The organism is Sphaerothrix gracilis Ecp01, assembly GCF_030405905.1.
Lineage (GTDB): Bacteria > Cyanobacteriota > Cyanobacteriia > Phormidesmidales > Phormidesmidaceae > Sphaerothrix > Sphaerothrix gracilis.
In genome coordinates, this window is sequence record NZ_JASATW010000001.1 from 54,130 (window position 1) to 111,800 (window position 57,671).

At 51.8% G+C, this 57,671-nt stretch carries 44 protein-coding genes and 1 pseudogene (1 of these 45 running past the window's edge); 18 read left to right on the forward strand and 27 right to left on the reverse strand.

Features of this window, described 5'->3' with window-relative positions; all coding sequences use genetic code 11:
* The first annotated feature begins 159 nt into the window (after window positions 1–159).
* The 4 genes and pseudogenes from rpsT to QJQ48_RS00325 all read left to right on the forward strand — a co-directional run bounded on the left by rpsT (window position 160) and on the right by QJQ48_RS00325 (window position 10,917).
* Window positions 160–459: a 30S ribosomal protein S20 gene (gene rpsT, locus QJQ48_RS00310; RefSeq protein ID WP_346289177.1), complete on the forward strand. Its 300-nt coding sequence runs from the start codon at window positions 160–162 to the stop codon at window positions 457–459.
* A 50-nt stretch (window positions 460–509) separates the two neighbouring features.
* On the forward strand, window positions 510–1,298 hold the full coding sequence (locus QJQ48_RS00315; protein ID WP_346289178.1) for a TatD family hydrolase: 789 nt from the start codon (window positions 510–512) through the stop codon (window positions 1,296–1,298).
* 328 nt (window positions 1,299–1,626) lie between these two features.
* Window positions 1,627–4,926 carry a DNA-directed RNA polymerase subunit beta gene (rpoB, locus tag QJQ48_RS00320; RefSeq protein WP_346289179.1) on the forward strand — a complete coding sequence of 1,100 codons (3,300 nt, stop codon included), beginning with the start codon at window positions 1,627–1,629 and terminating at the stop codon, window positions 4,924–4,926.
* Between the two features lie 150 nt (window positions 4,927–5,076).
* A pseudogene (locus QJQ48_RS00325) lies at window positions 5,077–10,917 on the forward strand (DNA-directed RNA polymerase subunit beta').
* A gap of 51 nt (window positions 10,918–10,968) precedes the next feature.
* Here the strand turns inward: QJQ48_RS00325 and QJQ48_RS00330 are convergent.
* Window positions 10,969–12,174 (reverse strand): glycosyltransferase, encoded by a 1,206-nt coding sequence (locus QJQ48_RS00330; RefSeq protein WP_346289180.1) that lies wholly within the window; start codon window positions 12,172–12,174, stop codon window positions 10,969–10,971.
* Between the two features lie 256 nt (window positions 12,175–12,430).
* Between QJQ48_RS00330 and QJQ48_RS00335 the strand changes: the two genes are divergently transcribed.
* Entirely contained in the window at window positions 12,431–13,861 is a 1,431-nt protein-coding gene (locus QJQ48_RS00335; RefSeq protein WP_346289181.1) for a multicopper oxidase family protein, read from the forward strand.
* On the opposite strand, the gene accB is transcribed toward QJQ48_RS00335, so the two are convergent.
* Both accB and efp read right to left on the reverse strand, forming a co-directional pair.
* Window positions 13,854–14,345 (reverse strand): acetyl-CoA carboxylase biotin carboxyl carrier protein, encoded by a 492-nt coding sequence (gene accB, locus QJQ48_RS00340; protein WP_346289182.1) that lies wholly within the window; start codon window positions 14,343–14,345, stop codon window positions 13,854–13,856. The genes QJQ48_RS00335 and accB overlap by 8 nt on opposite strands.
* A gap of 111 nt (window positions 14,346–14,456) precedes the next feature.
* On the reverse strand, window positions 14,457–15,014 hold the full coding sequence (gene efp, locus QJQ48_RS00345; protein WP_346289183.1) for an elongation factor P: 558 nt from the start codon (window positions 15,012–15,014) through the stop codon (window positions 14,457–14,459).
* Window positions 15,015–15,244: 230 nt separating this feature from the next.
* Between efp and QJQ48_RS00350 the strand changes: the two genes are divergently transcribed.
* The 3 genes from QJQ48_RS00350 (at window position 15,245) to QJQ48_RS00360 (ending at window position 17,654) form a co-directional block, all read left to right on the forward strand.
* The gene (locus QJQ48_RS00350) at window positions 15,245–16,330 is read left to right on the forward strand and encodes a peptidylprolyl isomerase (RefSeq protein WP_346289184.1); all 1,086 of its coding nucleotides are present in this window, start codon (window positions 15,245–15,247) and stop codon (window positions 16,328–16,330) included.
* Between the two features lie 400 nt (window positions 16,331–16,730).
* Window positions 16,731–16,991 (forward strand): ParB N-terminal domain-containing protein, encoded by a 261-nt coding sequence (locus QJQ48_RS00355; protein ID WP_346289185.1) that lies wholly within the window; start codon window positions 16,731–16,733, stop codon window positions 16,989–16,991.
* Window positions 16,992–17,012: 21 nt separating this feature from the next.
* Complete coding sequence (locus QJQ48_RS00360; protein WP_346289459.1) at window positions 17,013–17,654, forward strand: helix-turn-helix domain-containing protein; 642 nt, start codon at window positions 17,013–17,015, stop codon at window positions 17,652–17,654.
* A 3-nt stretch (window positions 17,655–17,657) separates the two neighbouring features.
* Here the strand turns inward: QJQ48_RS00360 and QJQ48_RS00365 are convergent, their stop codons facing one another.
* The 5 genes from QJQ48_RS00365 to phoU all read right to left on the reverse strand — a co-directional run bounded on the left by QJQ48_RS00365 (window position 17,658) and on the right by phoU (window position 23,300).
* Complete coding sequence (locus tag QJQ48_RS00365; RefSeq protein WP_346289186.1) at window positions 17,658–18,329, reverse strand: hypothetical protein; 672 nt, start codon at window positions 18,327–18,329, stop codon at window positions 17,658–17,660.
* 37 nt (window positions 18,330–18,366) lie between these two features.
* On the reverse strand, window positions 18,367–19,269 hold the full coding sequence (locus QJQ48_RS00370; RefSeq protein WP_346289187.1) for a LapA family protein: 903 nt from the start codon (window positions 19,267–19,269) through the stop codon (window positions 18,367–18,369).
* Window positions 19,266–19,898 carry a flavin prenyltransferase UbiX gene (locus tag QJQ48_RS00375; RefSeq protein ID WP_346289460.1) on the reverse strand — a complete coding sequence of 211 codons (633 nt, stop codon included), beginning with the start codon at window positions 19,896–19,898 and terminating at the stop codon, window positions 19,266–19,268. Before QJQ48_RS00375 ends, QJQ48_RS00370 begins: the two co-directional genes overlap by 4 nt.
* Window positions 19,885–22,278, reverse strand: coding sequence for a ribonuclease R family protein (locus QJQ48_RS00380; protein ID WP_346289188.1), 2,394 nt, complete (start codon window positions 22,276–22,278; stop codon window positions 19,885–19,887). The genes QJQ48_RS00375 and QJQ48_RS00380 overlap by 14 nt, the downstream gene beginning before the upstream one ends.
* 365 nt (window positions 22,279–22,643) lie before the next feature.
* Window positions 22,644–23,300 carry a phosphate signaling complex protein PhoU gene (gene phoU, locus QJQ48_RS00385; protein ID WP_346289189.1) on the reverse strand — a complete coding sequence of 219 codons (657 nt, stop codon included), beginning with the start codon at window positions 23,298–23,300 and terminating at the stop codon, window positions 22,644–22,646.
* A 278-nt stretch (window positions 23,301–23,578) separates the two neighbouring features.
* Here phoU and psaM point away from each other — a divergent pair, with 278 nt between their 5' ends.
* Window positions 23,579–23,674: a photosystem I reaction center subunit XII gene (psaM, locus tag QJQ48_RS00390; RefSeq protein WP_346289190.1), complete on the forward strand. Its 96-nt coding sequence runs from the start codon at window positions 23,579–23,581 to the stop codon at window positions 23,672–23,674.
* Window positions 23,675–23,948: 274 nt separating this feature from the next.
* A complete protein-coding gene (locus QJQ48_RS00395; RefSeq protein WP_346289191.1) occupies window positions 23,949–24,341 on the forward strand; it encodes a slr1601 family putative cell division protein in 393 nt (130 codons plus the stop codon).
* 119 nt (window positions 24,342–24,460) lie between these two features.
* On the opposite strand, the gene argC is transcribed toward QJQ48_RS00395, so the two are convergent.
* Window positions 24,461–25,519: an N-acetyl-gamma-glutamyl-phosphate reductase gene (gene argC, locus QJQ48_RS00400; RefSeq protein ID WP_346289192.1), complete on the reverse strand. Its 1,059-nt coding sequence runs from the start codon at window positions 25,517–25,519 to the stop codon at window positions 24,461–24,463.
* A 257-nt stretch (window positions 25,520–25,776) separates the two neighbouring features.
* Between argC and ribBA the strand changes: the two genes are divergently transcribed.
* Window positions 25,777–27,531, forward strand: coding sequence for a bifunctional 3,4-dihydroxy-2-butanone-4-phosphate synthase/GTP cyclohydrolase II (gene ribBA / locus QJQ48_RS00405; protein ID WP_428843004.1), 1,755 nt, complete (start codon window positions 25,777–25,779; stop codon window positions 27,529–27,531).
* On the opposite strand, the gene QJQ48_RS00410 is transcribed toward ribBA, so the two are convergent.
* Both QJQ48_RS00410 and QJQ48_RS00415 read right to left on the reverse strand, forming a co-directional pair.
* Window positions 27,528–28,379 carry a lipopolysaccharide assembly protein LapA domain-containing protein gene (locus tag QJQ48_RS00410; RefSeq protein ID WP_346289194.1) on the reverse strand — a complete coding sequence of 284 codons (852 nt, stop codon included), beginning with the start codon at window positions 28,377–28,379 and terminating at the stop codon, window positions 27,528–27,530. The genes ribBA and QJQ48_RS00410 overlap by 4 nt on opposite strands.
* Window positions 28,380–28,470: 91 nt before the next feature.
* Window positions 28,471–29,874 carry an acyltransferase family protein gene (locus tag QJQ48_RS00415; RefSeq protein ID WP_346289195.1) on the reverse strand — a complete coding sequence of 468 codons (1,404 nt, stop codon included), beginning with the start codon at window positions 29,872–29,874 and terminating at the stop codon, window positions 28,471–28,473.
* A gap of 393 nt (window positions 29,875–30,267) precedes the next feature.
* On the opposite strand from QJQ48_RS00415, the gene QJQ48_RS00420 reads away from it, so the two are divergent.
* Window positions 30,268–30,645, forward strand: coding sequence for a hypothetical protein (locus tag QJQ48_RS00420; protein ID WP_346289196.1), 378 nt, complete (start codon window positions 30,268–30,270; stop codon window positions 30,643–30,645).
* 51 nt (window positions 30,646–30,696) lie between these two features.
* Here QJQ48_RS00420 and QJQ48_RS00425 read toward each other — a convergent pair whose 3' ends face one another.
* The 12 genes from QJQ48_RS00425 to QJQ48_RS00480 all read right to left on the reverse strand — a co-directional run bounded on the left by QJQ48_RS00425 (window position 30,697) and on the right by QJQ48_RS00480 (window position 45,126).
* A complete protein-coding gene (locus tag QJQ48_RS00425) occupies window positions 30,697–32,325 on the reverse strand; it encodes a serine hydrolase (protein ID WP_346289197.1) in 1,629 nt (542 codons plus the stop codon).
* Between the two features lie 39 nt (window positions 32,326–32,364).
* Window positions 32,365–33,189: an RNA methyltransferase gene (locus QJQ48_RS00430; RefSeq protein WP_346289198.1), complete on the reverse strand. Its 825-nt coding sequence runs from the start codon at window positions 33,187–33,189 to the stop codon at window positions 32,365–32,367.
* 76 nt (window positions 33,190–33,265) lie between these two features.
* Complete coding sequence (locus QJQ48_RS00435) at window positions 33,266–34,693, reverse strand: hypothetical protein (protein WP_346289199.1); 1,428 nt, start codon at window positions 34,691–34,693, stop codon at window positions 33,266–33,268.
* A gap of 2 nt (window positions 34,694–34,695) precedes the next feature.
* Window positions 34,696–36,519: a glycosyl hydrolase family 28-related protein gene (locus QJQ48_RS00440; RefSeq protein WP_346289200.1), complete on the reverse strand. Its 1,824-nt coding sequence runs from the start codon at window positions 36,517–36,519 to the stop codon at window positions 34,696–34,698.
* A gap of 119 nt (window positions 36,520–36,638) precedes the next feature.
* Window positions 36,639–37,838 (reverse strand): glycosyltransferase family 61 protein, encoded by a 1,200-nt coding sequence (locus QJQ48_RS00445; RefSeq protein WP_346289201.1) that lies wholly within the window; start codon window positions 37,836–37,838, stop codon window positions 36,639–36,641.
* Between the two features lie 46 nt (window positions 37,839–37,884).
* The gene (locus QJQ48_RS00450) at window positions 37,885–38,799 is read right to left on the reverse strand and encodes an NAD-dependent epimerase/dehydratase family protein (protein ID WP_346289202.1); all 915 of its coding nucleotides are present in this window, start codon (window positions 38,797–38,799) and stop codon (window positions 37,885–37,887) included.
* Window positions 38,800–38,811: 12 nt separating this feature from the next.
* Complete coding sequence (gene rfbC / locus QJQ48_RS00455; protein WP_428843009.1) at window positions 38,812–39,387, reverse strand: dTDP-4-dehydrorhamnose 3,5-epimerase; 576 nt, start codon at window positions 39,385–39,387, stop codon at window positions 38,812–38,814.
* 121 nt (window positions 39,388–39,508) lie between these two features.
* A complete protein-coding gene (gene rfbH, locus QJQ48_RS00460; RefSeq protein ID WP_346289204.1) occupies window positions 39,509–40,861 on the reverse strand; it encodes a lipopolysaccharide biosynthesis protein RfbH in 1,353 nt (450 codons plus the stop codon).
* Window positions 40,862–40,884: 23 nt separating this feature from the next.
* A complete protein-coding gene (rfbG, locus tag QJQ48_RS00465) occupies window positions 40,885–42,009 on the reverse strand; it encodes a CDP-glucose 4,6-dehydratase (RefSeq protein ID WP_428843005.1) in 1,125 nt (374 codons plus the stop codon).
* Window positions 42,006–42,815, reverse strand: a complete 810-nt coding sequence (rfbF, locus tag QJQ48_RS00470; protein ID WP_346289206.1) for a glucose-1-phosphate cytidylyltransferase — start codon at window positions 42,813–42,815, stop codon at window positions 42,006–42,008. The genes rfbG and rfbF overlap by 4 nt, the downstream gene beginning before the upstream one ends.
* A 465-nt stretch (window positions 42,816–43,280) precedes the next feature.
* Window positions 43,281–44,441 carry a glycosyltransferase family 4 protein gene (locus QJQ48_RS00475; RefSeq protein WP_346289207.1) on the reverse strand — a complete coding sequence of 387 codons (1,161 nt, stop codon included), beginning with the start codon at window positions 44,439–44,441 and terminating at the stop codon, window positions 43,281–43,283.
* 388 nt (window positions 44,442–44,829) lie between these two features.
* On the reverse strand, window positions 44,830–45,126 hold the full coding sequence (locus tag QJQ48_RS00480) for a DUF3288 family protein (protein ID WP_346289208.1): 297 nt from the start codon (window positions 45,124–45,126) through the stop codon (window positions 44,830–44,832).
* 102 nt (window positions 45,127–45,228) lie between these two features.
* Here QJQ48_RS00480 and QJQ48_RS00485 point away from each other — a divergent pair, with 102 nt between their 5' ends.
* From QJQ48_RS00485 to fusA, 3 genes are all read left to right on the forward strand, one after another.
* A complete protein-coding gene (locus QJQ48_RS00485) occupies window positions 45,229–46,332 on the forward strand; it encodes a mechanosensitive ion channel family protein (RefSeq protein WP_346289209.1) in 1,104 nt (367 codons plus the stop codon).
* Between the two features lie 40 nt (window positions 46,333–46,372).
* Window positions 46,373–47,491: a mechanosensitive ion channel family protein gene (locus QJQ48_RS00490; protein ID WP_346289210.1), complete on the forward strand. Its 1,119-nt coding sequence runs from the start codon at window positions 46,373–46,375 to the stop codon at window positions 47,489–47,491.
* A 326-nt stretch (window positions 47,492–47,817) separates the two neighbouring features.
* Entirely contained in the window at window positions 47,818–49,908 is a 2,091-nt protein-coding gene (fusA, locus tag QJQ48_RS00495; RefSeq protein ID WP_346289211.1) for an elongation factor G, read from the forward strand.
* Between the two features lie 163 nt (window positions 49,909–50,071).
* Here fusA and QJQ48_RS00500 read toward each other — a convergent pair whose 3' ends face one another.
* The 3 genes from QJQ48_RS00500 to QJQ48_RS00510 form a co-directional block, all read right to left on the reverse strand.
* Entirely contained in the window at window positions 50,072–50,503 is a 432-nt protein-coding gene (locus QJQ48_RS00500; protein WP_346289212.1) for a hypothetical protein, read from the reverse strand.
* Window positions 50,504–50,715: 212 nt separating this feature from the next.
* Window positions 50,716–52,095 (reverse strand): sensor histidine kinase, encoded by a 1,380-nt coding sequence (locus tag QJQ48_RS00505; protein ID WP_346289213.1) that lies wholly within the window; start codon window positions 52,093–52,095, stop codon window positions 50,716–50,718.
* A 348-nt stretch (window positions 52,096–52,443) separates the two neighbouring features.
* A complete protein-coding gene (locus QJQ48_RS00510; RefSeq protein WP_346289214.1) occupies window positions 52,444–53,103 on the reverse strand; it encodes a cofactor assembly of complex C subunit B in 660 nt (219 codons plus the stop codon).
* Between the two features lie 76 nt (window positions 53,104–53,179).
* Here QJQ48_RS00510 and QJQ48_RS00515 point away from each other — a divergent pair, with 76 nt between their 5' ends.
* Window positions 53,180–54,511: a D-alanyl-D-alanine carboxypeptidase gene (locus QJQ48_RS00515; RefSeq protein WP_346289215.1), complete on the forward strand. Its 1,332-nt coding sequence runs from the start codon at window positions 53,180–53,182 to the stop codon at window positions 54,509–54,511.
* On the opposite strand, the gene QJQ48_RS00520 is transcribed toward QJQ48_RS00515, so the two are convergent.
* Window positions 54,512–55,597, reverse strand: coding sequence for an ATP-dependent 6-phosphofructokinase (locus tag QJQ48_RS00520; protein ID WP_346289216.1), 1,086 nt, complete (start codon window positions 55,595–55,597; stop codon window positions 54,512–54,514).
* A 496-nt stretch (window positions 55,598–56,093) separates the two neighbouring features.
* Between QJQ48_RS00520 and fbp the strand changes: the two genes are divergently transcribed.
* Both fbp and tal read left to right on the forward strand, forming a co-directional pair.
* Window positions 56,094–57,155, forward strand: a complete 1,062-nt coding sequence (gene fbp, locus QJQ48_RS00525; protein WP_346289217.1) for a class 1 fructose-bisphosphatase — start codon at window positions 56,094–56,096, stop codon at window positions 57,153–57,155.
* A gap of 70 nt (window positions 57,156–57,225) precedes the next feature.
* Window positions 57,226–57,671 carry the 5' portion of a transaldolase gene (gene tal / locus QJQ48_RS00530; RefSeq protein WP_346289218.1) on the forward strand. It continues 700 nt past the right edge of the window, so only the first 446 of its 1,146 coding nucleotides appear in the window; the start codon lies at window positions 57,226–57,228; the stop codon falls past the right edge of the window.

Here is a 57,671-nt window from a genome sequence, read left to right on the forward strand (position 1 = left end):
AATCAGCTCAGCTACCTTCTAGGGCAGAAGAAGCAGCTAGAGGATGCCATCCTTAACGATCTATAGCTTAGCGCGAATTTTCGTTGCGGCATAACATAAGCCCAATAGAAGTGCTATGATTATTTATCCAGTGATAATCTCATTAGACTAGGGCTGACTGTGGCAAATATTAAATCTGCGATTAAGCGTATTCAAATTGCAGAGCGTAATCGTCTGCACAACAAATCTTATAAATCTGCGGTGAAGACTTTGACCAAGCGATATCTCGCTGCGGTTGATGACTATGCGGCTAATCCGTCTGCTGAAAACATGCAGGCTGCTCAGGAACGACTGGCAGCGGTGTACAGCAAGATTGATAAAACTGTTAAGCGGGGAATTTTGCATCCCAACGCTGGTGCCCGCCGTAAGTCGCGGTTGGCTCACGCACTCAAGCGGCATGAGCAGCCCGTTGCTTCTTAGAGGATGCCGCTAATTTCGCGGTCTTCTCCTGAAGCAGTGAGCTGGTCAATATGCCACTAATTGATACACACGTCCATATTAATTTCGACTCTTTTCAAGCAGATCTAGATGAGGTTGCTGCAGCTTGGCGACAGGCGGGCGTAGTCCATCTAGTTCATTCATGTGTTGAGCCAGATGAGTTTCCGGGCATCCAGGCGATCGCCAATCGCTTCCCGGAGATTTCTTTTGCGGTCGGGCTGCATCCACTAGATATGGACAAGTGGGATGCAGCTATGCCTGAGCGGATCAAAACCCTGGCTGAGTCGGATGAACGAGTCGTGGCCATTGGCGAGATTGGACTTGACTTTTACAAAGCTGAGGATCGGGAGGTGCAAGAAACCGCGCTGTGGGCACAACTCCAAGTTGCTAAGGCGCTCAGCTTACCCGTTATTATTCACTGCCGAGAAGCGGCTGAGCCTATGGTTCGGCTGCTGCAGCGATTTTGGCAGGAAATTGGCCCCGTTAAGGGTGTAATGCACTGTTGGTCAGGAACGCCAGTAGAAACCCAGTGGTTTCTAGATTTGGGCTTTTATATTAGCTTTAGCGGCATTGTTACCTTTAAGAATGCCCATCAGGTCAAAGCTTCAGCTCAGATAGTGCCCTGCGATCGCCTGCTGGTTGAAACTGACTGTCCTTTTCTAAGTCCGGTACCTAAACGCAAAGAGCGACGTAATCAGCCCGCCTACGTGCGTCATGTTGCCGATTCTGTGGCCCAGCTAAGAGGAACTTCACCAGAAATGATCGCCCAACAAACGACTGAAAATGCCTGTCGTTTATTTGGCCTATCAGTCTCTGCTTAGCCACCGCGATCGCCGTTAGACACCGACATCACAGTGCTACATGTTCAGCGACCCGATCAACCCTTATGAAGCTGGCTTTACAGAATGTTTTTAATCTCATCAAGGCCAATGCGTTTACCAGATCTTCCAGTTCTCTCAAAGGCCGCGGTTGAATTTAGCCTACCTAATTCGAGCTGGTTGAAAACGTTCGTTTTTTCGCAAGCTGCCGTTTAAGCGGCTGCATACTTTTTTATCCGCCACCTGACGTGGCCACTAGCGGTTATCGCATTACTAGCTCAGCCGCTGCACGCTTACCAAAAGTCCAGGGCACGACCTGTAGAGGAGAGGCATGACTGATCAAACCTATCAAACTCCCGTTTTTGTTCTACCAGACCTGGTAGAAATTCAGCGTTCTAGCTTTCGCTGGTTCTTAGAAGAGGGCCTGATTGAGGAGCTTGACAGCTTTTCTCCCATTACAGACTATACCGGCAAGCTAGAGCTACATTTTCTCGGTAAAGAATACAGGCTTAAAAGCCCCAAATATGACGTTGACGAGGCCAAGCGGCGTGATAGCACCTATGCGGTGCAAATGTACGTACCCACTCGCCTGATCAACAAAGAGACAGGAGAGATTAAAGAGCAGGAAGTTTTTATCGGCGATCTGCCACTAATGACCGATCGCGGCACTTTCATCATTAACGGGGCCGAGCGCGTCATCGTTAATCAGATTGTGCGTAGCCCTGGTGTCTATTACAAGTCTGAAACTGACAAAAACGGTCGGCGTACCTACAACGCTAACCTGATCCCCAACCGGGGAGCCTGGCTCAAGTTTGAAACCGACAAAAACGGTTTGGTTTGGGTGCGGATTGATAAAACCCGCAAACTATCGGCTCAGATTTTGCTGAAAGCGCTAGGACTCAGCGACAGCGAAATTTTTGATGCCCTGCGCCATCCTGAGTATTTTCAGAAAACGATCGAGAAGGAAGGCCAGTTCAGTGAAGAGGAAGCGCTGCTGGAGCTGTACCGGAAGCTCCGTCCCGGTGAACCCCCGACCGTTTCCGGCGGGCAGCAGCTGCTAGACTCTCGCTTCTTTGAGCCTAAGCGCTATGACCTGGGCCGCGTTGGCCGCTACAAGCTCAATCGCAAGCTGCGGCTCAATATCCCCGATACTGTACGGGTTCTGACGCCGCAAGACATCCTATCAGCGGTCGATTATCTGATCAACCTTGAATTTGATATCGGCAACATCGACGACATTGACCACTTAGGCAACCGCCGCGTGCGCTCGGTGGGTGAGCTGCTGCAGAACCAGGTCAGAGTCGGGCTGAACCGTCTAGAGCGGATCATCCGGGAGCGAATGACCGTTTCAGATGCTGATTCTCTCACGCCAGCGTCTCTGGTCAACCCGAAACCGCTGGTTGCTGCAATCAAGGAGTTCTTTGGCTCCAGCCAGCTTTCCCAGTTTATGGATCAAACCAATCCACTGGCTGAGCTGACCCACAAGCGCCGCTTGAGTGCGTTAGGCCCGGGCGGATTAACCCGCGAGCGGGCTGGTTTTGCGGTGCGAGATATCCATCCTTCCCACCACGGACGTATTTGTCCCATTGAAACCCCAGAAGGCCCCAATGCTGGTCTGATTGGCTCTCTCGCCACCCACGGCAAGGTCAACGATTTTGGCTTTATTGAGACGCCCTTCTTCAAAGTTGAGAACGGACGTATCCTCAAGGATCAGGCCCCCATTTACATGACGGCGGATGAGGAAGACGATCTGCGGGTGGCACCGGGGGATGTGCCCATTGACGAAGAAAACCGCATTTTAGGGGATCAGGTACCTGTTCGCTATCGTCAGGACTTTACCACCACAGCTCCATCCGAGGTGGATTATGTGGCGGTTTCTCCGGTACAGATTATTTCCGTTGCCACCTCGCTGATTCCTTTCTTGGAGCACGATGACGCCAACCGGGCGCTGATGGGATCTAACATGCAGCGTCAAGCGGTACCGCTGCTGCGGCCAGAGCGGCCTCTTGTGGGCACCGGCCTAGAAGCTCAGGCAGCGCGGGACTCTGGCATGGTAATTGTCAGCCGCACTGAAGGTGAAGTTACCTTTGTTGACGCCAATCGGATTTCGATTCGGAGTCCTCAAGGCGAGGAGAATACCTACTACTTACAGAAGTATCAGCGCTCCAACCAAGACACCTGCTTAAACCAGCGGCCAATTGTCTTCGCGGGCGATCGCGTTGTGGCAGGTCAGGTAATCGCTGACGGTTCTGCGGCTGAAGGCGGTGAAATTGCTTTAGGTCAGAACGTTTTAATCTCCTACATGCCGTGGGAGGGCTATAACTACGAGGACGCCATCCTCATCAGTGAGCGTCTCGTTTATGACGACGTTTACACCTCAATCCACATTGAGAAATATGAGATTGAGGCTCGCCAGACCAAGCTTGGCCCCGAAGAAATTACGCGGGAAATTCCCAACGTGGGTGAGGACGCCCTGCGTCAGCTCGATGAAACCGGCATCATTCGCATTGGTGCCTGGGTCGAATCGGGCGACATCTTAGTCGGTAAGGTGACGCCTAAAGGGGAATCTGATCAGCCACCAGAAGAGAAACTGCTGCGAGCCATCTTTGGTGAAAAAGCGCGGGACGTGCGGGACAACTCCCTGCGCGTTCCCAACGGGGAGAAGGGCCGCGTGGTTGACGTACGTGTCTTCACCCGCGAGCAGGGCGACGAGTTGCCCCCCGGCGCCAATATGGTGGTGCGGGTCTACGTGGCTCAGAAGCGCAAAATTCAGGTAGGCGACAAGATGGCGGGTCGTCACGGCAACAAGGGAATTATCTCCCGCATTCTGCCGATTGAAGACATGCCCTACCTGCCAGATGGCAGACCCATCGACATTGTGCTCAATCCCCTGGGCGTACCTTCCCGGATGAATGTGGGTCAGGTGTTTGAGTGCCTGCTGGGCTGGGCGGCTGAAAATTTAGACGTCCGTTTCAAGGTGACGCCCTTTGACGAGATGTATGGCGAAGAGGCCTCGCGTAACACCACCCACGGCAAGCTGCAGGAAGCGCGGAAAGCAACAGGTCAGGACTGGGTTTTCAATGCGGACAATCCGGGTAAGATTCAGCTTTATGATGGCCGCACAGGTGATCCGTTCGACCGCCCTGTGACAGTTGGTAAAGCCTACATGCTGAAGCTGGTACACCTGGTAGACGATAAGATTCACGCTCGCTCTACGGGTCCTTACTCTCTCGTCACCCAGCAGCCTCTAGGAGGTAAAGCCCAGCAGGGCGGGCAGCGCTTCGGTGAGATGGAGGTATGGGCGCTGGAAGCCTTCGGAGCCGCTTATACGCTGCAGGAGCTGCTGACGGTCAAGTCAGACGATATGCAGGGACGCAATGAGGCGCTCAATGCAATTGTTAAGGGCAAAGCGATTCCCCGACCTGGAACGCCAGAGTCCTTCAAGGTACTGATGCGAGAGCTGCAGTCTCTGTGTCTAGACATTGCTGTGCACAAGCTGGAGACTCGCGAGGACGGTACCAGCCGCGATATTGAAGTTGATCTGATGGCCGATGTCAGCAATCGTCGAACGCCGTCACGGCCAACTTATGAATCCATCACCCGCGAAGAACTAGAAGAAGTCTCGGAATAGGTTTCTTCAGCCAGGAGGAGGGACTCACTGCCTCCTCCCGATCCCTCTATTCACCGCATTAAGCATTTAGTCGAAAGGAAGTTGCCCAGAATGCCCAAGCTAGAACAGCGATTTGACTACGTCAAAATCGGTTTAGCTTCTCCAGAGCGAATTCGCCAGTGGGGAGAGCGTACGCTACCCAACGGCATGGTTGTGGGAGAAGTCACTAAGCCAGAAACGATTAACTACCGTACGCTAAAGCCTGAAATGGATGGCCTCTTTTGTGAGCGCATTTTTGGGCCGGCTAAAGACTGGGAGTGCCACTGCGGTAAATACAAGCGGGTGCGCCACCGGGGCATTGTCTGTGAGCGCTGCGGGGTTGAGGTGACTGAGTCGCGAGTGCGGCGTCACCGTATGGGCTATATCAAGCTGGCTGCACCCGTAACTCACGTTTGGTATCTCAAGGGCATTCCCAGCTATATGGCTATTTTGCTGGATATGCCGCTGCGAGATGTCGAGCAGATCGTTTACTTCAATGCCTATGTTGTTTTAGATGCGGGCAATGCGGAAAATCTCTCCTATAAGCAACTGCTGACCGAAGAGCAGTGGATGGAGATCGAAGATCAGCTTTATGACGAAGAGTCTCAGCTGGTGGGCATTGAGGTCGGCATTGGTGCTGAAGCGCTGAAGCGCCTGCTAGAAGATCTCGATCTAGAAGGTGTGGCTGAGCAGCTCCGGGAAGATATCACCACCGCTAAGGGACAAAAGCGAGCCAAGCTGATCAAGCGGCTGCGGGTGATTGACAACTTTGTGGCAACCGGCTCGCGGCCTGACTGGATGGTACTGGACGTCATTCCGGTGATTCCGCCGGATCTGCGGCCTATGGTGCAGCTTGATGGCGGTCGCTTTGCCACTTCTGACCTCAACGATCTCTATCGCCGGGTCATTAACCGCAATAATCGCCTAGCCCGCCTGCAGGAGATTTTGGCTCCTGAGATTATCGTTCGGAATGAAAAACGGATGCTGCAGGAAGCGGTAGACGCCCTGATTGATAACGGTCGTCGCGGTCGCACTGTCGTAGGCGCGAACAACCGCCCGCTCAAGTCTCTTTCAGACATTATTGAGGGTAAGCAAGGGCGATTCCGCCAAAACCTACTGGGTAAGCGCGTAGACTATTCCGGTCGTTCGGTCATTGTTGTTGGTCCTAAACTGAAGATTCATCAGTGTGGCTTACCGCGCGAGATGGCGATCGAGCTGTTTCAACCTTTTGTTATTCACCGTCTGATTCGTCAGGGTTTGGTGAATAACATCAAGGCGGCGAAGAAGCTGATTCAGCGCAATGATCCCCAGGTTTGGGACGTACTAGAAGAGGTGATTGAGAGCCACCCCGTGATGCTCAACCGAGCACCGACGCTGCACCGTCTGGGAATTCAGGCTTTTGAACCCATTCTGGTAGAGGGGCGAGCGATTCAGCTTCACCCGCTGGTCTGCCCGGCTTTCAACGCTGACTTTGACGGCGACCAGATGGCGGTGCACGTACCGCTCTCGCTAGAGTCTCAGTCTGAAGCCCGGCTGCTTATGCTGGCCTCTAACAACGTCCTATCTCCTGCGACGGGACGACCGATCATTACGCCTAGCCAAGACATGGTTTTAGGCTGCTACTATCTCACGGCTGAAAATCCCTATCAGCAGAAGGGAGCGGGACGCTATTTTTCCAGCATGGAAGACGCCATTATTGCCTATGAGCAGGGACTAGTAGATCTACACGCTAAGGTTTGGCTGCGATTTGACGGGCCCGTCGAGACAGACAGCTCTGAAACCTTAGTCAAAGAAGAAAAAGGCGGTGACGGTATTGTCATGCGGGAGTACAGCGATCGCCGGGTGCGCGAAGACGCTGAGGGCCAGATCATTTCTCAGTACGTGCGAACGACCCCTGGCCGCATCATCTACAACAAAACTATTCACGACGCATTAGCTAGCTAACGCAAACCGCTGAAGTGGCTTGTCTAGAACAATACCTTTGAACAGAACAGAGCGAAGGGCAAGGAAATAAAGATGTCAGAGCAGCAAGGTTCCAAGCAGTCTACTCCCATACTGTTTCGCAATCGAATAATTGACAAAAAGCAGTTGAAAAAGCTTGTCACCTGGTCGTTTGCCAACTACGGCACGGCCCGGACAGCGCAGATGGCTGACCTGGTAAAAGATTTAGGCTTCAAGTACGCTACGCGGGCCGGGGTGTCTATCAGCGTAGCTGACCTGCAGGTACCTCCCAAGAAAAAGGAAATGCTGGAGGCTGCCGAAGAAGACATTCGTGCCACGGAAGAGCGCTATACGCGAGGGGAAATCACCGAGGTTGAGCGTTTCCAAAAGGTAATTGATACCTGGAATGGCACCAGTGAGGAGCTGAAGGACGAGGTTGTTCGCAACTTTAAATCCAACGACCCGCTGAACTCGGTCTATATGATGGCTTTTTCTGGGGCGAGAGGTAACATTTCCCAGGTGCGCCAGCTAGTAGGAATGCGCGGTCTGATGGCCAATCCGCAGGGAGAAATCATTGACCTACCCATTAAGACCAATTTCCGTGAGGGTTTGACAGTCACTGAGTACGTCATCTCCTCTTACGGTGCCCGCAAAGGTCTGGTTGATACGGCGCTGCGAACAGCAGACTCTGGCTATCTCACCCGCCGTTTGGTGGATGTGTCCCAGGATGTGATTATTCGCGAGCTGGACTGTAATACTGAGCGAGGCATTCCCCTCACCAGCATGACTGACGGCGATCGCGTGCAGATTCCGCTCCAGGATCGCCTGCTGGGCCGCGTACTGGCTAAAGATGTGCTTCATCCCAAAACGGGTGAGGTGATTGCTGAGCGCAATCAGGACATCTCAGATGATCTAGCCGAAGTGATTGCCCAGGCTGGTGTAGAGGAACTAGAAGTTCGTTCAGCTCTGACTTGTGAAGCGGCCCGTTCAGTCTGTCAGCACTGCTATGGCTGGAGCCTAGCCCACTCGCATATGGTGGATCTAGGTGAAGCGGTAGGCATCATCGCGGCTCAGTCCATTGGAGAGCCGGGTACCCAGCTCACCATGCGGACGTTCCACACCGGGGGCGTCTTTACCGGCGAGAAAGCACCTGAAATTTTTGCTAAAGCTGACGGTAAAGTTAAGTTTCCGGAAAAACGGCTGAGAACGCGGGCGTTTAGAACCCGGCATGGGGATGACGCCTTTGTAATTGAGTCTAAGAGCGCCGATATCAAGGTGGAGACAGACTCCGGCAAGAACCAGAGCTTCGGTCTGCCGCAGGGAGCCACCCTGTTTGTGCGAGACGGTGAAGCGGTGAAGAAAGGGCAGCTCCTAGCCGAAATGCCTTCTATGAGCCGGGTGCGTAAGGTTACCGAGAAAGCCAGTAAGGACGTAACCTCTGATCTGTCGGGCGAAGTCCTGTTTGACGGTTTGCAGCAGGAAGAGAAGAAAGACCGGCAGGGCAACACCACCCGCCTAGCCCAGCGAGGCGGTCTACTTTGGGTGCTTTCTGGCGAAGTTTATAACCTGCCGCCTGGTGCTGAACCCGTGGTGAAAAACGGCGATCGCATTGATGCAGACGGCATCATTGCCGAAACCAAGCTGATTACCGAGCGCGGCGGCGTTGTGCGACTGCCCCAAACCTCGGATGGCAAAGGAGGCCGTGAAGTTGAGATTATAACTGCTTCAGTTCTGCTTGATAAAGCTGAAGTCAAAGTTGAAAGCGGTCAGGGCCGCGAGCACTACGTAATCGAAACTTTTGGTGGTCAGCGATTTTCGCTCATTGCCACACCGGGCACCAAGGTCGGTAACGGTCAGGTGGTAGCGGAGCTAGAAGACGATCGCTATCGCACTCACACCGGCGGTATTCTCAAATACTCCGGGGTTGAGGTGGCTAAGCGCGGTAAAGCCAAGCAGGGTTATGAGGTCGTTCAGGGCGGTACCTTGCTTTGGATTCCCGAAGAAGCCCACGAGATCAACAAGGATATTTCTCTACTGCTAGTAGAAGATGGCCAGTATGTTGAAGCGGGCACCGAAGTTGTCAAAGACATTTTCTGCCAGAGCAACGGCGTCGTAGAAGTCACTCAGAAAAATGACATTTTGCGAGAAATCGTGATCAAGCCAGGGGATCTGCACATGGTAGATTCCCCCGAAGATGTCATGGACAAGGACGGTACGCTATCAATGGCTGGCGAAGAAGTCATGCCGGGACTCACTATTGATGATCTGCGCTATGTCGAGTACGTAGAATCGCCTGAAGGGCCAGCGCTGCTACTGCGCCCAGTCACGGAGTTTACCGTACCCGACAAGCCGTCTGTCCCCAGCCAAGACTCCGTTAGCGATAGCAGCGATAGCGCTATTCGCCTGCGGGCCATCCAGCGAATTCCGTTTAAAGATGGCGAGCGGGTTAAGTCGGTTGAAGGACTTGACTTAGTCCGGACGCAGCTACTGCTAGAAATTGATGAAGACGCGCCTCAGCTGGCGGCAGATATTGAGCTGGTAGCTGACGAATCAGATTCAGAGGTAATGCGCCTGCAGCTGGTGATTTTAGAGTCTCTAGTGATTCGCCGCGACATCATTGCCGATCAGACTCAGGGCAGTACTCAAACCCGTCTGCTAGTTGAGGATGGCGAGCAAATCGAGCCGGGCGCCGTCATTGCCAGAACTGAAATTCAGTGCAAAATTACTGGAGAAGTTCGCGGTATCCGCGAGGGCGTTGAGGCTATTCGCCGGATTCTGGTGGTTCGTGATGAGGATCTAGTTGAAGTGTCTACCGGGGATCACTCACCCTCTGTCACCAAGGGCGATCTAGTTGTAGCAGGATCTGAGATCGCCGCCGGTGTAACTGCTGAAGAATCAGGGCAGGTTGTCAATACAACGGGTTCAACCATTACCCTGCGCATTGCTCGCCCCTACCGCGTTTCTACAGGTGCCGTTTTACATATTGAAAATGGCGACCTAGTACAGCGAGGTGACAACCTGGTGCTGCTCGTATTTGAGCGAGCTAAAACCGGAGATATTATTCAGGGTCTACCGCGGATTGAAGAGCTGCTAGAAGCCCGTAAGCCCAAGGAAGCCTGCCTCCTGGCTGAGCGACCCGGGGAAGCCCAGGTGGTCTACAGCGACGATGAAACGGTTGAAGTGAAAGTGATTGAAGGGGACGGTGTCGTCACTGAGTACCCGATCAGCCCTGGACAAAACCTCTTGGTTTCAGACGGTCAAATGGTCAGTACGGCTGAACCTCTAACGGACGGCCCTGCCAATCCTCACCAGATCCTAGAGGTCTTCTTCAAGTTCTACTCTAGCGAAGGAATGGGCACCCACGAAGCGGCGCTGCTGAGCCTACAGCGGGTCCAAAACTTCCTGGTGAATGAGGTTCAATCTGTTTATCAATCCCAGGGGATTGATATTGCCGACAAGCACATTGAAGTCATTGTGCGACAGATGACCTCTAAGGGTCGGATTGATGATGGGGGTGATACCACCATGCTGCCTGGGGAACTGGTAGAGATTCATCAGGTTGAGCAGGTGAATGAGGCCATGTCTATCACCGGCGGCGCTCCGGCTGAATACACGCCGATGCTGCTGGGAATTACCAAAGCCTCACTCAATACCGACAGCTTCATCTCGGCAGCTAGTTTCCAAGAAACGACTCGGGTACTGACAGAAGCGGCGATCGAAGGCAAATCTGACTGGCTGCGAGGTCTAAAAGAGAACGTCATCATCGGTCGCCTCATTCCAGCAGGTACGGGTTTCAATGCCTATGAAGAGGCTACTTCAACCGATCTCGATGCCTCGCTGGAGAATGCGCTGCTGGACGATGGCCTAGATCTGCAAGATGTTGTGCTAGACGATCAGACGGCTCGCTCCTATAAGCTAGATCCTGGCATGGACGGGCTTTCTGAGGACGGACAGCGTCGCTCTCCTAACGGCTATTCGGCGCTGCTAGATGACGGTGACGGTCTGATTGATGATCAAACTGAGTTAGGCTAGGTCACTGATTTAGTCAGCCGTTGATCTGCTGTCAGCACTAGGACGGTTTATTTAGAGGGAATGGCGGAAGCCATTCCCTCTTTCTATAAGCTTTTCGTAGAGCGTTTCTAGTCCCTGGGTATTTTTGCGAATGTCGAATCGATGCTCAACTTGCCTGCGGCCCTGCTGCGCCATTGTTTGCCTCAGACTGTCGTTATTAAGCAGGGTAAGCAGGAAAGTCGCGATCGCCGATACATCTTTTTCAGGCGTTAAGAATCCGGTTTGCTGGTGAGTTACCGCCTCTGGAATGCCTGCATGTAGTGAGCTAACCACAGGCAGTCCCATCGCCTGCGCTTCTAGAATGACGATCGGCAGTCCCTCAGAATCGCCTTGCTGGCCAGTGATGCTGGGAGCCGCTAGCACAGCAGACTGATTCATCCAGCTCCGCACTTTTTCAGGCGGCTGCACGCCTAAAAAGCGATAGTTTTTGAGACTTCGAGCTGCGAGAGTTTCTAGAGCCGAGCGCTGATAGCCATCGCCAATCACCACCAGCTGACAGTCTGGACGCTCAGCCTGCACCTGAGCCATTGCTCGAATCAAATACTGGCACCCTTTCTTCTCAACTAGGCGACCCACAAATAAGACAACGGGCTGGCGCCGAATATCAGGATTGGGCGTTAGCTGCTCCAAATCGATGCCAATGTAGTGAACCTGAATTTTCTCTGGCGGACAGCCGCGTTCAATGAGGCGATCGCGAATAAACTGGGAAACGGCAACAATTTGATCGGCTTGGCGAAATAGGCAGGATTGCCGCCGACAAAACAGGGTGGGATAGAAGCGTTCGCGGTGGATTAGCGACGTGAAGCCTGCTAGCTGAGCTGGGGCCGGGTAGGGCAGACTCACCTCTGCGGTGGCATAGTAGCCGTGGAAGGTGACAACAAGCGGAACGTGGAGCTGTCGGGCCAGAGGCAGTGCTAAAGCGCCGTCGAGGCCAAGATGAGCATGAATGAGCTGAGGTGAGTAGGCTTTGATGCGCTGCAGCCAGTAAGGATTGATAATCCCCCAGCGCATGTAGAGATTTTTCCAAAGCTTGAAGCGCTTAACCGACTGATCTAGAACAATCTGGTGCTCCTTGGGCAGCGGAAAGCAGGATTTGGTAACTGTTGTGGTACCGACATAAAAGCCTCTGTACCGCTGGCAGTGATTCACCTGAGCTGGAATAAAAGTCTCTGAGTAGGGCAGAATCTGATCGCGAAAAATAACAATCGATGACTGCATGAAGCTCGAATGGCTAGCTTTCCTCTATTTACCCATTTAGAGCAGCCAAATCGACAAAGCCTTAATAATTGGCACTAGCTGCTCTCTCAAAAAGCAACGCCTCTCCTTCCCAAACAAGCATTCCCAATATTTTGTCAGGCTAGAGGCGGTACAGGTGATCTCATAGCGTCGTCTCCCCCCCACGGCCCGGCAAAATGTTTATCCTGGATCAGAGCTGTTAATCATTTTCGCTGAGCAATCGCCTGCAATTTTGCCTATGCATCGTCGCCAGTTTCTGAGTTTGACCACAGCAGCGGCGGCAACCGTTTTACTGTCTCAGTGTTCTCGGCGATCGCCCCGCATCACAGCGCCGCAGCGTTTCGTTAGCCAATCAGGGCTATTGGAAGCTGAGCTAACGGCTCAGACAGCGGTAGTTACTGTGGGGGGGCGGCGGGCAACTCTGCTGAGCTACAACGGGCAGGTACCCGGACCTCTGCTGGCAGCGCAACCTGGAGATACCCTGCGGTTGCACCTTCACAATCAGCTTCCCCAACCCACCAATTTGCACTATCACGGGCTGCATATTTCGCCGTCGGGCAATGCCGACAACGTGTTTCTGCATGTGCCGCCGGGGGAAAGTCTGACCTATGAGTTCACGCTGCCACCCGATCATCCAGCAGGGCTAGCCTGGTACCACCCCCACCAGCATGGACTGGTAGCTGAACAGATTTTTAGTGGCTTAGCTGCGCCCATTTTGATTCGAGGCGGCTTAGATGAGCTACCAGAACTGCAGGCGGCGACGGAAGCGCTGCTCGTGCTGCAGGATTTTGCTCTGAATCGGCGGGGAAAAATTGTGCCCCCCAACCCTATGTTTCAGCGCTGGGGCCGTCAGGGTGACCTAATTACCGTTAACGGGCAGCACCGACCACGGCTAACGCTGCCCGCTGAGGGCCTCTTGCGGTTGCGACTGCTCAACGCTTCAGCCTCTCGCATTTATCGGCTAGCGCTCAATCAGCATTTAATGCATCTAATCGCAACAGACGGCAGTCCTTTGGCAATGCCGATCTCCCTTGATGAGCTAATCCTAGCCCCCGGCGAGCGGGCAGAAGTGCTGATTCAAGGCGACCAAGAACCGGGGGAATACGCCCTGATGAATCTTCCTTACGATCGCGGCATCATGGACATGATGGGCGGCATGGGGATGAGGGCAGAGAACGTCACAGACGAGCCGCAGCCGATCGCTCAGATCAGCTACGGCGATCGCGTTAAGCAGCCACAGGCAGTCCCTCAGCAGCTTTTAAACGTTGAACCGCTGCCAGAACCGCAAGTTCAAAGAGAATTTGTGCTTGATCACGGCATCGATCACCGCACCGGGGCCCCCTTTTTAATCAACGGTAAGGCGTTTGAACCAGGCCGAATTGACACCCAAGTTCAGGTAGGTAGCGTCGAAGACTGGCGCATCATCAACCGGGCAGGCATGGATCATCCCTTTCACCTTCATACCAATCGGTTCCAGGTGGTGAGCCGCAACGGTCAGCCCGTCACAGACTTAGCCTGGAAGGACGTGGTTTCAGTGCCTGCCTACGAGGAAGTGGTGATTCGCATCCGCTTTGAGGACTATGCGGGCAAAACTGTCTATCACTGCCACATCTTAGACCATGAAGATCAGGGCATGATGGGCATTATTGAGATGCAAAGTTCTAGTTAGGTCGCACCCGCATCAGCGCCTGACCGAACTCGACCGGCTCTGAGTTTTCCACCAAAATCTCAATGATTTCCCCAGAAATCTCCGCCTCTAGCTCGTTCATCAGCTTCATCGCCTCAATAATGCAGACAGTCTGCCCGCTCTGAATGCGATCGCCGACATCGACAAAAGGCGGCTCTTCGGGGGCCGGAGCGCGGTAAAAAGTGCCCACCATGGGCGAGGTGATTTCCAGCAGGTTGGGATCGGGGGCAGGCGATCGCTCTGGGGCAGGCTGGGCTGCCGGGGCCGGAGAACTATCAGGCAGGGGGGTCGGCGGCGTGGCACCGTTACCCGTCAAGCCGCTTTCTGAAAGCACCACTGCTGAACCAACCGCCGCCTGTTTCCGCAGCGTCAGCTCAAAATCGCTGCTTTTTAGAATCAGCTCAGCAATGTCTGTTTGATTTAGTGCAGCCACCAGTTCACGCAGTTCGCCAAAATTTAAATCCACTTAGTTAAACCCCATGCCTACAGCCGTTTTATTGCTGGAAAAATTAGTTTGATGTCTATCTGCCGCTATCAGGCTATTTTCAGCGTCAGCTATCAGCAGCCCATGCCGCAGCTATTCCCGTCCTAAATAGGAGTCATTGCGGGTATCAATTTTTATTTTCTCACCCACTGAGATAAACAAGGGCACCATTACCTGCGCTCCTGTCTCAACCGTAGCAGGCTTAGTCCCGCCTGTAGCCGTATCGCCTTTGACCCCCGGATCGGTTTCAGTAATTTCTAGCACCACCGAATTGGGTAGCTCAACTTCTAACACCTGATCGCCCCAGCGCACAACGCTGACTTCCATCTCTTCTTTCAGATACTTGACGCGATCGCCAATTTGCTCCTCTGAAAGCCGCGCTTCCTCATAGGTTTCCATATCCATAAAAACGTAGTCCTCAGCGTCCCGATAGGTATGCTGCATCGTCCGCTTTTCTAGCAGCGCTTGCGGCACCGTTTCACCGGCCCGAAACGTTTTTTCGACCACGCTACCGGACTGGACATTTTTCAGCTTCGTCCGCACAAAAGCCGACCCCTTACCGGGTTTGACGTGCAAAAATTCGACCACGCGCCACACCGACCCTTCTAGCTCGATTGTGGTGCCGGTGCGGAAGTCATTACTAGAAATCATGAGGGGGACTACCTTGGTTGCAACGAGAACAAACGCAGAACAATCGGCCCTTATTTTACCGCTCAGCGGGATTTTCCCCATACTTCTAGAGGGGAACACACTATGACAGAATCAGTAAAGCGCCCAACCGCCGGGTAACGTTGAATATTAGAGCAGTGAGTATGGTTTTCATCAAGCGTTGGCTTCAAGCAGCCTCTCTAGGTATCCTGCTGTTTGCAGGGCTTACCTGGATGAGTTCTTTTTCGGAAAAGGCTGAGAGCCTGGCAGCTCCGGCTGTTTCTATCAGCAATAGTTCTCAAGCGACGCCCACTTTGGTCAGCTATCTGCCGCCGGGCAATGCCATCACCGATGGCAAAGCGCTTCTCAGATATGCCCTACCCATTGAAAACGAAGAAATCCGCAAAGTTCAAGCAGATTTAGAAGAACTCTCGGAATGGCTGCGCAGTAAACGCTGGAGTCCTATCAAACGCAATATTGTCAAAGTTGAACGCATTCTTAACCGCCGTAGCGACAAAATCCTAGCGGCAGTGCCCGCCGCCAATCAGTCTCAGGCAAAGACTTTACTCAATCAGCTCCAGAACGGGCTGCAACCGCTGCGAGAAGCCGTTGAGGCTCAAGCTAAAGAGCGGGTCTGGCTGCGGCGCTCAGAGCTGCTAGATACCGTAGGCAAAATTGAGGAGCTAATGGTAGAGGGTTTCCCCTATGAGGTGCCCGCCGAATATAGCAGCTTGCCCCAGCTTAAGGGCCGCGCCGCCATTGAGTTCACGACCAATAAAGGCAGCATGATCGCTGTCGTCGATGGCTACAGCGCGCCCGTCACGGCAGGCAATTTTGTCGATTTGGTACAGCGCGGCTTCTACGATGGCTTAGAGTTTATCCGGGCCGAAGACTACTATTTTCTGCAGACCGGCGACCCGGAAGGGCCAGCGGAAGGGTTCATTGATCCGAAAACCAACGAGTATCGAGCTATTCCCCTGGAAGTTTTAGTGAAGGAAGATGAGGAGCCTATTTATGGCGCTACGCTTGAGTCTCTAGGCCGCTATATGGACGATCCGGTATTGCCCTTTTCGGCTTTTGGTACCTTGGGTATGGCTCGTCCTAGTAACGATGTCAATGGTGGGTCTTCTCAGTTCTTTTTCTTCCTGTTCGAGCCAGAGCTAACGCCAGCGGGCCTTAATCTGCTAGATGGCCGTTACACGGTGTTTGGCTACGTAGTTGAAAATAAAGAACTATTAGATGACCTGGGCGAAGGCGATCGCATTGTTTCTGCCAAAGTAATCGAGGGTTTAGACAACTTGGTCACGCCAGCTACCTAGGCTGTATCAGCGTAACGCCTCCTCTGCATTTTTTACGCTTTTGCCCTCTACTTAGCGCGATCGCCTCTAGCTGCAGTGTTTGTAGGCAGTTGGGGGCGATCGCGTTTAGATGAGCGCATATAGATGCCGATTGGTAAAAAGCGGCCTTTAACCGACTCAGGCAGTAAACAGCAATGGCAATGGCGTCTCTAAAATCACCCTGCAGCGCGCAGGTGAGGTGGAACCGTTCTGAGGCTTCGCTTTGGCTCAGGCAAAAACGTGCATCCCTTTCAGACCAAAGCAATAGGCTAGATGAGGGATGAGGCTTCAATCCTGGTTGGCCTAAATACTGTCTAGCTAAGAAAGCATAAAATAGTAAGTAAGGAATGCTCAGACAAGACAAGCAACGCAATTTTCGCTGATGCGAACTGAAGATATCCCCATTCAATTGATTCACCGCCCCCTTTTGTCGCAAAACGACCCGGATAAAGTGAGAGCGCTGATGGCTTCCATTCAGGAAATTGGGCTGCAGGAGCCGATTGACGTGCTGGAGGTGGAGGGACAATACTACGGCTTTTCTGGCTGTCATCGCTACGAAGCCTGTAGCCGCTTGGGTCACGAGACGATTCGCTGTCGCGTGCGCAAAGCCCCTAAGTCGGTTCTCAAACTGCATTTGGCTTAACAGTTTTCAACGGATTTGACGATGATTCAGGGCGATCGCACTGCCGTGCTGCGCCAACTCATGCAGCAGGCCGATATTTCTAGCTTCAAAGCCCTGAGTCAGCAGGCTCAGGTTTCCCAATGGCAAGTGCGCCAACTGCGGCAGGGAAAAATTGCTCAGATGCGCTTGCAGGTTTTGTTGCAGCTTGCTACGGCGCTGAGGTTGACCCTGCCTGAACTGCTAGCGGATTTCTCGCTCGTGACTACCGCGACAGAGAGCGACCAGGTAGAGCAAGGAGATCAACCAGTCTTAGCGCAAGAATATCAGCGACTGCAAAAGCAGTTGGCCCAGCAGCAGCAGCAGCTAGAGCAAAAATTTCAGCAGGATAGCCTCAATACTTTAGAATCCTGGCTTTTAAGCTGGCCGACAGCCGCTTATGCCGCCCAAAACAACCCGCAAATTCCGGCGACGCGCCTCATTCCCCTAATGCGCCCCCTGGAAAATTTACTAGCAGACTGGGGAATTGAGGCGATCGCCCCCGTAGGCGCAGAAATACCTTACGATCCCCAACAGCATCAGCTGATTGAAGGGAGCGCCCAGCCGGGAGATTTGGTTAAGGTGCGCTACACCGGATATCGCCAGGGGGGCAAGCTGCTGCATCGAGTGAAGGTTAGCCCGGCGTAGTTTTCAGGTGTAAACCACATAGCCACAGATACCCACAAGGCTTCCCGCTGCTGTCAGCGCCAGCACCAATCGGGGAAAGACGCAGCCACCGTTGTATTGGCTTAAAGGATCAGAGCCGATGCTGATAAAAGCGGCGCTTTGGAGATCTGCTTGATTTTGAAACCAGGCGATCAGATTTTGCCAAGCCCGCTGCGTTTCAGCCTTGTTTTCCACCTGCTGCCACCACTGTCCCTCAGCCTGCAGCGGCTCGACTGTCACCTCAGCCGTCGGATAAATGGTGCCGCCAAAAGCCGAGCGAATCAGGTCTGCCGTTATGGCCTGGGGCGCTTGATCTTCCTGAGAAGCGGTGATCAAGAATGGGCGAAAGTAGTCCTCAGATTCCGAGCCAAAGCCAACCGCAATTCCATCCATAATGCTGGCGGCCTGGCGGGCTAAACGGCGACATTTTTCTAACTCAGCGACTGCGTGATTGTGATGAGTTTCATCTCCATCCCGGCAGAGGAGACCGCAGGAATAGGCAACAGTTTGGGTCGAGATGCAGTTATGGGGCCATTCTCCTTGAGGATCATGAGGATCGCGGGTGTTAGACCTAACCCCGTAGGTTTCCATGCACTCTGCCAACGGCAACAGGCGCTCAGCATCTGGCTGACAGTCGCGGACAACCTGATTGCTCACGATCTAAATCTCAGCTGAGAGGTTTGAGCCTGTGAAATCATGGGCGATCGCGCTCTGACCAGTCTTCATCACTGGGTTCATCCAGGTTGCGATAGGGAGGAATAATCACCCGGTAGTCCGCTTCATAGACCCCATCCTCACCCACACGGCCACTAAAAGTTTCGGCGGCAGTATCAGATTCACCATCCTCAGCCTGATTCCTTGACCCAGTCTCCTCTTCGCCGCGATAGCCGTAGGAATAGATAGACCCTGACTGATAAACCCGTTTAGGAGAAGCGGGAGCCTCGTAGTCGCGTGGCTCGGCGTACTCGTCTATGTTCTCTTCAGTCACGTCTGCTGATTCTGGCCAGTCATCCCAGCCTTCTTCCAGCTCATCTAAGGAGTCTTCTACCACGCTTGCGCCTTTGGACGATTCATCATCGCGCCAGTCCTGCCAGCCTTCCTCTAGCTCATTGAGAGAATCTTCTACCTGGTACTGCTCGCGCTCACGGCGAGAACGGGGCGGTCGGCGCGGCGGCGGCTCGTTGGGGTCTGGGCGTTCGCCCCAGTTTTCCCAGTTTTCCGGCGAGCGAAAGGTCTCCCAGTCGGTTTCTGAAGCAGAGCGATCGCGCTGGGGCGCAGCTTTTTCAGCAGGCTGAGTGGTTGTGGCTTTTTTCGGCGGCTGCCAGCGGTTTGGCCGCGGCGGTTTATCTCCCTGGGGCTGGGTCCAGCCAGAGCGCGGGTTAGCGGGCGATCGCCCCTTGGCTAAATCCATGAGTCCGGCCAGTAGCAAAGCCGTAATGACTCCTGCCGCGATCGCCCCTACTAGCCAAACGGCAATAGGGAGCGCCTGAGTTTGAACGCCCAAAAACACCAGCGGTAGTGCGGGTGAAGTATTCTGCAGGGCAAACAAGACTAGAGCGCCTACCGCCAGCAGCAGCGCCACCAGACGAGTTGTCATGCGCCCTCCTCCAGGTGTCCCTGCCATCGCTTTAGAGGAACGCAGTCAATCTCTAGCTGATCGAGGACGCGAGCGACCACAAAATCCACCAGATCTTCAACAGTTTGCGGGTTGTGATACCAGGCCGGAATGGCCGGGACAATGCGGGCACCCGCTTCTGCTAGCGCGGTTAGGTTGCGCAGGTGAACTAGGCTAAAAGGCGTTTCGCGCGGCACCACAATCAAAGGACGGCCTTCCTTGAGCTGCACATCGGCAGCTCGCTCCAGCAAATCTGAGCTGAGTCCTGCTGCCATTTTAGCAACGGTACTCATGCTGCAAGGCATCACCACCATGCCCAAAGTCCGAAAAGAGCCGCTGGCAATGTTGGCCCCCACGTCTCCCCAAGGATGGCAGCGCAGCTTGCCCCCGCTCACTTCCCCGGCCTGCGATCGCCAAAAGGCGGCCTGCTGCTCTGGCTCTACCGGCATCCGTATAGATTGCTCAGCCTGCCAGACCATATGGGCCGACCTAGAGGCCACCACTTCAACTTCATAGTCAGCCGTAAGCAGGTGCTTCAGAGCCTGCACGGCGTAGATCAGGCCCGAAGCTCCGGTGATTCCCAGAATTAAAGGCCGTTTAGTTGTCGTCATCGTCGCCGTCTGCGTCAGCCGCGCTGGCCTCAGCCGCACCGTCAAAATCGTCCTCATCAGCGTCGTCGTCGTCCCCGGCCTCACTGCCGCCCCCGACGGCGAGCAGATCAATTTGCTGCCGGTAGTAGTCAACGCTCTTGACCTGTACCTCTACGCGATCGCCTAGACGATACTGGCGGCGATTTTTGCGGCCTACCAGCTTTTGCTGGCGGGAACGGTACTCGTACCAGTCATCCTTAAGTGAACTGACGTGGACTAATCCTTCTACCAGCAGTTCTTCAATCTCGACGAAAAAGCCATAGGACTGTACGCCCGTAATCAGGCCGTGAAACACTTCCCCCGTATGGGCCTGCATAAACTCAGCTTTCTTCAGGCCCTCTAGATCGGCTTCGGCATCCTGGGCAAGGCGCTCTCGCTCGGTAAGATGCACCGTAATGCGGGAAAAGTGATCTTCGAGTTCGTGATGAATATCGGGCGGCAGGACGCTCCAGTTAATCTTGCCGTGACAGCTACTGTGGTTGAGATTTACCCGCTCTTTAGATCGGGTCGAGCGGCGATCGCGACCCTGCTCGAACACAGCATGCAATACCCGGTGGACGAGCAAATCGGGATAGCGGCGCATGGGTGAGGCAAAGTGGGTGTAGCCTGCCTCTAAGGCCAAACCAAAGTGGGTATCAGGGTGAACGCTGTAGAAGGCGGGCTTAAAGGAATCTAGCAGCAAATAGGTCAGCACCTTCTCAGTCTTGGAGCTGGCAAACTGCTCTACAAAGTTCTGATAGTCGCGGGAGTGAACCGTTTCTTCGTCCTCTAGCTGCAAATCTAAGCCCATGTTGTTTGCCAGCTTGATTAGCTCCTGCACGTCGCTTGGATCGGGGGTGCGATGGACGCGGTAAATGGCAGGAACGCTGAGAGCCTTGAGATGATCGGCGACTAGCTGATTGGCCAGCAGCATAAACTCCGTCACCACGATGCGGGCTGGCAAATGAGAGGAAACGACCATCGCCCCTAAAGCGCCCTCGTCATCGTACTGAAACTTGGGAGAAACATAGGGCTTTTGCTTGCTATCTGCCTCCGTGGGGAAAGATTCCTCTGGCAGATTTAGCTCAAAGGCACCGCGAGCGTGGCGCTGCTGCTTAACGGCCTGACTCAGCTCATAAAGCTGATCGATCAGCTCATAAACCGACTCAAACTTTTTGATGTCCTTTTCCTTGATACCCAACCGCTTCAGCGCCTCTGCGTCCGATCGCTCCAGAATTGCTTGCGCTTGCTGATAGTTGAGGTGGTAGTCAACCTTCACGGCTGTCGGCTGCAGCTCAAATTCTAAAACCTGACCCGATTCATCTAGAGTGACCATTAAAGAAATGGCTAAGCGTTCTTTGCCGTCAACCAAAGAGCCGAGAGAGCCAAAGAGCGGCGGCGGCAGCAGCGGCACCTCCTCTTCGCCCAGATAGACTGAAGTCCCCCGCTTTTGCGCTTCGCGATCGATGGCTGATCCCATCGGCACGTAGCTAGAGACATCCGAGATATGAACGCCTAAACGCCAGTGACCCTCCGAAGTTTTTTCCAGGGTCAGGGCATCGTCGATGGCCTTGGCATCAGGCCCATCAATGGTGATGGTCAACTGCTCACGCAGATCTAAACGATTTTTCAAGTCGGCTTTGCGTAGCCGGGTCGGCAGCGATCGCGCGGCTTCTAGCACCTCTTCTGGAAACGTGCGGGGCAGATCGTGCTTACAGTAGACAATGTCTAGGTCGGAGGCAGCCTCAGCATCACTGCCCAAAATTTGAGCTACCCGCCCTTTAGGAGGCTCTTGACCCAGGGGATAGCGCAAAATTTCGATATGAACGAGCTGATCGACAGCCTGCTGCAGCACTTCCGGATTGCCGTTGGCCTGTAGCTCTAGCTCAAACAGCAGCCGATCGTCTAAGGGCACCGCCTGATACTGCTCATTTTCCTGCTTGACTCGCGCTAGGACGGAGGTATTGGCCCGCTCTAAAATGAGCTTGACCTCTCCTTCAGGGCTGCGCCGCCGACTGCCTTCCTTAGTGACTTTGATCAGGACGCGATCGCCATTCCAGGCCGTATTGAGATGGCTCTCCCTGACATAGATATCTTCGGCCCCCTCTTCATCCTGAATTGCAAAGCAAAACCCCTTACTAGAGCAGCGCAGCTTGCCCTCCACCACGTCCTCTTCTTCAATGCGGCGGTACTTGCCTCGATCTTTCTCCAGAATGCCAATTCGCTCTAGGGCGTCGATGGCAATCTGCAGCATTCTAGTGTTTTCGGCAACTTTGCAGTTGAGCTTTTTTTCTAGAGTTTTGAGCGTAACAGATTTGTCATTCTTAAAATTGGCTAGCAGAGCAGCAATTGAGAAGTCCATTGAGTGAAGCGTCCTTGATAATGTCCGAAAATATTCACCTGTTTTGGCAGCGCCCCTTTCACAAGTTCTGTAGGCGGGCACTCGCCCCCCTGACCCAAAGTAATTTTCTGCAGTTTGAAACTACTTGAGATAACCTGCTCAGCTATGCTGAATAAGTGACACAGTTACTCCAGTGGCAGGGAATCATTGCTGACGGGTAATCACTGGGTTGTCTCAGCGCAACAGACCAGGCATTACGTCTTAACGAGTCCACTATCAGCAGAGCAATCAGAAATAGTGGGTATTTTCCGTATCCTGTAAGGGTTTTACTCGGAATATACTTACACCTACTCTATACTTCCGTACCAAGTGGAATCCTGTCAAATTTAAGTCCGCTGCCCGGTCACAATAAAAGCGACTCGCTTACCAATGTTGGTGGCATGATCGGCAATGCGCTCTAAATAGCGAATTACCAGCACCATCAAAACAATAGGTTCAATAATGCCTTCCACATCGCGCTGATGGGCTAACAAGAGGTAGAGATCTTCGTAGTCTTGATCAACGGCATCGTCCTTATCTTTAATTTGATTACCTGTTTCAGCATCTAGATTAGACAGAGCCACCAAGCTGAGAGCTACCATAGAGCGGCAGCGATCGAGCATGGTTCGCACCCGACCAATACAGGGATCGACCGGATAGGGAAACAGCTTGATCGCAACTTCGCCAATATCTTTGGAATAGTCACCAATACGCTCTAGATCGCGCACCATTTGCATAAAGGCACTCAGCAACCGCAAATCCTGAGTGACGGGAGACTGCAGCGTTAGCAGATTGATGCAGTCTAGTTCGATTTGGCGGTAAAACTGATCGATTTGGCGATCTTGAATCTTCAGCTTCTTAGCCGCTTCCAAATTGCGCTCGCAGAGGGCTTCACGCGCCAGCAAACAGGAACTCTCAACTAAAGCGCCCATGCGCAAAATATCGCGCTGCAGGCGTCTGACCTGGCGATCAAAGTTAGTTCGAATGGGACGTGATGTACTCAAATTTCTAGCTGTTCTTATATAAAAAAGTAACGCGATCGCTCTTTGAGACCCAAAAAACGGGGCTAGATTCTAGTGTAAATTTGCCTGCTAATTTATGCCTGCTTAGGAGTCGCTCAATGAGTAGCCAACGATACTTTTATTGAGGATATGGGGCTAAAAAGACGCTGCCTATTAGATTACAGTGTGTAACAGATGATGTAGATAATGCCGTAGGGTCAGCAATTTTAGTCAAAAATGACTGATGACTCCCTATTGTGACGTCAAGGAACAGTCTGACAATGTCTTTATCAGATACTCAAGTATATGTCGCGCTCGTTGTGGCTTTGATTCCGGGCATTCTTGCTCTGCGTCTCTCCACTGAGCTATACAAGTAGGCTCATGAAGCTGCTCAGTCCTCAACTCAGCAGCAACTATCTAAACCTAATATCACAAGACTCTGGGCTGTTAAGTTCGGAGTCTTTTTAGCATAAACCGCCAGAAAAAGCACCCGCCCTTGGTCAAAAGCCTAGCCTCAGCCGACTACGGGCCGCCCCGCCGACTCATTTGCTTTTCAGCGAAAAATTGCTGACTTTCGAGGTTTGTTTCCGCAAGATTGGCGCTATTCTGTAGCCAAAGCCATATATAAGCTCTTACGGTTTCCTTATTCCTATGTCAGCACCGCAGCCTGTTCATCACGTTACTCTGCCAGCGCCGCCGCTCCGGCGTTCTCGTCGTGTCAGCAGGCGATCGCTGCTGTTATCCCAGTCTCCCAAATCTCTGGGCTGGGAAGTGGGGGCAAAACTGCTCGTCAACTTGCTGCTGCTGAGCGCTATTGTTTCAGCGCTATGTAAGCTAGTGCCCTATTTTCAGCGCCAGCAGGTCCGGCTGCAGGAAATTGAGATGGCGGTGGAGCAAGCAGAAACCGAGACAGCACAGCTACGGACTGACTTCAGCCGCTCGTTTGACCCTGGGCAGGCCAACAGCATCATGCAGGAGCAAAGTGGCCGTAAATCGCCTCTCCAGCGTACGGTGGTATGGACCGAGCCGAATTACAACCGCTAGGGTGAGATTTTAAGGAGAAAGACGGCAAGATTGTTTTGCGGCCAGCCCAGAGCTGGCGAGGCGCTTCTATGTTTTTAGCAAGGGCTTAGCACTGCCAAACCCTTGCCAAGGTTTTGGCCTTATGGGTAGAAGCTCAAATCGGGAAGTCCTAGCGTTTCCTCAAAGCCCATCATTAGGTTGAGGCACTGTACCGCCTGTCCCGCCTGTCCCTTCATCAAATTGTCAATGGCAGAGAGGACAATCACTCGCCCCGTGCGCGGATCTACCTCAATGCCGATATAGCAGAGGTTAGTCCCCCAGGCCCATTTAGTCTGAGGATAGAGACCGTTAGGCAGGATTTTGACCCACTTGGAGTTGCGATAGAAGGCCGAGTAGATGGTGAGCAAATCATCTCGTACCAGCCCCGGATCCCGCATGGTAGCGTAGACGGTTGAGAGAATACCGCGCACCATCGGAATTAAATGGGGCGTGAACTGTACCGTGACTTCGTGCCCGGTCAGGTCGCTGCAGATTTGCTCAATTTCGGGGGTATGGCGATGGCGCGCTACGCCATAGGCTGCTAAAGAGTTGTCGGCTTCAGCCAGCAGCAGATGAGTTTTGGCCTGTCTGCCGCCGCCAGAGGTGCCTGACTTAGCGTCAATAATCAGGCTCTCCGGCTGGGCCAGTCCTTGCTTTAGCAGAGGGGAAATGGCTAACAGGCTAGCCGTAGGATAGCAGCCAGGACAGCCAACAAGCTGGGCCTCACGGATGCGATCGCGGTATAGCTCCGGCAGTCCGTAGACAGCGGTAGCAGCTACATCCTGGTCGTCTCGCTCAACGCCGTACCAGCTTTGATAGGTGTCTAAATTTTTAAAGCGATAGTCAGCCGAAAGATCTAAAACCCGACAGCCTTTTTGCAGCAGCGTGGGGGCCATTTTGCAGGCTAGACCATTGGGCAGAGATAGAAAGACGACCTGACAGCGCTGAGCGATCGCCTCTAAATCAATAGCTTCAATGTTTAAATCAACTGCATGACCTAAATGGGGATACAGATCGGCAAACTCCTTACCCGCGCTGCTATCGCCTCCCAAATAGACAAGCTCTGCCTGAGGATGGTGCTGCAGCAGACGTACAAGCTGCACACCACCATATCCCGACGCTCCTATAATTCCGATTGCTACTCGTTCCGAGGCTCCCATAGGTCTAACCGAGTCCACACTATTGACAACAGGCTAGTAACGAGATCGATGCTTCGCTACTGCTGCTGAATTGTATTACCAAAACCTGAGTTTTGCTGGAACTTATCGCAACATTTAGCCCCTGATTCTATTGGCGCAAAAGTTGCTGGTTGAGTTGACTGACTTTAGGATAGCGGCGATCGCCCCTAGTCACTGCTGCTGTCAAACCCCCGGATTACAATCAAATTAGAGTGTTCAATTCAAAAGTATTATCAGGTATGGCTGTGTCAGATTCCTCTGGAACCCCCTTCTTAGACGACAGTTCAACGTCACCAGCCGAAACAGACTTCAAATTTGATTCGATTGAGTCGGCCCTGGCAGATTTAGCCGCTGGCCGCTCGATCGTGGTGGTGGATGATGAAAATCGCGAAAACGAAGGTGATGTCATCTGTGCTGCCCAGTTTGCCACACCTGACATGATTAATTTTATGGCGGTTGAAGCCCGGGGTTTGATTTGTTTAGCCATGACCGGAAAGCGTCTAGATGAACTAGACCTGCCCCTGATGGTGAGCAATAGTGCCTTTGAAGATGAAAATGAGCAGACAGCTTTTACGGTCAGCATCGATGCGGCCCTGCATTTGGGGGTAACTACCGGAATTTCGGCTGAAGATCGCGCTCGCACTATCCAAATTGCCATTAACCCCAACGCTAAACCTAACGATCTACGCCGCCCAGGCCATATCTTTCCGCTACGGGCCAAAGTAGGGGGCGTTCTCAAACGGGCCGGACATACCGAAGCCGCCGTTGATCTAGCTAAGCTAGCCGGACTGTATCCGGCTGGGGTCATCTGTGAGATTCAAAATCCCGACGGTTCGATGGCGCGGTTAACCCATCTGGTAGACTATGCCCGTCAGCACGGGCTGAAGCTGATCAGCATTGCCGACTTGATCAGCTATCGGCTGCGCCACGAACGCTTTATTCACCGCGAAGCTGTAGCTGACCTGCCCAGCCAGTTCGGCCAGTTCAAAATTTACGCTTACCGCAATCTGCTAGATGACTCAGAGCATGTCGCGCTGGTGAAGGGAGATCCAGCCACTTTTGATCAAGCTTCGGTCATGGTGCGGGTGCATTCAGAGTGCTTGACGGGAGATGCGTTGGGGTCACTGCGCTGCGACTGTCGGATGCAGCTCCAAGCAGCCCTGAAGATGATTGAAAATGCTGGCAAGGGAGTGGTGGTCTATCTGCGCCAAGAAGGGCGCGGCATCGGCTTAATCAATAAGCTCAAAGCCTATTCTCTGCAGGATATGGGGTTAGATACGGTTGAAGCTAACGAAAAGCTAGGCCTGCCGGTCGATCAGCGCAACTACGGCGTGGGGGCGCAGATTCTTAACGACATCGGAGTGAAGCAGTTTTGCCTGATTACGAATAATCCCCGTAAGATTGCTGGCCTCAAGGGCTATGGCTTGGAGATGGTCGATCGCGTACCGCTGCTGATTGAAGCCACCTCCTACAATTCTGAATATCTGGCTACCAAGGCCAAAAAAATGGGGCATCTGCTCTTGCAGTCCTATCTGCTCACAGTGGCTATTCACTGGCAAGAAGATAGGATTCCAGTGACAGCCCGCTATGAGCGCTTGGAAAAGCTGCGCCATCTGGTCGAGCAGCACGATTTACACCTGCAGGAAGAAGCTCGTTCAGTAGCGATCGCCCTGTTTGGCCGCGCCTCGCTGATTGTCAACCTGGGCCTCGATCAGCCCGATCTGGTGTCTGCCGACTGGTATCAGCACTGCGATCATCCCTATTTAGAGGCGATCGCTAAGATTCTTGACCAGCTAGCCACCTGGGAATCCATTGCTCAGCTAGAGTTCATGGTTTCACCGGGGAGCGATCCGTTTACTAATTTACAGATCAAGCTGGATCGGCAAATTTTCCGTTTAGACAATCAGTCAGGGGGAGTTCAGCCTTCCGAACTGTGCCAGCAGCTAGAAACCCAGCGAATTTACGTCTTCTCGCGGCATACACCCAGCGACTAGGCCGTTACCTGCAGCAGCCGAAACCGATTGCGTCCGCGCTGCTGCGCCTGGGTCAGGGCTTCTTCGGCCTGCTGCAATAGGGTAGCGCCATCGGTGGGATGACTGCGATCAGCGATCGCGCCGCCAACGCTTAAATTGACGTCTACCACGGAGTCATCCTGCAGCCGTACCGGACTTTTAACCACAAATGCCTGCAGAGCCTCCCCATAGTCTGCCGCCTGCTTGCCGTCTAATCCCGTGGCCGTGCAGGCAAACTGGCCTTTGCCATCGCTGTAGAGCCAGCTTTCCACAGCGGCATTTTGCTGCAGAATATCGGCGATCGCCTGCCAGAGCAGCTTTTCCTGCGTTTTGAGAATTCCCTGCTGCTCAGCGGTAGGGGCCGCCTGCATCAGAAATAAACAAACAGAGCGGTAGTGCGGATCTTCGACTTCGGTATACAGACGCCGCAATAGGGACGAGACGGTCTGAGACAAAGATTTCTGATGCAGCAGCCCGGTGACTGCATCCATCAGCCCCAGCGAACTCAGCAGCGTATTGTAGCTCTCTCGCAGCGTTCCCTGCTTACCTGTCTGAGCAGTAATTTTCTGCTGTGCCTCAGTGATTTGCGTTTCTAGACTATCGACCTGCCGCTTGAAGCGGGAGTTGCGCCAGTTGCGGCGAATCAAAGCTGGCATTGACACTAAAAGACCAACCACAACGCCAATTGCCAAAGTCACCAGCAGCACCAGCGCCAGCGATTCTTGAAACTGCCAAGTCAGCAAATTGATAGTGACTAAGTTGTTGTTCTGGACTGCGAATAAAATAGCTAACAGCGCGATCGCCAAAGCTGCAACAATAAACAGACGCATAATGACAAGCTGCTGAGATAAAATTCAGAATAGAAGTTTTCTGCTCCTATCTTACTTCTATTCTCCTACTGCCGCAGACCAGCCCTTCGACTCAAACTCCTGAGGGAATACGAGACTGTCTGTAATTGAGATAGCGTTTGAGCAGCCGCACGCCTCGCCGTTCAGTCCAAGCATATAAGCTACTAGCAAACGGAATACTATTAATAGTTAAAGAACGACAGCTGTAGTTAAGCAGACCGGCTGCAAATAGCATTACGAAGAGATACAGTACAGAGAAATTAGCGTATCCTAAGGCATCTGCTAAAAAGACTCTAGCCAGCAAAAAGAAAACTACTTGATGAATCAGAAAAATTTCGTAAGACACTTTAGATAAAGCCTTAATAATCCATTCAAGGTGTCTTACGGGTGAGTGCTCACAGCCATAAAAAAGAGCCAGCAAAATAGCAACTAATCCCAAACATAACAGACAGTCGCAGAGCGGCCAACTAGCTTTATAGTAAGACGCTATATTGCCTAACCCCCAGCAAACAATTCCAGCTAGCAAAATCTTTAGTCGAACCTGCCAGCAGCTCAAAAATTGCGCTAAAGTTCCATCCGCCTGCAGCTGAGCAAACCACATACCCAAGACAAATTCAGGTAGCCTTGCTAGAAATATGCCATAGGGAACATGAATTGAAAATAGTCTGTGCAAATTCCAGTCCCAAGGATTCTGGCAAGCAGCATGAACGTCAAAGGGAACTGGAGTTGCACAGGGATCAATATTGATGATGAAGCGATAGTTGAGCGATAACAAAACAGTTCCCAATAAAAGCGCTAACAATGATATTTGATAGCGGCGCAGCAAATAAATTAGGATGGGGAAACAGAGGTAAAGCCCAATAATCAATGGAATATACCAAAGAGCACCTGCTAAAGCGAAAAAGCTAGCCTGGGATAGTCCCCGTATCAAAAATAAACTCATTAAATACTGAGTAAAAAGTATGGCGGGCCGACTCAAAGCTTCTTGCCCCGCTAGAGCATCAATGACTGCACTGCCTGCTTTAATTACAAAAATGGCTGTCAGAACCACCCAATACTTAGGTAAGACTCGATCGAATCTTCTTCTCAGCCACCTCAGCCAGAACTGTAATCCTAATTCAGAACTAGGCTGAGATGTCTTTAAAAAAGCAAGGTATAGACCGAATCCACTAATAAAGAGGAATACATGAACGGCTTGCCAGCCAAACTTCAAGCCTAGTTGGAAAAGCTGAATTATAGCTGTTTGCAGTGAATAGCTGTCAGCGCTGAAGGTTAAAAGTGCAGACAGGTTGCTGGTGATACCAGCGCTAGAAGGATAAAATCTGACTGGTGATATCTCTAAGTCAGCTATCAGATGTACTCCGACAACACCGATGATAGCAATGCATCTCAAAACATCTAGGCAGAGCAAGTTTTGAGAGCTGGTTGTTTGATACAATTGCCGAGCTGGGAGTTGAGTTTGCTTAGCTATCACCATAAATACGCCTAATTTATAAAACGAGTGACAGAAGCTCAAGAGTTATTTAAACATTACTGATCAGCTCAGAATTGAATTCAGCTAGTTAAGCAGCTTTATTAAGCTTTTACTTACGCTTCAGAATGATTTCAGTATAAACACTAGAATTGCTTTAAGATTACTGTGTTTTTTTCGGCAAATAATTGTTAGCAAAGAAATCTCAGAATCGCTAACTCAAGTGCTGACATCAGTATATTTTGTCAAGATCAGCTCTCGCTTGGACTTCATTGCTGCTTTATATTGATGGCTGAGCAGGTTAGCGGAGTCTTGGTCTATGGCCTAAATTAGACAGCCAAACTAGCCTTTGCTTGCTTTACGCGATTGACCCAATTGTTCGCCTAAAGACTTAAAATCATGGCAAACCTTAGCGGTACTTGGTTGGGAACCTACTGGCAGGGGGGCGTTCCGACTCGGTTTGAGGCCACCCTGATACAGGGCGGCAACAGCCTCAGCGGCCGGATTCTAGACGATAGTCCCCTCGGTGAAGCTCAGGTAAGCGGCGAGGTAGTCGGTCGTAGCGTCAGCTTTGCCAAACGCTATCTGACGCGCAAGGCAGCACCGATTCAATACGTCGGCAATATTGCAGCCGATGGCAATGCCATGCAAGGGCAGTGGACAATTCGCGGCTTCGATACTGGCCCTTGGGAAGCTCATCGCAGCGATGATGAACTGACCCGCGATCTGCAAAACCACCTAGAGCAGAAAGTACCTGCCGGCATCAGCCCGGCTTAGCCATACGAATTGAGGCTAGCTCAGCCGAGGGTGCAGATTGCCGCAATCCCATTATCCCTGAGGTGCTAACTCGCTTTCAATTTCAGGTTCTGGGGCAGTGGGCACAGTACCGCCAGGGGCGCCTACGGCCTGCGTAAATTCCTGATAGACCGTCTGCGAAATACGGCGAATTAGCTCTCTAGCCCGCCCGTCATTGTGAGGGCGCTGGACAATGGCAGCGATCGCGTAGCGCTTGCCGTTGGGTAAATCAACTAGAGCTACATCGCCCAGAGCAGAGCCAATATCGCCAGTTTTGTTGGCTACAATCGCGCTGCTGTCCAAGCCCGCCGGAATTAAGGTTTTAGTGTGGGTGCGCTGCATGATAGACAGGAGACGATCGCGCGATCGCAGCGTTAGCAGGTCACCTCGGTTAACCAGCGCCATCAGAGTGGCGAGATCTTTAGGACTGGTTGTATTGGTGCCATCCAAGTCCGGCAGGGGGTTGCGCATTACGGTCGCGTCTAGTCCCCAGTCCCGAAATTTCTGGTTGAGCGCTTCCGGCCCGCCAAGCAGGTCAATCAGCATATTAGTAGCGGTATTGTCGCTGTTAACGATCATCTCGGTCGCTACTTCTAAAGCGCTGTACTGGGTGCCAGCGGGCTGAGCCTGCATCTCGCCGGAGCCACCTACAATTTGCGCCTGACTCATCACTAAAGGCTGATCGAGCTGAATGATTCCCGCATCGACTGCCTGCAGAAAAGCGACCAAGATTGGCGTTTTAATTGTGCTGGCAGCGGGCATGGCCTCAGTGCCGGCAATATCAACGTAGGCATTGTTGTCCAAATCCAGCAGAAAAACTGACTGGGTTAGCCCCGGCGTGAGCGTCCCTAGTTCCTCAATTTCAGCTTTGAGATGGGCGATTTCAGAGCCTAGCTGAATGGGCCGATTGACTAAAGTTGCCAGCGGTCGCGTTGGTGAATTAGTTGCTGATTGAACCGGATTGCGGCTATTCGTAGTGGCATAGTCTACGCGATCGGGGCTGAGAACCGATAGCAGTGTTCCAGCAATCGCCGCCACGCCAATGCCCAAAATTAGCAGGCGCATGGCGTAAATGATTGGCGGCGGCGCGGCCATTTGGGCGCGGTGGGCACGTCGGGGGGGGATCTCTCTGGTGCGGGCAGCACTGCTGTGGGGCGGCCAAACCTGTCGTGGGCGCAGCGGCGTCACCTTGTCGGTGGGCGTCATCGGCGTCTGAGATAAATGCTGGGCGGGCTGATAAACCGACCTAGGCGATCGCGATCGCCGCGATGTCCCGAAGGTCGGAGCCGAGGAGGTTGTTGTATTTAAATGGGGCGCTGGCAGTTTTAGGCGGGATGGGACAGAGCGAGCCGTAGGATCGTTGCGACGCAGCGGGCGGGACAGATCCCGTTGCCCGGAGACAGGGCGACGGCGGGGAGAGCCGCCTAGCCACTGACGCCAGCTCGACCCATCGGCTTTAGCAGCGGCATTGTTGGGCGGCGGCACAGGACGGCGCTGACCCGCACGCCGCATCTGGGGTTGGGGGGGCAGCTTTCTCTCTCCTGATGCAGCGGGGGGAGACTGGGGTGGCTCAGCCTGAGGCGTAGCCTGGGCAAAGGGGTCTACCGCCTGCTGATGAGAATCTGTGGGTCGAGAGCGATCGCCGTAATTAGCCATAGTCATTGAACCTTAAATCGATGGCCTCACTAAAAGGCTAGCGGTCTACTGAGTTGGCGCATCTGACCAAGCACCTGTTTCCAAAGCCCACTCTAGCTGCCGCAGTATGCCTCGTAGCATGGCTACTTCTGAGTCAGTGGGAGCCGCCCGATACAGTAACCGCCTAAACTTTTCCATACGACTTGTAGCCGTATGGGGGTAAAGATAGCCGATTTTGAGCAAAACTTCTTCTAAATGTTGAAAATATCTCTCTAAATTCTCCAATGAGGCCGTCGGGAGCGACAATTTTGCCCCATTTTCCTGATTTAAGCCGCTAAAACTGCTTAAATCGCTCAGCTTCTCAGCTGGCAGAGTAGAGGGTGGTGAGGTGGCGCAACGATGTAGCAGATAGCAGCACACCGCCACGGCCTGAGCCAGGTTTAAAGAGGGATAGGCTGGGTTAGCCGCGATCATGACGAACCGCTGAGCGTAGTTGAGTTCTGTGTTGGTCAGCCCTCGATCTTCGGGGCCAAATATGAGGGCTGCTGGAACTGCTGCTGGCGTATTTTGCTCTAGCAGCCACGGCAGGGCCACTTCGGGAGACTCCAGGGCGGTAGAGATATCGCGCGGACGCGCTGTCGTCGCGATCGCCCGTTGACAGCCCTGCAGCGCGTCTGGAATTGTCTCAACTTGACGAGCTGCCAGCAAAACGTCCTGGCCGTGAACAGCCATTTGCCGAGCATTGTCGCTCAACGGATCGCACTGAGGCTTAACTAGTACTAGCTGCGAAAGCCCCATATTTTTCATGACGCGGGCAATCGATCCCACATTGAGATCTCCAGCCGGTTCTACCAGCACAATCCGCACCGCTTCAAGACAGTCAGTGGGCATAGTAGACAAACTCGGTAACAGCACTGCCCACCTATTTTAAGGGAGCCGATTTGAATTCTCTCAGGTTTGCTGCAGATCAAATAGTCGGCTCAGGCGGCAACAACAAGATTCTTCTAAGCAGCTTTTTAGGCGATCGCCATCTGATTTTTTCTGCCGATTGAAACTGCAGAGGTTGTCCGCTTCGCTTTTGGTAATGGTGTTCCATCCACCGCAGGCTGATCACCGTAATCACAAAGGCCATGTACTGCGGATCTTCCATCTGGGTAAAAATTAGGCCAAAAACGAATACGGTAAAGACTAACAGGCGGGAGAGATCGTCGTAGCAAAATCGCCGCAGGACAACAAACCAGATATACAGATAAGAGAGGAGGCCAAGCAGACCCAAATCACCCCATATCCCAGCCCAGCCAAACAGGGGCGAGAACATACTAGACTGACTTCCTAGCCAGCTTTGTCCCACCGCCTGCCAGACAGTTGCTGAGGCCGGATGAACGGTTGCCCCCAAGGGCGAAAGGATAAAGCTGTATTCTCCCAGCATCCAGCCGCCCAAGCGGCCCACTGAATGTCCCGGTCCGATGCCCAACCAAGGATTGAGAAAAGACTCATAAAAAGTTGGCACGATCCGAAACGTGGCTGTTTTCAGCAGGGTTGCTTCTCCGTCAGGGCCGTAGATTTCAGGCCGCGCCCAGGTATTAAAAGCATCCAGTGCTGGAATATTCTGGGTCGCCCAAAACAAAACCAAGCACAGCACAACAGCGCCGCCAAAGTACTTAACCGCCTGACCCACACTTTTGAATTTGCTGAAAATCAGCAAAGCGCCGCCCACTATAAAAGCCAGCAGGACTTGCTTAGCATCCGCTAGATTCATATGCCAGAAAGTCAGCAGCAAAATAATGCTGCGCAGCCAAAGCGGCACTGATTTGGCATGAACTAAGTAATAAGCACCAAATGTCAGCGCGACGGAAGCCCCCACGACATGACCAGCTCCCCCGCCCACAAAAACGCCTTTGATATTGTCTTCTAAACCCTGCTGCAAATGTAATTTGAGCACGTAGCGCTGTACATAAGCAAAAAGCGTATTAACCAAGGCAGAGCCAATTAAAAAGGCCCGTAAATTGACTAATTTTTCAGCAGTAAGAGGCAGAGTTAGCAGAATAATAGCGAATAAAAAGCATTCACACCAGAACAAAAAATTCATGCAGGCATTGATAATACCGGCATCGTTAATCAGGGCGCTGGCCAAGTTAACGCAAAGAAAAAGAAACAGGGCAAAAATCAGTTCCCAGATGATAGTAATTTGCTGTCGATCCTTAACCCGCGTTTTCGCTAGCGCAAAGGCAAATATCCAAGGAACGACGGCGAAGTGGGCCAGATTGATAACAGAAGGAAATTTGATTAAGGTCAAAACCCGCGGAAAAAAGATCGAGCAAAAGCCGAAAACGGCCAGCGTTGTCAGCTGAATATAGCCTTTTTGCTGAGCGGGAGTCTGAAACCGGGCATCCATAATTAACGAGCCGCAGAGGGATCAGGTGAGTTTGAATAGCCAGTGAACAAAGGGGCCATATAGCCATATTTCACAGGATACAGCTCTGATTCAGATAAATCGCGGCGATCGCCCTGATGAATTTCTCGAATAAAGGGTTCAAAAGGATAGTTATAGCTGGCAAACACTAAACTTTGATCAGCTTCTTCATTAATGAAAGCCGCTGTGCCATCTTCTATATTGCGATTGCCGTAGAGAAATCCACCTAGCAGCTCTGTCTTCCCGCCTGTGTGGGTTGTAATGATAGGAATATCGCGCTCGGTTTTAAGTCCCAATATCCAAACATCGGCCCCTTCATTATCAATATTGATGGCTCCGCTCTCGCTAGAGGCTTCCGTATTAAGCTGTCTAGCCCAAACCTGCTGATTGCGGAAATACCACCGCCAACCCGCCACGTTTTCAATAAATAGCTTGCTGCCCTCGGCCAAATTACGATAGCCACCTGCCCCTAAGTTGCGCAGCACTAGCGATCGCGTAGCTGCCTGTTCAACCAAAAAAGCCTGCGCCAAATCAGTCTCAAAGCCTTCAATCCAAACCGTCGGCTGGCTACCTTCGACCAGTCGAAAAACTGGCTGATCGGATTCTCTCAGCTTACCAACCGTTTTGAGACTTGACGCCCCTAAGCCCATGAGCGCCTGCACGTTCCCTCGCAGCTCTATCGGAGCGCTAATTTGATACTCCTCTGAGTTGAAGTAGACAATGGGTTTGCCTGAGTCAATCGCGGCTTGAATCGCGGCGGTATCGTCTGGCCCAGATCCGTCTACCTGAATCCAGTCTTCCACGGGCGGCCATTTGAGTTCGGGCGTGGCTGCGATCGGTAGCTGCAAGGCCCGATCAGAACTGCCAAACAGGCTAACAACCGGGTGTGAGACAAATTCTTCAACCGGAGCGGCAACTTGGCTGACCGCGTCATCGACCTGATTGGCGATCGCTGCTGCGTAACCCTCGACCTTTATGTCACGGGCATATAAGCCGCCCCCTGCCGTATTATCGATGGCGACCGCGTCCCGGCTGCCGCCCCGCAGATCAGCCTGAATCAGCGTCACCAAGCCGTGGGCGGGATAGCCCTCACTGGCGTTTTTAATGACCGGAACGGCGTTATCGCTGCTCAAGCCGTGAATCGAAACGACCTGCCGCTGATTATAAAAACCATATTGCTGCTGCTGCTTCAGCGTCAAATTCTCGAACGTGGCGCTGTGGAGCGCGCCGGTAAAGTAAACGCCAATGTCAAAACCTTCAACCGTTAGGTTTTTAATCAGCATTGGTCCGTTAAGACCAATACTTAGATCCAACCCATAGCGCCCCTGCCGCTCCGGCGATCGCAGAGTGACATCTTCGACGCTGCCATAGTTATTGGCGCGAAACTGCAGCGCGATCGCGCCGGGATTGCCGTCCCCGACCTCAATGGTCAAGCCGCGAATTTGATTGCGGAAAGCCGTCGCATCGTTTGTTTCACCTTGCCAAAAGCTGACAACCGGGCGCGGTGCTTGTGCATCCTGAAAGCCAGAACTTTGACTTTGCAGGCGAATAATGGTGTCTGCCTGACTTTCACCCTGCAGGAAAAATCGCTTTTGTTTGCCGTCAACGGCCTTCGCCTGAAGCGTATCGCTCACCAGGTACGTACCTGGCGGAAAATAAATCAGCTTGGTACGATTTTCCGCGATCGCCGCCTGAATAGCGGCTGTGTCATCAGTTTCACCATCTCCCTGAGCCAGATAAGGAGCGGCTTTAACGTTAATAACGTCAGCCTCACTTGGCAGAGCAAACTGGGCGGCGGATGTAGCCATACTCTGAGAGTGACTACACTGACCCAGTCCAGCGACCAAAAAACTGCTGAGCACAGACAAGCACAGCAATCTCAGCCATTGGGAGCGCGCTAATTTACTAATAAAGGTATTCATAAGTGCTACCTGTTTGACTCAGAGTGCCATGCTTCTAGTATTTGGGTAACCTTAGCCACATCGACGGTGAAGTTTTCGCGATTGTTCGCTTTGTCTGCGCAGATAAATTGAAAATTGTGGCCTAGCGCTTTGTTTAAGTAATAGTAGTAGGTCTGCATTTTGGCCATAATTTGCAGCTCTAGTACATTCACTTTCTCAGAGAATAGAATATGGGTTAGGCCACCACCATAAGCGCCTACCACTGTTTCAGCATCATAAAACAGCTCAATTTTTTCTGTGAGTGAATAATCTTCTAGGCAGTAACGCTTAAATCCAAACTTTTCTAGAGCCGCAAACAGTTCCGGTTCGTTGAGGATGTGGCGTTTTTTCTGGCTGCTAGCAGATTTAGCGCGGGAGATATAAATGCGATGGCATCTTTTAGACGGACGGTGAGGTAAGAAGGTTTCGCGTATTTTTTGAATATAGGCAGCGGGTAAATAGCCACAGCCAAACTGAGTTAAAAAAGTGGGTAAAATCAGTTTTTCTAACCGATAAAGTCGTCCTGGTTCTAGCTTGACCTGCTTGACATTAGCCGGTACGAGTTGAGGCACCATCAAGGTTTCTACTTCTGCCAGGGGTTCGGCGTAGAGCAGCTTAATCTCGTCAATTTGAGCATAGGCCGGGTCGTTGAGTAAAAAGCAGCGAGGCACTAAGTCAATAATTTTGTGATAGTAGCCGTTCGGCAATCCCTGATAGATGCTGGAATAGCCGGAAATAGTCTCAACGGGGGCTTCGCTAAACTTGCGACGAACAAAGTTTTTGTTCAAAAATGCCCCTGCCATCGTAATCAAATCTATGTGGGGATAGATTGACTCTGCTAGGATCTGGCGCGATGGCGTTAACACTACGCCGTTGCCGGGTTCAAATAGAACATTTTCTACCACAGTGGAATAAATGTTCTGAGCCGTGTAAGTTTCTCCTGCTAGGTAGGTAAAGGGGTCATCAAACGGCGGCATTATCTTGACTTCGGGCGTCGCCACTGTTTCCTGCGGCAAATAGTGTTTAGGATGATTTGGGCCGTAGGCTTGGTCAACGGTGATGGTTTCAAGCAGCAGCTTTACAGAGGGATTTAAAACAAGCTGACTGTACCAAGGTCGAATTAGGGGCTTGATTAAGTTGCTGGCCCTATCAACAGCGCGGTGGATAGGTAAAGTAGCTGATCCCATGTGTGTTGCTCGAACCTCTCAAACTTGGGTTGACTGAAGCATTGGGTTAAACAATAGATACCAGCCGCTGGCTGAGAATCTGACAAAAATCTTGAAGGAACGGGTCAATGGACCGCTGGGGAGAATAGATTTTGTCCAAATAGCGGCTGGTATAGGTAAATTGAGCCGGTAGGGGCTGTCCGGCTGGCAGGTGGAGTTCAATCGGCTGTCCCAACTGTGCCATCACCCGCTGGACTCGCTGAGCTAGCGCCCGAATGCTGAGGGTTTCCGGCCCTGCTACATGCAGTAGCGGCAAGCGATCGCTATGGTCAATAGCGGCAGCGATCGCCGCGCACAAGTCCTCAACGGCAATAAAGTTACGCTGCTGATAGCCGGGTGTTTTAAGAACGATTTGCCTCTGCTCAACGGCATCGCGGCAAAAGGCGAGAGGGGTCAACGTCCAGCGATGGCAGCGATCGATATTGGCAGGAATGCCAAAAAAGTTGCTAGGCCGCACGACTAATCCTTGAATGCCGTGCTGTTGAGCATAAAGCCGCACATACTCTTCTGCTTGAAGATGGCTTAAACCATAATCATTCACGGGTTGGGGCTGACTGGTTTCGTCAATTACCCCTTGAGGATTGCCGAAGACATGAAAGGTTGATAAGTAAACAAATTTGGCAATCTGATTGCGACGGCAAAACTCCAGCGCGGCTCTAGTTCCCGCTACGTTTTGGCTGATACTGCGATAGGGTTGCTCTCTACAGGTAACCTCATGGGCAGCGGCGGCATGAATGAACAGATCTGCGGGTGCAGAGAGCTGTTGCTGCTCTAACCTCGCTGGCTGATCTAAATCGATGACTAGATCAGCGCCAGTCTGACGTGAGGCTTTGAGTACCTGCCAGCCTTGAGCCTGAAAATATCGGCAGGCGATGCCGCCAAAATAACCGTTGGCTCCAGAGATGAGAACTGTTTTAGGCATGAGGGGTAGGGGCTAAACGTTTGCGGCTGCTAGAGGAGCCGCATAAGTAAAGGGGCTTTCAAACTCGGACAAGGTCGGAAAAGCTTGATCTCGGCCTGAGAGAATGGGTTCAGCGCTGGGCCAGGGAATGCCTGCCGAATCCCAGCGAATGCCAGCATCATGTTCCGGCGAATACACAGTTGAGACCCGGTAGAGCATAGTGGCCTGCTCACTGATGGCATAAAAGCCATGCGCTAGTCCTGAGGGAATGTAGAGAGCGATCGCGTTTTCGGCGCTGAGCGTAAACGTGGCAACCTGGCCATAGGTCGGTGAACCCAGCCGCAAATCGACCACCGCATCTAGTACTTCGCCTGCCGTGCAGTAAACCAGCTTGACGTGATCTTGGGGAGGAAGCTGAAAGTGCAAACCTCGCAGGACATTTTGGCGGGAATGAGAATAATACTCTTCAGCAAAGTGGGTGTGCAGCCCGTGCTGCTGAAAAATTTCCTGATGGAACGTTTTCACAAAGCTGCCGCGCTGATCGGTAAAAATGCGCGGATGTATCTGATAGCAGCCTGGAATTGGGGTGGGTTTGATATCCACGGTAATTTAGATTGAGCCTGAACTGAAGAAAGCAGAAAGAAAGATGCGGTGAGGAGAATCAGCCAAAAGTCCAGAATTTACTCAAAATCTAGAATTAAAGACCGAGCCCCTCACCTCTCTGAGATCGCTAGCGACTGCGGCAGAAGTCTCGAATGGTGGCGGTTGTGTAACGCAGCATTTCTTCGGTTAGCCCTGGGTAAAGGCCAATCCAGAAAGCGCCCTGCATGACGCGATCGCTGTTGGTGAGTTCGCCGACAACTCGGTAGTTGAGTCCCTGATAGAGCGGCTGGCGCACCAGGTTGCCGCCAAACAGCAGCCGGGTACCGATGCGATTGGCTTCTAAGTGCTGGACTAGCTCATTGCGGCTAAAGGGTGCCTCTTCTCGTACGACCAACAGATAGCCGAACCAACTCGGTTCAGAATTTTCAGTCGCCTGAGGCAGCACCAGCACATCCTGCAGATCCTGTAGCTGGGCTGAAAGAAACTCAAAGTTTTGTCGCCGCTGGTCAATAAAGCCAGGTAGCTTATCAAGCTGGGCACATCCCACTGCCGCCTGCATGTCGGTCATTTTTAGGTTATAGCCGACATGAGAGTAGGTGTACTTGTGGTCATAGCCAAAGGGCAATGTGCCCAGCTGCCAACCAAAGCGCTTATTGCAGGTATTGTCTACGCCGGGCGGACACCAGCAGTCGCGGCCCCAGTCCCGGAAAGATTCGACAATTTTGCGGAGGCGAGCATCGCTGGTAAGCACGGCACCGCCTTCACCCATGGTCATGTGATGGGCTGGGTAAAAGCTGACGGTGGAGAGATGTCCAAATGTCCCCGTTCGCTTGCCGTCATAAAGGCTGCCTACCGCGTCGCAGTTGTCCTCAATCACCCAGAGATCGTGCTTCTGGGCAAACTCCATCACCGCTTTGAGATTGAAGGGATTGCCTAAAGTATGGGCCACCATAATGGCGCGGGTCTTGGGCGAAAGGGCTGCTTCTAGCTGGCTGACATCGATGTCATAAGTGCCCAACTGCACGTCTAAAAAGACCGGCACTAGCTGATTTTGAAAAATGGGATTAACGGTTGTGGGAAATCCGGCAGCTACCGTAATCACCTCGTCTCCTGGCTTAAGCTGCTTATCGCCCAGTTTGGGTGAGGTCAATGCTGATAGGGCCACCAGGTTGGCTGATGAACCAGAGTTGACCAGCAAACAGTGTTTTACGCCCATCCATTCGGCAAAGCGGCGCTCAAACTCAGCCGCATATCGCCCGGTCGTCAGCCAAAAGTCCAGGGAGGAATCTACTAGCTTGAACAGCTCCTGCTCGTCAAAAACCTTGCCCGAAACTGGCACATAGGTTTGCCCAGGGGCAAAAGCTTTCGCCTGAAATTTGTAGTCGTAGTAGCGCTGTACCGCTGTCAGCACCTCAGCGCGAAGCTCCTGCTCAGGATTGGGGGGTTGTACGTTAGTCGGACGGGAGATGGATTGGGTCATGACAGCTTTCTATCTACAGTAAATTAGGCACCAGCGGCGATCGCTGATTTGCTTGCTTTGATATCAGCTTCGTATTGCTGAATTTGTTCTAGGGTGAGTTGCCGAAAAGCCTCAGTGTCTGAGACTGATAGCTGATCGGCTTGGTGATACCAGTTCACCGTTTCCTTGAGCGTGCGCTCAAAGTTCCAAGCTGGCTGCCAGCCAAGGGCGTGGTAGGCTTTGTCCGTCACGAGGTTGAGCAACTTAGCCTCGTGTACGGCATGGGGATCAGACTGATCTGTCCACTCGCCCGGCCAGTGGAGCAAAATTTGCTCTACTAAATCCTTGACAGGACGATTGGAAGATAGGTTAGGACCAAAATTAAAAGCCCCGCGTAAAACCTGAGCCGCTTCCCCAGGAGCGACCAGCGTTTCATAAAGCCGCTGGCCGAGCAGCAAATAGCCGCCTAAGGGTTCTAGCACATGCTGCCAAGGACGGGTAGCGCGAGGGTTCCGCACGGGAATAGGCTGCTGCCGAGACAGCGATCGCATGGCATCAGGCACAATCCGATCTTCGGCCCAGTCACCGCCACCAATCACGTTGCCAGCGCGGGCACTGGCAATGGCCACGCAGCCGTGGGGCTTTTCAAAGAAGGAATTACGCCAAGAGGCGATCGCCAGCTCGGCAGCCGCTTTGCTAGAGCTGTAAGGATCGTGACCACCGAGGGGATCATGCTCTCGATAGCCATAAAGCCACTCACGATTTTCATAGCACTTATCAGTAGTGATAAATACCGCCGCGCAGGGCTGAGTACAGTACTTCAGTGCCTCTAGCAGATGAATTGTGCCCATGACGTTGGTGTTCCAAGTCGCCATCGGCTGGACGTAGGAGCGTCTGACAAGGGGCTGGGCTGCCAGGTGCAGCACGATATCCGGCTGCGTCTCTTCAACTAGCGTCTGCACTCGCTGCGGCTGGCGAATATCCCCAATATGGTGGTTAATCTCGCTGGCGAGACCGAGCTGGGTAAAAAGAGCCGGAGTGGTTTCAGGCTCTAGGCTGAGACCAATGACTTTTGCCCCCAAGTGTAAAAGCCACAGCGTTAGCCAAGATCCCTTAAAGCCCGTATGGCCGGTGACTAAAACCCGTTTGCCTTGCCAAAAAGTCTTCATTTCCATATCTGCCAGGGAGCCTTGCCGCTATGGTGCAACTTGTTGAGTAGCTCTAATTCACGGTAGGTGTCCATGCACTGCCAGAAGCCGTCATGCTTATAGACAGCCAGCTCACCCAGTGCAGCGAGGGTTTTCAGCGGCTCAGCCTCAAAAACAGTGTCATCGCCCTGGATTAAATCCAATACTTTGCGATGCAGTACGAAGTAGCCGCCATTGATCCAGCCCGTACTGGTCTGTGGCTTCTCTTGAAAATAGGTGACTAAGTTGTCTTCAATCACCAGCTCGCCAAAGCGGGAAGCCGGTCGTACCGTCGTCATCGTCGCTAGCTTACCGTGGCTGTAGTGATAGTCCAGCAGCTTAGCGATATCAACGTCACAAACCCCATCGCCATAGGTACCCAGCACAATATCGCTGTCCATTTTGTCGATGTAGGCCCCCAGTCGCTTCAGCCGGCCGCCCGTCATCGTCTCTTGCCCGGTATCGACCATCCAAACTTTCCAGTTTTCTTCATGACCGTTGTTGAGCTTGGTCACTTTCTTATCGCCTAGCTCTAACAGAACGTCGTTATGGTTCCAGTCGTAGTTAAAGAAGTATTCGCGAATCATCTGCCCTTTATAGCCCAGGCAGAGCATAAAGTTCTGAAACCCGTAGTGAGCATAGGTCTTCATGATGTGCCAGATCATGGGGCGATCGCCCACCATAACCATAGGCTTGGGCCGAAATTCAGTTTCTTCTTTGAGGCGGGTTCCCTTACCGCCACAGAGGATGGCAACAGGAATTTGAGAAATATCGGGTGTGCTAGACATGATATTAAAACCAATAACAACAGGCTGAACGTTGCGCCTTTAGCAGAAATTTATTGGCAAGAGCACAGTATAGAGTTATGACAAATAAGGTAAAGCAGTGAACAACTGCCTCAGTAATTTTGCTCAAATAAACCGCCGGGTTTATTCCTGGCTCAGGGACATTATTGAATACAGGCTCTTAAGATTCCCAGTGCTTGAGACTGAGGTTGCTGAAGATTTATAAATCTACGAAGTCTTTGTAAATTCCCGGTAGACAATCGGGGACGATTGCTGTTGAAGATTGTCAAACTGACACTCAGTTGCAGCAGATTTGACTGAGCAATGAGTCTGACTATTGGTGATAGTTGTCGCAAGAATTAAGCCTGACAGACTGACTGATTTCACATCAAGTCAGTCTGCTGTGACTCACTTTGCGAAGCTGAGAGCAGCGCATTGCCCAACGCCGACAAACCTGACCTACCTGCGCTAGCGGCGGACTTGGTCATAGATTTGCATTAGCTGCTGGTAGTTACTTGCGGCTGTGTAATGTGCTTCAAATTCAGCTCTGGCAGCCTGACGCATACGAGCTAACCGCTGAGGCTCGGCCAGCATCCACTCGACTTTAGCCGCTAGGTCTGTAGCGTCCCCCGGTGAGAAGCGAATGCCTGTATGTTCGTCCTCAACTAGCTCCGCGATCGCGCCAATATCTGAGGCCACAACCGGTGTGCCCTTAGCAAAAGCTTCAACCGCTACGCGGCCAAAGGTTTCATACCACTTGGAAGGAAAAACTAAAAATTGAGCCTGCCCCATCAGGGCGTGAACCTGCGCCATCGGCTGCCGCCCTAGCCATTCCACATTGGGGCGCTGTCCGGCGATCGCCTGTACTTTTTCTGCTAGAGGCCCATCTCCCACGATTTTCAAAGGCACCTGAGTTTCTAGCTGTTCCCAAGCCGTCAACAGAGTGTCTAGCCCTTTCTCCACCGAAAGGCGTCCCACATAGAGCGCAAATCCGCCTTCTCCGCTACCCACGCCTGGATCGGGATAGACAAAATTCGGCTTGACGACAATCTTTTCGGGCGGCAAACCGCCCTGAATAAATTTCTTTCTGGCAAACTGTGTCAGCGCAATGTAGAGATCTACCTGATTGTGCCAGGTTTTCAGACTTTGATGAGTGACTAGCATAGCGGCTGTGGCAGTCGTCGCTGCTCGGCTACCGCGATAGCAGCTATGCACAATTCCAGGGTAAGGAATCGAGTTGCCTAAACAGTCTTCGCAGACCTGCCCGTCACGAAAGAAAAGCCCATTGGGGCAAAGCAGTCGATAGTTTCGCAGGGTTTGAACAACTGGAACACCTTGGGCCTGAGCCGCATAGTAGATAGAGGGTGAAATGAGCGGAAAGAAGTTTTGAACATGCATCAGGTCACAGCCCGTTGCCTGTAACTTCTGGGTCACGATGTCATATGATTCACGCGACCAGACTGTCCGCTGAGCTAGCTGAAGCGCGTTGAAGCTGCCGGTACGATCATTGGTTTCTTCGTAAATCTCAACTCGATGCCCCTGCGCTCTTAGAAGTTCAACCTCAGCCGCCCAAGAAACATCTTCTCCCCCACGAATCTGATAGCAATTATGAACGCTTAGAATCTGCATAAAAATAGTTTTGCGCAGAAAAGATTATGTGATGTAGAGAACATTTTATGGAAGGTAAAAATTTCTCTTAGACTCGGCATTCTGATCTCAGAGCCGCAAAGCCTGTAGCTGTAAAAATACCGCCAATAACTGTAATCTAGTCTAATTTGCTCAGCCTTCGCAGACCGAGCTAAGGGATTTATCAAAACCCAAACCTAGGCAGATTTTCTCAAAGTTTAGGTGAAGCCAGTCCTTTTTCTACAGATTCATTTGACAGTAGCTGCATGACAAGCTCATGGGATGGCTGTAATGGCTATGCTTAAATACAGATAGGTTGATAGAGGCCAGTGCAGCTTGGTTTCTGTCAAAGTGTAGATGAAAAAAGCGATGGTAACTGAATCTGCTGATCTCAGCTCCAATCCTCTCGGCCACTGCCTCGACCCCGGTAAACATTCTGGGCCTGGTGAATTTGGCGAGTTTTGGCAAATAGGGTTGCCTCAGTAAGACCCCACTGCTGCTGTAGCTTGTCGAGATCTGCCTGGATGTCCCACGCGCCGGGAAATCCTGTGTAGCGAATCTTTAAACGGGCTAGTTCAGCTAAGTTGAGGTCAGTGGGATCTCCGGCTGAAAGCTGATTTAATAGCTGGCGATCGCGTCTGTACTGGGGATGCTGCTGGTCTTTTGCTTGAGAGATGTCAGGAGCCATCAGGGATTACACTCTTTCAGGTGATTCACTGTATCGCTGCTAGCGAAAGACCGCAAGCCATTTTGGTAAATTTTTCATTATAGATTTTTCTCAATACTAGCAATGCCTTCTGTTAATGCTTTGCCGCTCAACCACTACCCCGCTATCCAGTTCAGCTTGCTGATCGCCGTTGCGGTTGTTTTGACCTTTGCCCTCAGCCAGTTGCTCTCGCTGCTGCTCAATTTTGCCTTCAGCCGCTTTCTATCACAGGATTTAGGCTCGTTCTACAGCCGCGTAATTCAGCCCCAGCGATCGCTGTTGGGTATTGTGATTGCGCTGGGAATTTTGGATGCCGTCACGGTGATCCTGCTGCGAATTATCCTCCAGGTAGACTGGTACAGCCGCATTGAGCTGCCTTTGACCTTGAGCTTTACCCTGTCTTTGGGCTGGTTGGGTTCGCGCCTATTCCGCAGCTACTTCGACAACTATCTGCTGGATGCTGCCGTACGGGCCGGACGCAAAGTTAACAGTGAGTTCCTGGTTCTAGCCAAGTTTTTCGCTAATTTTCTCATCATCGTTATCTTGACCATTGCTTTTGGTCAAACTCACGACATCAATGTCTTTGGCGTTGTAGCGAGCTTAGGAATTAGCGGTATTGCAATCGCCTTTGCCGCGCAGAAAGTATTAGAACAGATTCTTGGCGGCGTAGTGATCTTCGTCGATCGCCCCTTCAGCGTTGATGACTACATTGGCCTACCCGATGGTACCTATGGTCGAGTTGAGTCAATTGGCCTGCGCTCTACCAAGATCCGCACCTCCGGCAAAGGCACTTTAGCGATCGTACCGAATAGCTCTATTATTCAGTCAACCGTTGAAAACTTTACCGGGGCAAAGAAGGTGATGGCGATCGTCTACCTTACCTTCTACCGGGTTATTCCTGCCGATGAGCAAGCCTTGATTCGCCAGGTAATTTTGGAAAGCACCCAGGACATTTTTGGTATTGACTCTCGCAGTACGGATATTTTGTTCAAGGCTCTAGCCGGTGAAGGAAAATCCCAGGCTCAGATTACCTTTTTTATCCTTGGTTCTGGCGAAGTCTCAATGGAAATTCGCCGCCAGGTGCTGGATATTGCCAACCAAAACCTGACGCAAAGACTCAAAACATACGGTATTGCTTTCGATATTGACGAACCCACTATCTACGTTGATTCACCTATTACAATTTGACCTGTCGCTCAGCTAAAACTCTGCCGCTATTCGCGCTTCTATGAACTGGGATAGTATTCTGACAACTTTACAAATTAGTCCAGGCGAAATTCCTAAATGGATCATTTTTCTCCTGTGCCTGCTGCTGTCGATTCTAATAGGCCGCTACACGCCGGCCATTGTACGCTTAGTCGTACATCGCTTCTCCAGCGGACAGGTCACAGCTATCTATGACAGCCTAGTTGAGCCGATTCAGGGTACGTTTCGAGTGGCAGGGACTTTCCTGCTCATTTCCCTATCGATGGCTTGGCTACGAGGCGATTATGAGATTCTCTACAACTTCTTCAATCCGCTCGTAGATTTAGCAGTGATTGCCAGCGTTGCTTGGCTCATCTCCCGCATCTTTCGGCAGGTTGTGCGCATCTACGGTATTGACCTGCTAAGAAAGCTAGGCCGCGAGGTTGACGAGCTGCTGTTGGTGTTTGAGACCCTAGCCAACGTTGCAATTGGCTTTATTGCAGTGCTGGCCTTCGCCCAAAGCCAAAACTTTAACCTCATTGGCTTAATGGCAAGCTTGGGAATTGGTGGTTTGGCGATCGCCTTTGCGGCTCAAAAAATTCTAGAGCAGCTCTTGAGTACGATTGTGCTGTATCTCGATCGCCCTTTTGTTCCCGGAGAGTACATCCGCCTATCCAACGGTCAGCTTGGGCGGGTGGAATCAATTGGCCTGAGATCTAGCAAAATTCGCACCTCTGCTAAAAGTACGCTGATTGTGGTGCCTAATTCCAACCTGATTAGCATGGAGATTGAAAACGTCTCACGGGCCAAGAAGGTAATGGTGCTGCTTTATCTAGACTTTGATAAACCCCTAGACGAGCAAGATGCGGCTCTGGTCAAGCAGGTCGTCAGTCAAAGCACAGACTCTTTGTTTGGCATTGATCCAGGCAGTACCAGCATCTCTTTTTCTAATCCTGGAGCGGCTGAGGAAAACGGGTTTATTCGATATACCCGCGCTCGCGTCACCTTTTTCATCTTAGGGTCTAGCGATAACTCAATCGACCTGCGCAAACGACTGCTAGAGCTGGCCAATGATTCGATCGCCAAGCAGCTAATCAGCTATGGTATTGAATTTAGAGTCCAAGACCCCACCGTTTACGTAGAATCGCCCGTGACCATTTAGTACGGTTTTCAGTAATTAAGCCCTGACGGCAAAAGCCCAGCAGGCCGATAAAATTAAAATAACGTCAAGGCCAATCAGATGAGGCTTAACTCTGCTTGGGTGTGGCAACTTTGCTCACCTAAGGTAGTTTCGTGTCATATTATTTTACAATTATTTATGATTGGCTATTATTAGCACTGTCACTACGGGCATAAAAATGGGCTTCAGGTCATGTTCTGCGTGATTGAGATCCAGTCCGCCATGACTATAGGGGCAACGCAGATTCCTTCTGAGTAACCTTTGAAGGTGGCTAAAACCAGTTTGTCGCACTGAACTAGAGACCAGATATGAAGAAAGACATCACGCGCTATCGCAACATTGGTATTTTTGCCCACGTAGACGCGGGTAAGACCACTACAACCGAACGGATCCTGAAGCTCACCGGCAAAATTCACAAAATTGGTGAGGTGCACGAAGGTGCGGCAACGACAGACTTCATGGAGCAGGAGCAAGAGCGGGGAATTACGATTCAGTCCGCCGCCACCTCTTGCTTCTGGAAAGACTACCAGCTCAATATTATTGACACTCCTGGACACGTTGACTTCACCATCGAGGTGTATCGCTCTCTAAAAGTACTAGATGGCGGTATTGGAGTTTTCTGTGGTTCTGGTGGGGTTGAGCCTCAGTCTGAAACCAACTGGCGCTATGCCAACGACTCCAAAGTGGCTCGGATCATCTACGTCAACAAGCTAGATCGTACCGGCGCTGACTTTTTCCGCGTGGTGAAGCAGGTAGACGAAGTGCTAGCGGCTAAGCCACTGGTCATGGTGCTGCCGATTGGCCGAGAAACTGACTTTGCTGGTGTGGTCGATCTGCTGACCCGTAAAGCTTGGATCTGGGATGACTCTGGCGACCCGATGAACTATGAAATTCAGGACGTGCCTGCAGACATGGTGGATCAGGTTGAGGCTTACCGGGAGCAGCTAGTTGAGCTAGCTGTTGAGCAGGATGACGCCATGATGGAGAAGTATCTAGAAGGGGAAGAACTCTCTATCGACGAAATCAAGGGATGTATTCGTAAGGGCACCCGTGAACTGGCCTTCTTCCCTACTTACTGCGGTTCCTCCTTTAAAAATAAGGGGGTGCAGCTGGTGCTGGATGCTGTGGTTGACTATCTGCCCGATCCGACTGAGGTGAATCCTCAGCCCGAAATGGACTTGGAAGGTAACGAGACAGGCAACTACGCTTTTGTAGATGCCGATAAGCCGCTGCGATCGCTCGCCTTCAAAATCATGGACGATCGCTTTGGCGCGCTCACCTTTACTCGGATTTATTCTGGCACCGTCTCTAAGGGTGACAACATTCTCGACACTGCCACAGGTAAAACTGAGCGAGTTAGCCGTATTGTCGAGATGCACGCCAACTCCCGTGAAGAAGTAGACACTGCTCAAGCGGGCGACATTGTGGCACTGATTGGGATGAAGAACGTGCAGACTGGGCACACCCTCTGTGATCCAAAGAATCCAGCAACCCTGGAGCCGATGGTCTTCCCAGAGCCGGTAATCTCAATTGCCATTAAGCCTAAGAAGAAGGGCGATAACGAGAAGATGGCGATGGCCCTGAGCAAGATGGTACAGGAAGATCCTTCTTTCTACATGGAGACTGATGAAGAGAGCGGTGAAACCCTGATTAAGGGCATGGGTGAGCTGCACCTTGACATTAAAGTAGACATTCTCAGACGTACCTACGGCGTAGATGCTGAGATTGGCAAGCCCCAGGTGGCCTACCGTGAATCTATTACCAAACGTCTAGAAGACAGCTATACCCACAAGAAACAGTCGGGTGGTTCCGGTCAGTACGGCAAGATTGACTACGTTATCGAGCCGGGTGAACTAGGCAGTGGCTTTATCTTCGAGTCGAAGGTGACAGGCGGAAACGTGCCGCGTGAATTCTGGCCTGCTGTCCAGAAGGGCTTCCAAAGCAGCGTTGATAAGGGGCCATTGGCCGGTTTCCCGGTTGAAGATATCAAAGTAACGTTGACAGACGGAGCCTATCACCCGGTTGACTCCTCTGCCATCGCCTTTGAAATTGCGGCAAAAGCTGCCTATCGTCAGTCTGTGCCCAAGGCCAGCCCTCAGCTACTTGAGCCAATCATGAACGTAGACGTGTTTACGCCTGACGACTACATGGGTGATGTCATTGGCGACCTCAACCGTCGTCGCGGCATGATCAAGGCCCAGGAATCCGGCCCGACCGGCGTACGGATTAAAGCAGATGCGCCACTGAGCGAAATGTTTGGCTATATTGGCGACTTACGGACTATGACTTCAGGTCGCGGTCAGTTCTCTATGTCCTTCTCTCACTATGCCCCCTGCCCTAGCAACGTGGCTGAAGAGGTGATTAAAGAGACTAAGGAGCGTCAAGCAGCCCTAGCTTAGAATCACAGGATTAAAGGAGAAAGCTTGGGTAGAGCATCGGCAAAACTCAACACCAACCTTGTTTCTGTGAGCTCCCTTCTATTTCGCTGAATAAGAGCCTGAGCCAGTTGAAGGCTCGCAAAAAGGACAAGCCGAGTGGCCTGTCCTTTTTGCTATTAAAAAACTACAGTCCATCTAGAGGAGCCTCAATAATCTGTGAATAGGCCGCCAAGTCCCGCTGATTCAAGTCGTATTTGTCAGCAATAATAGTTAGAGACTCTGGTGCTTCCACCAGCTCATTGTTTGCGTCGAACTGAAGCTCACCTGCTTCTAAATCATTTGCTAAAGTACTCAGCTCATCTGTCGAGAGATTTTCTATTTTACGTAGCTCAGTTACATAAGCCGGATACTGATTGGGATGAGCTTGGGCAACAATCAGCCTGGTGCTGTTCAAGTTGTCATCAATCTCGTCTACTGAATCCTTTAGTTCTGCAAGCGTGGCTTGGATATACTCAATATCAATCGTAGCCCTGTGAATAGTTAAGGCATAGCCACCTATGCCTACAATCACTGCAGTTGTAACGGCGATGATTACTTCCCTAGCGATTTGATTCATTAGTAACCTCTTGAGCACTGCGTTCTTGAAGCGATCGCTGAGCTGAGAGAATTTGTGTGTGCATACTCTAATCCGTTTGTGAGAGCATACACACTCCTATTCTAAATCCGCATGATGGAGTCGAATCAGGCCGTATAGGTAAAGCTACATATGGATCTGACCGCTCAAAATAGGGATGATGCCAAGCCAGCTTTAATTGATGCTCGCAGTTCCTAAACGCTTAGAGGCATTTCTAGTCCTAGTGACTGAATGAGAACGGTCTCTATATCCTCTATGCTCTCCGTTGCTTGAGGCTGGGTCTGACAAACGGGTAGCTCAATAACAAAAGTTGTGCCCTTACCTGTCTCTGATCGACAGGTCAAAGAGCCGCTGTGTCGCTCTTTAATTACCTGATAGCTGATCGCTAATCCCATTCCAGTTCCCTGGCCTACTGGTTTTGTTGTAAAAAAGGGATCAAAAATTCGGCTTTGCAAATGAGGTGGAATGCCAGCCCCATTGTCGTAGATCTCTATGCGCACAAGGTTTGGGGTCGGTGCGTGAACCGTAATTTCTATTAACCCGCTATAAAGCAGGTCTGAGTCTGAGTTTTGAAGTAGCGCTTGAGCCTCTATAGCGTCAATAGCGTTGGTGAGCAAATTGAGCAATACCTGATCGAGATTTCTGGGATAGCATTCTACTTTAGGAACTAAGCAGTAATGCTTGATCACGCTGATGTCAGATCGCTGATTGTTAGAACGAAGGCGACTGCCCAAAACAGTCAATGTATTGTCTAAGGCCTCGCCTAAATCTATCGGTTTTAGCCCAGACTCTTCTAAACGGCTAAAAGCACTTAGGGAAGTCACAATCTTGCAGATCCGATCCGTCCCTACCTGCATAGAAGCTAACAGCTTAGGAGAGTCTTTTACAATAAAATCCAGCTCAATTTCATTGGCTACGGCGGCAACGCGCTGATCTGAAAGACAGGTACGGCAGGCATCTAGTAAACGGAACAATTTGCTGAAATAGGACTGAAGATGAAATAGATTGCCATAGATGAAGCTGATAGGATTGTTGAGTTCGTGGGTGATCCCAGCAACAAGCTGTCCTAGGCTAGACATTTTCTCATTCTGTATGATTATGGCCTGCGCTTGTCGGAGCTGCTGCAGGGCGGCGGCGAGTTTTTGGTTTTGTTCCTGTAGCTTTATCTCCGCTGCTTGGTGTTCCTGAATCTTTTGGGCTAATGCAGTATTAGCCGTTTCTAACTCTGCCGGACTGGGTAAACTTAGGGCTTTGGGTACAATAGGGACCAAGATCACCGCTGTTGTGACTGAGACAAAAGCGGTGATGGCTTTAAGAATGCCCGATTGCCAGTAATCTGGATGCCATAGCGTCCAAATCGCCATCAGGTGAGTCGCACCGCAGCAAATAATAAAGGCCCCAAACAGCGTAAAAACTTCTTTAAAGGGTAAGTCTTGTCGTTTTCGCGCAAAATATACCAGCGCAATAGGAATAGAAAAATAAGATAAGGCAATTAATAGATCAGCAGTAATGTGCAGTCCGACGAGCCCCGTTTGCCAAAGATAGCAATGTCCATGAGGGATATAAGCAAGCATTAGCAAGAGAAGAGTCATGAGCGGTTCTTACGCCTATTTGTGATGCTAGAGACTTAAACGACAACGACAATCTTGATACACAAATCTGAAGATGAAGATAAAGCTTACTCTCTTTGAAAGATTATCAAAGTTTGCTGAGAACTAAATAGCGCTAGCAGCTAAGACTTAATCATGTATAAAGTATGCTTCGATATCTCAGTATCTGTTAGGTGTAATCAAGCGGCAAGGCTGCTTATAAGGACTTGTCTTCTTTTTACCTAATTCTGAAAATTCTTGATTTTCACTTAATAGATGATTGGCGGCAGCCGTTAAATCTAAACTTCTGTCTTATATACCTTTACTAACAGTTCATGAATCAACAGGTTCAAGTATGCTATCTAAAGTATTCCCAACCTTTTCTGCGATTCCAGCAATCCAGTTTTCATCCTGCTTGGTGTAGCTACGGGGCGCATTGGCTGCCAAGATCAAAGCACCGCTTTTGCCCATCGGCTGGCAAATGACACCCTGCGTATTTTCCGGTAAATAATTAAATTCGACGCGACCAGGGTAAATTTTTAGATTGACTAAATACACAGGCACCTGCTTTTCTAAAACTCGCTGCAGAATAGCGCCAGGGTTTACTTCAGCTACTGGGCCGAATATGCCGCGCCGCATCAGCACCTGGCCTTGGTAATAAGCGACTACCGATCGCGTCACCGTATTGGTTAGCAGCAGATGAGAGGCCCAGGCCAATTCTGTTTGCACGGTTTCTGGTAAATCTGCCTGCAGCTCGAACCCCGATTCACCTGTCAGTTCTACCGTCTCAGGTGGTTTAGGCTGAATCTGTTCCCACAGCAGCCCGGTTAAGATCAAGACGGCGCTGATGATTACGCCCAAAGCATCCGATCGCGCCTGCGAATCCGTCAGGGCTGGCGTCATTAATCGGTTAATGAGCAGCAGCGTGCCGGCGATCGCCCCGACTACAATAGGAAGACGGCGCAGGACTTGATCTTGATCGGACTTTGCCATGAACTCGGCGGTTGAGATTAACAGTTCTAGTGTATCTTTACCAGGTAAAACGTCTGTTCTCTCGGTAAGTGTGTCTATGACCAGGTTGTTGCCCATGCTGGGAATTGGCCTGCTTTCTCTGTTTGTTGGCAGTAGTCAAAGTCAGCCAATAGCGGTTTCTAACTTAGATGCAATCGAACTGGTGGCCCAGTGGAAATCGCCCTGGGTGGCTAAGCTATTTGAGCCTGACCCAGCGGCAGCAGCGATCGCCCGGCAGTATCTCTCAGCGTTAGCCAATCAAGGTTTGGCAAATGAGGCTCAGGGGCTTTTTGTCTTCACCGGCACGACGACTGAAACCCACCACCAGGCTACGCTCCCCCTGCCAGCGGCTTCTCTGACTAAAATTGCCACGACCTTGGCCGCCCTATCAACTTGGCCGCCCAACCATCGCTTTGAAACCTTAATTGGCGTTACTGGGCCAATCGAAAATGGCGTGGTTCAAGGCGACTTAGTGATCCGCAACGGTAATGATCCGTTCTTTGTCTGGGAAGAGGCGATCGCCCTGGGCAACGCGCTACAGGTAGCGGGGATTTCTGCTGTGGCAGGCAATCTGGTTGTGCTGGGTGATTTCACCATGAATTTTGAGGCCGATCCTTATCGGGCCGGGGAACTGCTGCTGCAGGCTCTAGACGTGCAGCGCTGGTCGCCGGAGATTTGGGGCCAGTACAGAGCCTTGCCGCCAGATACGCCCCAGCCCGAAGTCATCGTGCAGGGAGGCGTGCAGGTACAACCTTCAGAGGCTACCAGTCAGGTATCGGCCTGGGTGGTGCAGCACCAGTCTTTGCCGCTGGTCGCTATCCTCAAAGCGATGAATATCTACAGCAATAACGTCATGGCAGAGCAAATCGCCAATCTCAGCGGTGGGCCAAGGGCGGTGATGACCCAGGTGGCAGATAAGACCCAGGTACCCATAACGGAGATCCAGCTGATCAATGGATCGGGGCTGGGAGTCGAAAATCAGATATCCCCCCGTATGGCAGTTGCCATGCTGACGACCTTAGATCAAATGCTGCAGAGGCAGGGGTACACCGTTGCGGATGTTTTACCGGTAGCAGGTCGCGATACTGGCACTTTGGCCTACCGCGATTTACCCGCCCACGCTGCGCTCAAAACCGGAAGTCTAGCCACCGTTAGCTCTTTAGCAGGAGTTTTTCCCACCCGCGATCGCGGTCTGGTCTGGTTTGCCATTCTCAATCAGGGCGGCAACCTGGAAGGGCTGCGCCAGGGACAAGACAATCTGCTGAAGGCGCTGCAGCAGCACTGGGGCAATGCGGTAACGGTTTCCGATCGCCTCCAGCCCAGCGTTAACTTCGATCAGCCCCTCTATCAGCTCGGCAATCCCCAGCGCAACCAGAGTTTTAGGCAATAGCTAGCTGTCCCCTAGGCAAATGCCAATGGAACGGGCCGTCCTCACCAGAATGTCATGGGGATCAACCGCTCTATACTGGGCGATCGCCTCGGCAATGGGAACGCTGGCGACATCGCGATCGCGCCAGCTTACCATGTGATCAAACTTACCTTCGGCGATCAAATCGACGGCAGCGACCCCAAAAGCGCTGGCCAATACGCGATCGAGCGGTGAGGGAATGCCGCCCCGCTGCACGTGGCCCAATACCGTTACTCGCGTTTCGGCGCCGCTACAGTCAGAAATCGTGTCGGCTAAATACTGACCAATCCCGCCCAAACGGCACTGCCCCAGCCGATTGGTCTGAGTCACTTTGCAGCCAGATTCATCACAAACCGACTCAGCCACCACCATCAGGGCAAAATTACGACCTCGCTGATTCAGCCGCTCAATGGCCTGACAGACGTTCTTAATTGAGTAGGCAATCTCTGGAATCAGAATAATGTCAGCACCGCCCGCAATGCCCGCGTTGAGGGCAATATGACCGGCATCTCGCCCCATGACTTCTAAGATCATGACGCGGGAATGGCTAGCTGCTGTAAAGTGCAAGCGCTCTAACGCCTCAGTCGCAATATTGACGGCTGTATCGAAGCCGACGGAGCGTTCAGTACTGCCTAGATCGTTGTCAATAGTCTTGGGAATCGCCACCAGATTGATGTTGCCCTGCTGGGCCAGCTTGCGCAAAATGGCTAAGCTGCCATCCCCGCCAATGCCAATCAGGGCGTCTAGATTCATCTGATGGTAGCCCGCAATTATTTCTTCAGAGCGATCGCGCAGACTGCCATCTGGCATGGGATAGGCGAAAGGATTGCCTTTATTGGTGGTTCCCAAAACTGTGCCACCTAAAGTCAGCAGCGGATAGGTGTCTGATAGGCTGAACTGCGTGTATTCCGGTGGGCGACGCATAAGACCGTGCGTAGCGCGGCAAATGCCAAATACCTCCCAGTCATAGGTGCCAATGGCCCGGTGGGTCACGGCCCGAATCACCGCGTTTAGCCCGGCGCAGTCTCCCCCGCTAGTCAGAATGCCAATTCGCTTGATATTGCCCATAGAATGACTCTCTAGTTTTGAGCTATCAAAACTATCCGGTATTCGGAGCTAAAAAAAGCTGTTATCTAGAAAACTTAAAATATTTCTGCTCAGCCTCTACAATCCTGACTGTTTTTATGTCATTGTCTGTTCATTTTTGGCGCTGTGCTGTGCCCTGGGGAGATATTAAACTGACGCCGACAAAGCAGCTTGAAGCTAGGGCTGTGGACTTTTACGGGCACTTACTACCCTTTTCTGAAGCAAATAAACGGTGAAACTGAACTCGTTTCATAACCTTTTTTTAATCATCAAGTTTTACAAAGCAGATAGGCTAAAGCCTTAGAAAGCAAGCGAATTGCGATCGCATTTCTATAGTTCATCTAAAGCTTAGTCTCGCTCTTTAAAATGCCTCCCTAATATGGAACCAATGGGCGGTGGCAGATCAAAATCAATTTGTTAACTGATGTATTAACAGCGTCTCTGCCCTAGAGAACGCAAATTTTAGGAGGAAAACTACATGGTTGATGGCTACCAGCCAGCCCAGGCAGCGGCTTTAGATCGAGACTGCATGACCCTGTCGCGTCACGTTTTGGAGCAGCTTCACAGCTTCGGACCTGAGGCCCAAGATCTAAGCGCCCTCATGAACCGGATTGCCCTAGCTGGCAAGCTGACGGCCCGACGGCTAACCCGCGCTGGCCTGATGGAGGATGCCTTGGGCTTTACTGGACGCACTAACGTTCAGGGGGAAGAAGTCAAACGCATGGACGTTTACGCCAACGACGTATTCATTTCCGTCTTTAAGCAAAGTGGCTTAGTCTGCCGTCTGGCGTCTGAAGAGATGGATAAGCCCTACTATATTCCGGAAAACTGCCCGGTGGGTCGCTACACGCTGCTTTACGATCCGATCGACGGTTCTTCAAACGTCGATATTAACCTCAATGTGGGGTCTATTTTTGCCATTCGGCAGCAGGTCGGGGACGATGCCGATCAAAGTGCCTCAGACCTGCTGCAAAACGGACATGAGCAAATTGCGGCTGGCTACATTCTCTATGGGCCTAGCACCGTGTTGGTCTATTCCATTGGCCACGGCGTTCACGCCTTCACCTTAGACCCCAGCCTAGGCGAGTTTATTCTCTCCAGTGAAAATATTCGGATTCCCGAACACGGCCCTACCTATAGCGTCAATGAAGGGAATTTCTGGCAGTGGGAGGATTCCTATCGCGATTTTATTCGCTATGTTCATAGACATGACGGCTACTCGGCCCGCTACAGCGGTGCGCTAGTAGGAGATTTTCACCGCATTCTGATGCAGGGCGGTGTGTTTCTCTACCCCGGCACGATCAAAAAGCCCGAAGGTAAGCTCCGTTTACTCTACGAAACGGCCCCTCTGGCCTATCTGGCTGAACAAGCGGGGGGAAAAGCTAGTACGGGTTCTCAGCGAATTCTAGAGGTGGTGCCAGATAAGCTGCACGCCCGGACGCCCTTAGTAATTGGCAGTGTTGAGGATGTAGCGCTAGTTGAGTCTTTCGTCAGTGAGCGGCAGCGGGAAGCAGCGGAGTTGACGACCTCCAATCCTTAAATCTAGTCAGACAGCTGCCTGTCTGCTCGCGAAAAAATTGTTGTAACGTTATCGGGAGATATCTAACTATATGACTGCTACTGCAGATAATCCAATTCTCCATCTCAAAGATTACGGTCAAAGCGTTTGGATGGACAATCTCAGCCGCGATATTTTGCAATCCGGTGAGCTAGAAAAGCTGATTGAGAGCCGGGATGTGCATGGGATCACCTCTAATCCGGCAATTTTCCAAAAAGCGATCGCCGGAAATGCGGTGTATGACGAAGCGATTGAAGCTGGCATCCGAGCCGGTCAGTCAGTCGAAGAAATCTACGAGGCGCTGGTATTTGAAGACATCCGCCACGCCTGCGATACGCTCATGCCCATCTATCAGGAGACAGGTGGCTTGGACGGCTACGTTAGCTTAGAAGTCCGTCCCAGTTTGGCCCGCGACACCGAAGGGACTCTGGAGGAAGCGCGGCGCTATTTCAAAGCGCTAGATCGTCCTAACCTGATGATCAAGATCCCCGGCACGCC

What these genes read in the sequence shown, in the direction of transcription:
- fusA (WP_346289211.1), top strand. Translation starts at nt 47,818, where the DNA reads ATGAAGAAAGACATCACGCGCTATCGCAACATTGGTATTTTTGCCCAC.
- QJQ48_RS00370 (WP_346289187.1), bottom strand. Translation starts at nt 19,269, where the DNA reads ATGACAACTCGTCTGGTGGCGCTGCTGCTGGCGGTAGGCGCTCTAGTC.
- QJQ48_RS00445 (WP_346289201.1), bottom strand. Translation starts at nt 37,838, where the DNA reads ATGGGATCAGCTACTTTACCTATCCACCGCGCTGTTGATAGGGCCAGC.
- QJQ48_RS00440 (WP_346289200.1), bottom strand. Translation starts at nt 36,519, where the DNA reads ATGGCTACATCCGCCGCCCAGTTTGCTCTGCCAAGTGAGGCTGACGTT.
- QJQ48_RS00490 (WP_346289210.1), top strand. Translation starts at nt 46,373, where the DNA reads ATGAACTGGGATAGTATTCTGACAACTTTACAAATTAGTCCAGGCGAA.
- psaM (WP_346289190.1), top strand. Translation starts at nt 23,579, where the DNA reads ATGTCTTTATCAGATACTCAAGTATATGTCGCGCTCGTTGTGGCTTTG.
- QJQ48_RS00410 (WP_346289194.1), bottom strand. Translation starts at nt 28,379, where the DNA reads ATGCGTCTGTTTATTGTTGCAGCTTTGGCGATCGCGCTGTTAGCTATT.
- rfbG (WP_428843005.1), bottom strand. Translation starts at nt 42,009, where the DNA reads ATGAAGACTTTTTGGCAAGGCAAACGGGTTTTAGTCACCGGCCATACG.
- rpoB (WP_346289179.1), top strand. Translation starts at nt 1,627, where the DNA reads ATGACTGATCAAACCTATCAAACTCCCGTTTTTGTTCTACCAGACCTG.
- fbp (WP_346289217.1), top strand. Translation starts at nt 56,094, where the DNA reads ATGGTTGATGGCTACCAGCCAGCCCAGGCAGCGGCTTTAGATCGAGAC.
- QJQ48_RS00485 (WP_346289209.1), top strand. Translation starts at nt 45,229, where the DNA reads ATGCCTTCTGTTAATGCTTTGCCGCTCAACCACTACCCCGCTATCCAG.
- efp (WP_346289183.1), bottom strand. Translation starts at nt 15,014, where the DNA reads ATGATTTCTAGTAATGACTTCCGCACCGGCACCACAATCGAGCTAGAA.
- argC (WP_346289192.1), bottom strand. Translation starts at nt 25,519, where the DNA reads ATGGGAGCCTCGGAACGAGTAGCAATCGGAATTATAGGAGCGTCGGGA.
- QJQ48_RS00335 (WP_346289181.1), top strand. Translation starts at nt 12,431, where the DNA reads ATGCATCGTCGCCAGTTTCTGAGTTTGACCACAGCAGCGGCGGCAACC.
- QJQ48_RS00435 (WP_346289199.1), bottom strand. Translation starts at nt 34,693, where the DNA reads ATGGATGCCCGGTTTCAGACTCCCGCTCAGCAAAAAGGCTATATTCAG.
- QJQ48_RS00315 (WP_346289178.1), top strand. Translation starts at nt 510, where the DNA reads ATGCCACTAATTGATACACACGTCCATATTAATTTCGACTCTTTTCAA.
- QJQ48_RS00500 (WP_346289212.1), bottom strand. Translation starts at nt 50,503, where the DNA reads ATGAATCAAATCGCTAGGGAAGTAATCATCGCCGTTACAACTGCAGTG.
- QJQ48_RS00515 (WP_346289215.1), top strand. Translation starts at nt 53,180, where the DNA reads ATGACCAGGTTGTTGCCCATGCTGGGAATTGGCCTGCTTTCTCTGTTT.
- QJQ48_RS00415 (WP_346289195.1), bottom strand. Translation starts at nt 29,874, where the DNA reads ATGGTGATAGCTAAGCAAACTCAACTCCCAGCTCGGCAATTGTATCAA.
- QJQ48_RS00375 (WP_346289460.1), bottom strand. Translation starts at nt 19,898, where the DNA reads ATGACGACAACTAAACGGCCTTTAATTCTGGGAATCACCGGAGCTTCG.
- QJQ48_RS00480 (WP_346289208.1), bottom strand. Translation starts at nt 45,126, where the DNA reads ATGGCTCCTGACATCTCTCAAGCAAAAGACCAGCAGCATCCCCAGTAC.
- QJQ48_RS00380 (WP_346289188.1), bottom strand. Translation starts at nt 22,278, where the DNA reads ATGGACTTCTCAATTGCTGCTCTGCTAGCCAATTTTAAGAATGACAAA.
- QJQ48_RS00350 (WP_346289184.1), top strand. Translation starts at nt 15,245, where the DNA reads ATGAGTTCTTTTTCGGAAAAGGCTGAGAGCCTGGCAGCTCCGGCTGTT.
- QJQ48_RS00395 (WP_346289191.1), top strand. Translation starts at nt 23,949, where the DNA reads ATGTCAGCACCGCAGCCTGTTCATCACGTTACTCTGCCAGCGCCGCCG.
- QJQ48_RS00505 (WP_346289213.1), bottom strand. Translation starts at nt 52,095, where the DNA reads ATGCTTGCTTATATCCCTCATGGACATTGCTATCTTTGGCAAACGGGG.
- QJQ48_RS00510 (WP_346289214.1), bottom strand. Translation starts at nt 53,103, where the DNA reads ATGGCAAAGTCCGATCAAGATCAAGTCCTGCGCCGTCTTCCTATTGTA.
- QJQ48_RS00420 (WP_346289196.1), top strand. Translation starts at nt 30,268, where the DNA reads ATGGCAAACCTTAGCGGTACTTGGTTGGGAACCTACTGGCAGGGGGGC.
- QJQ48_RS00430 (WP_346289198.1), bottom strand. Translation starts at nt 33,189, where the DNA reads ATGCCCACTGACTGTCTTGAAGCGGTGCGGATTGTGCTGGTAGAACCG.
- QJQ48_RS00330 (WP_346289180.1), bottom strand. Translation starts at nt 12,174, where the DNA reads ATGCAGTCATCGATTGTTATTTTTCGCGATCAGATTCTGCCCTACTCA.
- QJQ48_RS00360 (WP_346289459.1), top strand. Translation starts at nt 17,013, where the DNA reads ATGATTCAGGGCGATCGCACTGCCGTGCTGCGCCAACTCATGCAGCAG.
- QJQ48_RS00475 (WP_346289207.1), bottom strand. Translation starts at nt 44,441, where the DNA reads ATGCAGATTCTAAGCGTTCATAATTGCTATCAGATTCGTGGGGGAGAA.
- QJQ48_RS00425 (WP_346289197.1), bottom strand. Translation starts at nt 32,325, where the DNA reads ATGACTATGGCTAATTACGGCGATCGCTCTCGACCCACAGATTCTCAT.
- QJQ48_RS00355 (WP_346289185.1), top strand. Translation starts at nt 16,731, where the DNA reads ATGCGAACTGAAGATATCCCCATTCAATTGATTCACCGCCCCCTTTTG.
- QJQ48_RS00450 (WP_346289202.1), bottom strand. Translation starts at nt 38,799, where the DNA reads ATGCCTAAAACAGTTCTCATCTCTGGAGCCAACGGTTATTTTGGCGGC.
- ribBA (WP_428843004.1), top strand. Translation starts at nt 25,777, where the DNA reads ATGGCTGTGTCAGATTCCTCTGGAACCCCCTTCTTAGACGACAGTTCA.
- rfbF (WP_346289206.1), bottom strand. Translation starts at nt 42,815, where the DNA reads ATGTCTAGCACACCCGATATTTCTCAAATTCCTGTTGCCATCCTCTGT.
- QJQ48_RS00520 (WP_346289216.1), bottom strand. Translation starts at nt 55,597, where the DNA reads ATGGGCAATATCAAGCGAATTGGCATTCTGACTAGCGGGGGAGACTGC.
- rfbH (WP_346289204.1), bottom strand. Translation starts at nt 40,861, where the DNA reads ATGACCCAATCCATCTCCCGTCCGACTAACGTACAACCCCCCAATCCT.